We start from the raw sequence: 56310 nt of genomic DNA on the forward strand, positions 1-56310 counted from the left end.
GTTGGCGGTCTGGCGATGTATGACGATAACAACCGCCTGCCGCGCGACGTGGCGCTTGAGCTGTGGACGGCAGGCAGCGCGTGGTTCTCCAGCGAGCAGGGCAAGAAAGGTCGGCTGGTTGAGGGGCAGCTCGCGGATCTGGTGGTGCTGTCGAAGGATTACTTCAGCGTGCCGGAAGAGGAGATCAAGGGCATTGAGTCGGTGCTGACCGTGGTGGATGGCAAAGTAGTGTACGCCGCCGGGCATTTCAGCCCGCTTGCGCCACCGCCGATCCCGGTTCTGCCGGAGTGGTCACCCGTGGTGAACGTGCCGGGACATTATCGCGCGGCGCCGCCGGCCGCCAGCAAGGTGGGCGCGGTAGTGCAGATGCACCAGTGCATCGGCAGCTGCGGCGTGCATGGACATGCTCACGGCATTGCGCGGCAGTCGACGATCCCGGTGTCCGACGAACAGGCGTTCTGGGGCGTGCTCGGCTGTTCATGCTTCGCGTTCTAAAACAAAAAGGCCCGCATAAGCGGGCCTTTTTTCGTAAACCGTGCCGATTACAGGCTGGATACGTTCTCGGACAGGTATTTCGCCACGCCGTCTGGGGACGCGTTCATACCCTCTTTGCCTTTTTCCCACTGAGCCGGGCACACTTCACCGTGCTCTTCGTGGAATTGCAGCGCGTCAACCATACGCAGCATTTCGTCGATGTTACGACCCAGCGGCAGATCGTTCACAACCTGGTGACGAACGATGCCGTTCGCGTCGATCAGGAAGGAACCGCGCAGCGCCACGCCAGCGTCCGGATGTTCGATACCGTAAGCCTGCTGGATTTCGCGTTTGATGTCCGCAACCATCGCGTATTTCACCGCACCGATGCCGCCGTTGTCGACAGGGGTGTTACGCCATGCGTTGTGTACAAATTCGGAGTCAAAGGACACGCCGACAACTTCTACGCCACGTTTCTGGAATTCTTCGTAACGCTTGTCGAATGCGATCAGTTCAGACGGGCAAACGAAGGTGAAGTCCATTGGCCAGAAGAACAGAACGGTCGCTTTGCCGTTGGTGTGCTGTTTGAAATTGAAGTTTTCAACGATTTCACCGTTACCCAGAACTGCGGCAGCTGTAAAATCCGGAGCCGGACGAGTTACCAGAACCATATGATTCTCCTGTAGATACTAAGGTTATTTGGAACGCAACGCGGGCCAGTATAGAGAGTGTTCATCAGGAACACAAAGAGGCGCTAACAATCGTTCACCAAGCTTTAACCTATCAATGACAGTGATATTAAAGCTGTTTGTTTTTGGCCTGCGCCATCATGCGCGGATAGAACTGCCAAAAGCGGGTTTCCAGCGCGGCGTAATGGGTATCCAGGTCGTGCCACGAGTCGCGCAGGGCGTCCAGACGCGGGCGGCGACTGGCCATGCCGTTCAGCACGTTCTGGATAAACGCCATTTCGCGGTAGCGCTCCAGCCAGCGTTCTGACCACATATAGTGATTCAAATTGACGAAGCGAGGCGGCGATTCCGGCAAAATCAGCGCCACCTGTTCATGGGCGTAATGAATGAATTCCTGCAACGGCATCTCCGGCGAGAGCTGTGCCCAGTGGCGAGACAGGAAATGATCCCACATTACGTCGAGGGTAATGGGCGCAACGCGACGCGTCTCCGGGCGGAACCACTCTTTGGCCTCTTTCACTTCCGGCAGGTTGTCGGTTAACACGTCGATGCGGCGATGCATAAAAATCCCGTCGACAACGTCAGCGGAGTAACTTTCCGCAGGATTTCCGCGCACAAAATCGGCCAGCAAATTCCCGGAGAGGGAGCTGTCGGCGAGATGGGCGAGGTGCAGGTGAGCGAGAAAATTCATGCGTTATGTTTATCCAGGATGCGGCTAGTTGTTGCAGCAAAAGGGTGTGAGCACTAGACTATGCCGCCTGTTTTTAAGTCACGAGTATACGTCATGCGCGTCGCCGATTTCTCCTTTGAACTACCTGAATCCCTGATTGCTCACTATCCAATGCCTGAGCGCAGTAGCTGTCGTTTACTGTCACTGGACGGGCCTACGGGCGAGCTGACGCACGGTACTTTCACCGATTTGCTCGACAAGCTCAACCCTGGCGATCTGCTGGTCTTTAACAATACCCGCGTGATCCCGGCGCGTCTGTTTGGCCGTAAAGCCAGCGGCGGCAAGATTGAAGTGCTGGTCGAACGTATGCTCGATGATAAACGTATTCTGGCACATATTCGCGCATCCAAAGCGCCGAAGCCGGGCGCAGAGCTGCTGCTGGGCGACGACGAAAGCATTAAGGCGACCATGACCGCGCGCCACGATGCGCTGTTTGAAGTGGAATTCAACGACGAACGCACGGTGCTCGATATTCTGAACACCATCGGCCACATGCCGCTGCCGCCGTACATTGAGCGTCCGGACGAAGAGGCCGATCGCGAGCTGTATCAAACGGTTTATAGCCAGAAGCCCGGCGCGGTCGCCGCACCGACGGCGGGGCTGCACTTTGACGAGCCGCTGCTGGAAAAACTGCGCGCCAAAGGCATTGAGATGGCGTTTGTCACGCTGCACGTCGGCGCGGGCACCTTCCAGCCGGTGCGCGTAGACAGCATCGAAGACCATATCATGCACTCTGAATATGCCGAAGTGCCGCAGGAGGTGGTTGACGCGGTGCTGGCGGCGAAGGCTCGCGGCAGCCGCGTGGTGGCGGTCGGCACCACCTCAGTGCGTTCCCTTGAGAGCGCCGCACAGGCTGCGAAAAGCGATCTGATCGAGCCGTTCTTCGGCGATACGCAAATCTTTATCTATCCAGGCTATCAGTACAAAGTGATTGATGCGCTGGTGACCAACTTCCATCTGCCTGAATCCACGCTGATTATGCTGGTGTCCGCTTTTGCGGGTTATCAGCACACGATGGCGGCCTACAAGTCTGCGGTAGAACAAAAATATCGCTTTTTTAGCTACGGGGACGCGATGTTTATCACGTACAATCCGCTGGCTTTGAACGAGCGTGTCGGGGAATAAGTCCGCGGCACCAGAATAATGTGTTGGACTGTTTTTCTGGCACAGAGGAATCTGAATGAAATTTGAACTTGATACCACCGATGGCCGCGCACGCCGTGGTCGCCTGGTGTTCGATCGCGGCGTGGTGGAAACCCCCGCGTTTATGCCTGTTGGCACCTACGGCACCGTAAAAGGGATGACGCCGGAAGAAGTCGAAGCCACTGGCGCACAAATTATCCTCGGTAACACCTTCCACCTGTGGCTGCGTCCTGGCCAGGAAATCATGAAGCTGCACGGTGACCTGCACGACTTCATGCAGTGGAAAGGCCCTATCCTCACCGACTCTGGCGGTTTCCAGGTCTTTAGCCTGGGCGATATCCGCAAGATCACCGAGCAGGGCGTTCACTTCCGTAACCCAATCAACGGCGATCCGATCTTCCTCGATCCGGAAAAATCGATGGAGATTCAGTACGATCTCGGTTCCGACATCGTGATGATCTTCGACGAATGTACGCCATACCCGGCTGACTGGGATTACGCTAAGCGTTCAATGGAGATGTCTCTGCGTTGGGCGAAGCGTAGCCGCGACCGTTTTGATTCTCTTCAGAATAAAAACGCGCTCTTCGGCATTATTCAGGGCAGCGTTTACGAAGATTTACGCGATATCTCCGTTAAAGGTCTGGTAGAGATAGGCTTTGATGGCTACGCTGTCGGCGGTTTGGCAGTAGGTGAGCCAAAGGAAGACATGCACCGTATTCTGGAGCATGTTTGCCCGCAAATCCCTGCTGATAAACCACGTTACCTGATGGGTGTGGGTAAACCAGAAGATCTGGTTGAAGGCGTGCGTCGCGGCATTGATATGTTCGACTGCGTCATGCCAACCCGCAACGCGCGTAACGGCCATCTGTTCGTTACCGATGGCGTGGTGAAAATCCGTAACGCGAAGCACAAAAGTGACACCAGTCCGCTCGACGCTGAGTGCGATTGCTACACCTGTCGCCATTACTCTCGTGCGTATCTGCATCATCTCGATCGTTGCAATGAGATTTTAGGTGCGCGTCTGAATACCATTCATAATCTTCGTTATTATCAGCGCTTAATGGCTGGTTTACGTAAGGCTATTGAAGAGGGTAAATTAGAGAGCTTCGTGACCGATTTCTACCAACGTCAGGGTCGAACCGTTCCACCTTTGAACGTTGATTAATATTAATAATGAGGGAATTTGAATGAGCTTTTTTATTTCTGATGCGGTAGCGGCAACAGGTGCTCCAGCGCAGGGCAGCCCGATGTCTCTGATTCTGATGCTGGTTGTGTTTGGTCTGATCTTCTATTTCATGATCCTGCGTCCACAGCAGAAGCGCACCAAAGAGCACAAAAATCTGATGAACTCCATCGCGAAAGGCGATGAAGTGCTGACCAACGGTGGTCTGGTTGGTCGCGTAACCAAAGTGGCTGAAAGCGGCTACATTGCTATCGCGCTGAACGACACCACTGAAGTGGTTATCAAACGTGACTTCGTAGCTGCCGTTCTGCCGAAAGGCACGATGAAGGCGCTGTAATTCAAACTTTTCCCAAAGGGAACTGCCGTGTTAAACCGTTATCCTTTGTGGAAGTACATCATGCTGGTCGTCGTGATTATCGTCGGCCTGCTGTACGCGCTTCCCAACCTGTATGGTGAGGATCCGGCCGTTCAAATCACTGGCGCGCGCGGTGTCGCCGCCAGTGAGCAAACGCTGATCCAGGTCCAGAAAACGTTACAAGAAGAAAAAATTACCGCGAAGTCTGTGGCACTGGAAGAGGGCGCAATTCTTGCTCGCTTCGACACCACCGACACGCAGCTCCGCGCTCGCGAAGCGCTGATGGGCGTGCTGGGTGATAAATATGTCGTGGCGCTGAACCTTGCTCCTGCAACGCCGCGTTGGCTGGCTGCCTTAAACGCAGAGCCAATGAAACTCGGTCTTGACCTGCGTGGTGGTGTTCACTTCCTGATGGAAGTGGATATGGATACCGCGCTGGGCAAATTGCAGGAACAAAACATCGACGGCCTGCGCAGCGATCTGCGTGAAAAAGGCATCGCTTATACCACCGTGCGTAAAGAAGATAACTACGGCATGAGCATCACGTTCCGCGACAGTGCGGCACGCGATCAGGCTGTAGATTACCTGACCCCGCGTCACCGTGACCTGGTGATTACCTCTCAGGGTAACAACCAGCTGCGCGCCGTGATGACAGATGCACGTCTTAAAGAAGCGCGTGAATACGCCGTTCAGCAGAACATCAACATTCTGCGTAACCGTGTAAACCAGCTGGGTGTTGCTGAGCCGCTGGTACAGCGTCAGGGTGCTGACCGTATCGTGGTTGAGCTGCCGGGTATCCAGGATACCGCGCGTGCGAAAGAGATTCTGGGCGCAACCGCAACGCTGGAATTCCGTCTGGTTAACTCCAACGTCGATCAGTCCGCTGCTGCCTCTGGCCGTATTCCGGGCGATTCTGAAGTGAAACAGACCCGCGAAGGTCAGCCAGTTGTGCTGTACAAACGCGTGATCCTGACCGGTGACCATATCACCGACTCCACTTCAAGCCAGGACGAATACAACCAGCCGCAGGTTAACATCTCGCTGGATAGCGCGGGTGGCAACATCATGTCTAACTTCACTAAGGACAACATCGGCAAACCGATGGCGACCCTGTTCGTGGAGTACAAAGACAGCGGTAAGAAAGATGCCAACGGCCGTGCGGTGCTGGTGAAAGAGGAAGAGGTGATTAACATCGCCAACATCCAGTCTCGTCTGGGTAACAGCTTCCGTATCACCGGTATCAACAACCCGAACGAAGCGCGTCAGCTCTCGCTGCTGCTGCGTGCCGGTGCGCTGATTGCGCCAATTCAGATTGTTGAAGAACGTACCATTGGTCCAACCCTGGGTATGCAGAACATCAAACAGGGTCTGGAAGCATGTCTGGCCGGTCTGGTGGTCTCCATCCTCTTCATGATCTTCTTCTATAAGAAGTTTGGTCTGATTGCGACCTCCGCGCTGGTGGCGAACCTGGTACTGATCATCGGTATCATGTCGCTGTTGCCGGGCGCAACGCTGACCATGCCGGGGATTGCGGGTATCGTTCTGACCCTTGCGGTGGCGGTCGACGCCAACGTTCTGATAAACGAACGTATCAAAGAAGAGTTGAGCAACGGTCGCTCTGTACAGCAGGCGATTGATGAAGGTTACAAAGGTGCTTTCAGCTCCATCTTCGATGCGAACGTAACAACACTGATTAAGGTTCTTATCCTGTATGCAGTGGGTACTGGCGCTATCAAAGGCTTTGCGATTACAACCGGTATCGGTGTTGCAACGTCTATGTTTACCGCTATTGTCGGCACCCGTGCCATCGTGAACCTGCTGTACGGCGGCAAGCGCGTCAAAAAGCTGTCTATCTGAGGAGTGCGTTGTGGCACAGGAATATACTGTTGAACAATTGAACCACGGCCGTAAAGTCTGGGACTTTATGCGCTGGGACTACTGGGCCTTCGGCATTTCAGGTTTTCTGCTGATTCTGTCCATCGCCATCATGGGCGTTAAAGGCTTCAACTGGGGTCTGGATTTCACCGGTGGTACGGTGATTGAAATTTCCCTGGAAAAACCGGTCGATATGGACCAGATGCGCGTGTCTCTGCAAAAAGCGGGCTTTGAAGAGCCGCTGTTGCAGAACTTTGGCAGCAGCCGCGACATCATGGTACGTATGCCACCGGTACACGATGCCAACGGCAGCCAGGAGCTGGGCAGCAAGGTCGTTAACGTGATTAACGAAACCACTAACCAGAATGCGGCGGTTAAGCGTATTGAGTTCGTGGGGCCAAGCGTAGGCGCAGACCTGGCGCAGACCGGTGCGATGGCGTTGCTTGTCGCGCTGATCTCTATCCTGGTGTACGTCGGTTTCCGCTTCGAGTGGCGACTGGCGGCGGGTGTGGTTATCGCACTGGCGCACGACGTGGTGATCACCATGGGGATCCTGTCGCTGTTCCACATTGAGATCGACCTGACTATCGTGGCATCCCTGATGTCCGTTATCGGTTACTCACTGAACGACAGCATCGTGGTATCTGACCGTATTCGTGAAAACTTCCGTAAGATCCGTCGCGGTACGCCGTACGAAATCTTCAACGTGTCGTTGACCCAGACGCTGCACCGTACCTTGATCACATCCGGTACCACCTTGATGGTTATCCTGATGCTGTTCCTGTTCGGTGGCCCGGTTCTGGAAGGCTTCTCGCTGACCATGCTGATTGGTGTTTCTATCGGTACTGCTTCGTCTATTTACGTTGCGTCCGCTCTGGCACTGAAGCTTGGCATGAAGCGCGAACACCTGCTCCAGCAGAAGGTCGAAAAAGAAGGGGCGGATCAGCCGTCAATTCTGCCGTAAGGCAACGAATAGTGCGTTATCGAAATCCCGGTCCGATGGCCGGGATTTTTTTTGCGTATTAAAAAAGCCAGCTCTTGAGCTGGCTTTTGTGCTTACAGGTTTTGCAGGTCGGGTAAGGCGTAGCCGTACCCGGCGAACAGGCTGCGGATTAGAAATTGTAACCTACAACCAGGTAACCACCCCAACCGGTAGAACGGACGCTGAAGTCACCGTTGCCGAAGTTCAGGCTCGCGTCGTCGTTCCACTGACCACCGTTGTGCCAGTAACGCGCCACAACAGAGTAGTGCCAGTGATCGTAGTTCAGCGCCAGGATATGGCTGGAGGCGATGGAGTTGTTGGTACGCGCTTTCTTACCGTTCAGGTCGCGGAAGTCGTTGTCGCCAAGGTCAGAACCCCAGTCGAAGTTGGTGAAGCCGATATAGCTCAGGTTACCGCCCCACAGCTGAGTGATTGGCACAAAGTATTTCACTTTGAAACGGTAGCCATCCCACTCGTTTTCGTTCGCCGCACCGTAGTTCTGCCACTGGTATTTCGCATAGACGTTCAGGGACAGGCTCATTGGCAGACCGGTATCGATGTCGGTACCCAGACCCATATACCAGGTGCTCTGCTCCTGGGAATCGTTACGACCCATGTCGTAGATATAGTTGTTCGCGAAGTACCACTCTTTGAACGGACCGAAGCTCAGGTCGGTACCGGTCAGCTTGTCGATAGAGAAACGCGGTTCGATTTCCATGAACAGCGGAGAACCATTGTTCCAGATACCTTTCGCATCGGTGTTACCGCCGAAGAATACCGGGGCATCGATGTAGCCGTAGAAATCAAACCAGTCTTTCTTGGCGAACGCTTCGTATTCCAGGTAGGTATCGTTGCGGATCTGCGGTCCGAAGCGGGTGTGATAGCTGCCTACCACGTTAACGCTCTGGTGCCACCAGTCGGACAGGTACTGAGGCTTATCGTTTTCTGCTGCGTTAACAGTGAAAGAGGTGGAGAGTGCCAGCGCTGCGCCAGCTGCGAGTAATGTTTTTTTCATAATCATGCCACTGATTGAAATTCCCTTCCGGGAGTGAAAAATGCGCGAATTGCGTTTCTAAATATTTCGTGTTTCTGCGGAGCCTATTATAGGAATCCTTGCTCACAAAAATATGTGTTGTTTCACATATCTCTCACACGCGTAATCGATTGCGTTCACGTTTGCGTACTTTAAACGGCGGGGATTGTAGCGGCAAACATTTATGTTGCCAATCCATACGAAATGTAAATGTTAGCGGAGTGACATTTCACTCCGCTAGAAGAAGGGGATTATTGCGCGGCTGGCTGGATGTCGTGGATGCGGACAAACCCTAACTGTTCGGGCGTGATACCGCTAAGCTGGAGGGGAATATCCACGTCGCTCGGTGCCAGCGTACTGGCCGGGGCGGTAATCAGCTGGTTCTTAACGTTCACTTCCTGATAGCTTTCGGTGGTACCCTGGATCTGGCCCCACTCGACGGTGCCGCTAAAGGCAGGCAGCGGATCGTTGGACTCGCCCTGAATGCGCAATGTTGCGCGCGTACCATCCGCGTTGGCTGCTACGTTAACCAGCGACATTTTCAGAGTGCCAATCTGGCTGTTGAGCCGGGCGGGAGTGTTTGCCCCGGGCAGCAGATAGACGCCGCTGCTGGATTTTGCATTCAGCGCGTTCTGCTGGGTGATCTTCACGGTTTCCTTGTTCAGCTTGTCCATCGCTGAGTTGAGCGTATTAACGCTCTGCTTCATTTCGCGGACTTCAGTTTGCTGTGCGCACGCGCTCAGGGATAAGAGGCTTCCCACCAGGAGAATTCTTAGGTAACGTCTTGTCATTGCGTTTATTTCCTTGAAATAACGGATCGCCGTAATGGTAGCCAGCAACTCACTCCCAGGCATAGATCCTTTGTCTCAAAAGCGCTCTTTCTTTTGTTGTCTGCCCATATCAGGGTAAAATAGACATCAGATAAACAGATATCAGGGACACCGTATGCATTGCCCATTCTGCTCCGCTGTGGATACCAAAGTAATCGACTCTCGCCTTGTCGGCGAAGGATCCTCCGTACGCCGCCGCCGGCAGTGCCTGGTTTGCAACGAACGTTTCACCACCTTTGAGGTGGCTGAGCTGGTAATGCCTCGGGTCGTAAAAAGTAACGACGTGCGCGAGCCGTTCAACGAAGAGAAGCTGCGCAGCGGTATGTTAAAAGCGCTGGAAAAACGCCCCGTCAGCTCCGATGACGTCGAAATGGCGTTAAATCACATCAAATCCTACCTGCGCGGCACCGGCGAGCGCGAAGTCCCAAGCAAAATGATCGGCAACCTGGTAATGGAACAGCTGAAAAAGCTCGATAAAGTTGCCTATATCCGCTTCGCCTCTGTCTATCGCAGTTTCGAAGATATCAAAGAGTTCGGCGAAGAGATCGCCCGTCTACAGGACTAAGCCCATGCAGGACGAGATTTACATGGCGCGAGCGCTAAAGCTGGCGCAGCGCGGGCGTTTTACCACCCATCCTAATCCGAACGTCGGCTGCGTGATCGTCAAAGACGGCGAAATCGTGGGCGAGGGCTTTCACTATCGTGCCGGTGAGCCTCATGCTGAAGTCCATGCCCTGCGCATGGCGGGCGAGAAGGCGCGCGGCGCGACCGCTTACGTCACGCTTGAGCCATGCAGCCATCACGGGCGCACGCCGCCGTGCTGCGAGGCGCTGATTGCCGCCGGCGTTTCCCGCGTGGTCGCGGCAATGCAGGATCCTAACCCGCAGGTCGCGGGGCGCGGGCTTTATCGCCTGCAACAGGAGGGGATCGACGTCAGCCACGGCCTGATGATGAACGATGCTGAAGCCATCAATAAGGGCTTCCTGAAACGTATGCGCACCGGGTTCCCCTATATTCAGCTAAAGCTTGGCGCTTCTCTCGATGGGCGCACGGCGATGGCGAACGGCGAAAGCCAGTGGGTCACCTCACCGCAGTCAAGGCGCGATGTGCAACGTCTGCGCGCGCAAAGCCATGCTATCCTCACCACCAGCGAAACCGTCCTGGCTGACGATCCGGCCATGACCGTGCGCTGGGACGAACTCAATGCTGATACTCAGGCGCTCTATCCGCAGGAAAATCTGCGTCAGCCGCTGCGTATCATTATTGATAGTCATAACCGCGTGACGCCGGAGCATCGCATTGTGCAGCAGCCCGGTGAAACCTGGATTGCACGCACGAAAGACGATACGCGTGAATGGCCGGAAAACGTGCGCACCGTTAAGGTGCCGGAGCATAACGGGAAGCTCGATCTGGTGGTGCTGATGATGCTGCTTGGCAAACAGCAGGTGAACAGCATCTGGGTAGAAGCGGGCCCTACGCTTGCGGGCGCGCTGTTACAGGCAGGGCTGGTGGACGAACTGATTGTCTACGTAGCGCCTAAACTGTTAGGTAACGATGCGCGCGGCCTGTTTGTGCTGCCCGGTCTTGAAAAACTGGCCGATGCGCCACAACTGAAATTTAGCGAGATCCGCCCTGTTGGCCCGGATGTTTGCCTCCATTTAACGACAGCGTAAATGCGCCCGAAATAGGGAAGCAGTGCGCAAAGTATTATGATAAAATCCGCCCCCCTGCGGGGCCAAATGAACCCGTAAAGGAAGAGTATGAACATTATTGAAGCTGCTGTAGCTACCCCGGACGCTCGCGTCGCCATCACCATTGCGCGTTTCAACAACTTCATCAACGACAGCCTGCTGGAAGGTGCCATTGACGCCCTGAAACGTATCGGCCAGGTTAAAGATGACAACATTACCGTTGTTTGGGTTCCAGGCGCTTATGAACTGCCTCTGGCAGCTGGCGCGCTGGCAAAAACCGGTAAATACGACGCGGTGATTGCGCTGGGTACTGTTATTCGTGGCGGCACTGCGCACTTCGAATACGTTGCGGGCGGTGCAAGCAACGGTCTGGCACACGTTGCACAGGATGCTGAAATTCCTGTCGCGTTTGGCGTGCTGACCACCGAAAGTATTGAGCAAGCCATCGAACGTGCTGGCACCAAAGCCGGTAACAAAGGTGCAGAAGCTGCACTGACCGCGCTTGAAATGATCAATGTATTGAAAGCCATTAAGGCCTGATTTTTTTGTAAGGGGAATTCCGTGAAACCTGCTGCTCGTCGCCGCGCCCGTGAATGTGCCGTTCAGGCACTTTACTCCTGGCAGTTGTCCCAGAACGACATCGCTGATGTTGAATACCAGTTCCTGTCAGAGCAAGACGTGAAAGACGTTGACGTTCTGTACTTCCGTGAACTGCTGTCGGGAGTGGCGACTAATAGCGCGTATCTCGATGGTCTGATGAAACCCTACCTGTCCCGTCTGCTCGAAGAGCTGGGTCAGGTGGAAAAAGCAGTGTTGCGTATCGCGCTGTTTGAGCTGTCTAAACGTGATGATGTGCCGTACAAAGTGGCCATCAACGAAGCCATCGAACTGGCGAAAACCTTCGGTGCTGAAGACAGCCACAAATTTGTAAACGGCGTGCTCGATAAAGCTGCACCTGCGATCCGTCCCCGCAAAAAGTGATCCGCAAACCGGAGTCCTGCATTGCCTTACCGGCAGTGCGGCTCCGGTTTTTTCTTTTCTCTGCTGAGGCATACGTATGGCTTGCGGCGAATTTTCCCTGATTGCCCGTTATTTCGACCGTGTAAGAACTTCCCGTCTTGATGTTGAAACGGGGATCGGCGATGACTGCGCACTTCTCAATATTCCCGAAAAACAGACGCTGGCGATCAGCACCGACACCTTAGTGTGCGGGCGTCATTTCTTATCCGATATCGATCCGGCCGATCTGGCCTATAAAGCGCTGGCGGTGAACGTGAGCGATTTGGCCGCGATGGGAGCCGATCCCGCGTGGTTAACGCTGGCCTTAACCCTACCTGAGGTTGATGAAGCCTGGCTTGAGGCGTTCAGCGACGCGCTGTTTGAACAACTTAACTACTACGACATGCAGCTGATTGGCGGCGATACGACCGCAGGACCGCTGTCGATGACGCTGGCGATCCACGGCTACGTGCCGGTCGGACGCGCGCTTAAACGCTCTGGCGCGAAGCCGGGCGACTGGATCTACGTGACCGGTACGCCGGGGGACAGCGCGGCGGGGCTGGCGATTTTGCAAAACCGTCTGAACGTAGAGGATGCCGATGACGCGGCGTATCTGGTGAAGCGCCATCTGCGCCCGACGCCGCGTATTCTGCACGGGCAGGCGCTGCGCGAGCGTGCGAGCTCGGCTATCGATCTCTCCGACGGATTAATATCCGATCTCGGCCATATTCTGAAGGCCAGCGGCGTCGGCGCGCGCGTCGACCTGGATCAGTTCCCGCTGTCGGAACCGCTGCTCCGCCATGTGGAAACCGAGCAGGCCCTGCAATGGGCGCTCTCGGGCGGCGAAGATTATGAGCTGTGCTTTACCGTACCTGAACTGAATCGCGGAACGCTGGACGTGGCGTTGGCGCACCTCGGCGCGAAATTTACCTGTATCGGGCAGATTATGCCGGAGAGCGAAGGGTTGCAGTTCGTACGCGACGGCGCGCCGGTCTCGCTGGACTGGAAAGGGTACGATCACTTCGGGTGAGTTTGTGCGGTCTGTGTGCCGGGTGGCGCTGCGCTTACCCGGCCTACGAATGTATTCCCTCTCCCTCCGGGAGAGGGCCAGGGTGAGGGTTTACTTAAACCCAACTACCGGATGCGGCTGATACGGCGTTTCAAGCTCGGCAATCTGCTCTGGCGTGAGCGTGATATCGACCGCGCTCAGCAGTTCATCAAGCTGCTCTTCCCGCGACGTGCCGATAATCGGTGCGGCAACGCCGCGTTTGCTCAATACCCATGCCAGCGCGACCTGCGCACGCGTTGCCCCGGTGTCGTCGGCGATACCCGCCAGACGCTCGGCAATCAGCGCATCGCTGGCTTCGGTGCTTTCATACAGCGTTTTCCCAAACTCATCCGACACCGAACGGGCCGTGGTTTCTCCCCAGGGGCGGGTTAGGCGTCCGCGCGCCAGCGGGCTCCACGGGATCACCGCCACACCCTCCTGATAGCAAAGCGGCAGCATCTCGCGCTCCTCTTCACGATAGATAAGGTTGTAGTGATCCTGCATGGTGACAAATCGCGCCCAGCCGTGCTGCGCCTGAAGATCGAGCGCCTGTGCAAACTGCGACGCGTGCATTGACGATGCGCCTATGTAGCGTGCCTTCCCGGCTTTCACCACGTCGTTGAGCGCTTCCAGGGTCTCCTCGATGGGCGTGTTGTAATCCCAGCGGTGGATTTGCAGCAGATCGACATAATCCATGTTCAGGCGGCTGAGGCTGTCATCAATGGAGCGCAGGATCTGCGCGCGGGACAGGCCTTCCTCCAGCGAACCGGATTTGTGATAGACCTTGGTCGCCACTACGATATCGTCCCGACGGGCGAAGTCGCGCAGGGCGCGCCCGACGATCTCTTCGCTGCTGCCGTCGGAGTAGCTGTTCGCGGTATCAAAGAAGTTAATGCCGCCGTCGAGGGCGCGTTTGATGATGGGACGGCTGCTTTCTTCCGGCAGCGTCCAGGCGTGATTACCCCGGTCAGGCTCGCCAAACGTCATGCAGCCAAGACAAAGGCGGGACACCTTAAGGTCTGTTTTTCCTAATGTAGTGTATTGCATGGTTCCACTCCTGCTGTTTTAAACATTACGTTTAAGCATAGCAGGAGCGGAAAAGGGGAGGGATCAGGCAAGCCAGGTGCGGATTTTAGCTTCAATACCCGCGGCGTCCAGGCCGATAGCCGCGCGGGCTTCGTCCTGGGTGCCCTGCGGAATGAAGCGATCCGGCAGGCCGAGGTTCAGTACTGGCACCGGTTTACGGTTGGCCATCAGGACTTCGTTCACGCCGCTGCCCGCGCCGCCCATAATGGCGTTCTCTTCCAGGGTCACCAGCATGTCGTGGCTCTCAGCCATGCTAAGGATCAGCGACTCGTCAAGCGGCTTCACGAAGCGCATATCCACCAGGGTGGCGTTCAGCGTTTCCGCGACGGCGGCGGCTTCCGGCATCAGCGTGCCGAAGTTCAGAATAGCCACCTTCTCACCGCGACGTTTCACCAGACCTTTACCAATCGCCAGCTTCTCAAGCGGTTGCAGCTCCACGCCCACGGCGTTACCGCGCGGATAACGCACGGCGCTTGGGCCGTCCTGATAGTGGTAGCCGGTAAACAGCATCTGGCGACACTCGTTCTCGTCGCTCGGCGTCATGATAACCATGTCCGGGATGCAGCGCAGGAAGGAGAGGTCAAATGCCCCCTGGTGCGTCTGCCCGTCAGCGCCAACGATGCCCGCACGGTCAATGGCAAACAGCACCGGCAGCTTCTGGATAGCGACGTCGTGGATCACCTGATCGTAGGCGCGTTGCAGGAAGGTAGAGTAAATCGCCACCACCGGCTTATAGCCGCCAATGGCGAGGCCCGCTGCAAAGGTGACCGCGTGCTGCTCGGCTATTGCCACGTCGAAATACTGGTCAGGGTATTTTTTGGAGAACTCCACCATGCCGGAGCCTTCGCGCATGGCCGGGGTGATCGCCATCAGCTTGTTGTCTTTGGCGGCGGTCTCGCACAGCCAGTCTCCGAAGATCTTCGAGTAGCTCGGCATCCCGCCGCTGCTTTTTGGCAGGCAGCCGCTGGACGGATCGAATTTTGGTACGGCGTGGAAGGTGATCGGATCTTTTTCCGCCGGTTCGTACCCGCGCCCTTTTTTGGTCATGATGTGCAGGAACTGCGGGCCCTTCAGGTCGCGCATGTTTTTGAGCGTCGTGACCAGACCCAGCACGTCGTGGCCGTCGACCGGGCCAATATAGTTAAAGCCCAGCTCTTCAAACAGGGTGCCCGGCACCACCATGCCTTTAATATGTTCTTCGGTGCGCTTGAGCAGCTCTTTGATAGGCGGCACGCCGGAGAAGACTTTTTTGCCGCCTTCGCGCAGCGTGGAGTAGAGCTTGCCGGAGAGCAGCTGCGCCAGGTGGTTATTCAGCGCGCCGACGTTCTCGGAAATCGACATTTCGTTGTCGTTGAGAATAACCAGCATGTCCGGCTTGATATCGCCCGCGTGGTTCATGGCTTCAAACGCCATCCCCGCAGTGATAGCCCCATCGCCAATCACGCAGACGGTGCGGCGCTGCTTGTCCTCTTTTTCGGCGGCCACGGCGATACCGATCCCCGCAGAAATGGACGTCGAGGAGTGGCCGACGCTTAAGACGTCATACTCGCTCTCACCGCGCCACGGGAACGGGTGCAGGCCGCCTTTCTGGCGAATGGTGCCAATTTTATCGCGACGACCGGTCAGAATTTTATGCGGATATGCCTGGTGACCCACGTCCCAGATTAACTGATCGAACGGCGTGTTATAGACGTAATGCAGCGCCACGGTCAGTTCAACCGTGCCAAGCCCGGAGGCGAAATGGCCGCTGGAGCGGCTAACGCTGTCGAGCAGATAGCGACGCAGTTCGTCGCACAACTTCGGCAGGCTCTCTTTCGGCAACAGACGCAACTCCTGGGTGGAGTCAACTAACGCCAGTGTCGGGTATTTGGCAATATCAAAACTCATCAAAGGCTCATCGAGATATATAGTTTATTTATCACGCTGGATTATGTAGTCCGCTAGCGCTTCCAGTGCCGAGGTATCCAGTGATTGGGCGGCCAGCACATTCAGCGACTGGCGGGCATCATCAATCAGGTCCCGGGCTTTACGTTGGGCTTGCTCAAGGCCCAGCAGGGCGGGGTAGGTACTTTTGCCAAGCTGCTGATCAGCACCCTGACGTTTACCCAATGTTGCAGTATCGCCCACGACATCCAGAATGTCATCCTGAACCTGGAAAGCCAGACCGATACTTTCTGCGTATCTGTCGAGAATCGGCAGGGCTTTGCGCCCCTGTTCACCCGCGCTCAACGCGCCCAGGCGAACCGCGGCACGAATAAGCGCACCCGTTTTATGGCGGTGGATCCGCTCCAGCTGTTCCAGATTAACCTGACGTCCTTCGGCCTCCAGATCCAGCGCCTGACCGCCGCACATCCCGGCAACGCCGCTGGCCATCCCCAGTTCGGACACCATCGCCAGACGATCCCGGTCGGCCACTTCATCCATTGGCGCATCGCTCAAAATCGAGAAGGCCAGCGTTTGCAGGGCATCTCCGGCCAGAATGGCATTCGCCTCGCCAAACTTAATATGGCAGGTCGGCTGCCCGCGACGCAGATCGTCGTCGTCCATCGCCGGGAGATCGTCGTGGATGAGCGAATAGGCGTGAATGCATTCCACGGCGGCTGCCGGGGCGTCCAGGGTGTTTTCGCTGATACCGAACATGCTGCCCGTGGCGTAGACCAGGAACGGACGCAGGCGCTTCCCGCCTAAGAGTGCGCCATAGTGCATGGCCTCAACCAGAGGAGTGTTCTGAAAAGGTTGCGGAGCAATAAAGCGGCGCAGGGCGTCATCGGCGCGCACAACGCACGCCTGAAGCTGGGTGGAAAAATCCATTTACTCGGCGTCCGGTGTGAAAGGCGTAGTTTTAGCGTCTTCGCTGTCGGAGAGCAGGATCTGCACGCGCTGCTCTGCCTGTTGCAGTTTGACCTGCCCCTGGCGTGCGAGCTGCACCCCACGTTCAAATTCGTTAAGCGCCTCTTCCAGCGGCAGATCGCCGCTCTCAAGACGGGTGACAATCTGCTCCAGTTCACTCAGCGCAGTTTCGAAACTGGCCGGTGCGTCGTTCTTCTTCGGCATAGTGAATTGACTCTTAAATTTTCAGCCCCGACATGGTAACGGACTCGGGGCAATTATCAAATAACGCGCGCGGCGCGATGGTGGTATACTTGCGCGCCTGGATGCAGCCACGGGTGTGGGCTGCTGTATCATTCTCCAATACAAGCCTTAATCAGCTTGCCTAAGAAACATTGCCGCCATGAAGTTTATCATTAAATTGTTCCCTGAAATCACCATCAAAAGCCAATCTGTGCGTTTGCGCTTTATTAAGATCCTGACCGGGAACATTCGTAACGTATTAAAGCACTACGACGAAACGCTGGCCGTTGTTCGTCACTGGGATCACGTTGAAGTCCGCGCCAAAGACGAAGACAAGCGTCTTGATATCCGCGACGCGCTGACCCGTATTCCCGGCATCCATCATATTCTGGAGGTGGAAGACGTTCCGTTCATCTCTCTGCACGATATCTTCGAAAAAGCGCTGGTGCAGTACCGCGACCAGATCGAAGGCAAAACCTTCTGCGTGCGCGTGAAGCGTCGCGGTAAACACGAGTTTAGCTCCATTGAGGTTGAACGCTACGTGGGCGGCGGTCTGAACCAGCACGTTGAGACCGCGCGCGTGCGCCTGACCAACCCGGACGTCACCGTAAACCTGGAGATCGAAAACGATCGCCTGCTGCTGGTTAAGGGCCGCTACGAAGGCATTGGCGGCTTCCCGATTGGTACTCAGGAAGATGTGCTGTCGCTGATCTCCGGCGGTTTTGACTCCGGTGTGTCCAGCTATATGCTGATGCGTCGCGGCTGCCGCGTGCATTACTGCTTCTTTAACCTCGGCGGCGCCGCGCATGAGATCGGCGTCCGTCAGGTCGCACATTACCTGTGGAACCGCTTCGGCAGCTCCCACCGCGTGCGTTTTGTGGCGATTAACTTTGAGCCTGTGGTTGGCGAGATCCTTGAAAAAGTGGACGACGGGCAGATGGGCGTGGTGCTGAAGCGCATGATGGTGCGTGCGGCGTCCAAAGTGGCCGAGCGCTACGGCGTGCAGGCGCTGGTGACCGGCGAAGCGCTGGGCCAGGTGTCCAGCCAGACGCTGACCAACCTGCGTCTGATCGACAACGTGTCCGATACCCTGATCCTGCGCCCGCTGATCTCGCACGATAAAGAGCACATCATCGACCTGGCGCGCGAAATCGGGACCGAAGACTTCGCCCGTACCATGCCGGAATACTGCGGCGTGATCTCAAAAAGCCCAACCGTCAAAGCGGTGAAGGCAAAAATTGAAGCGGAAGAAGAGAACTTCGATTTCGCGATCCTGGAGAAGGTGGTGGCGGAAGCGTCCAACATCGACATCCGCGAGATTGCCCAGCAGACCGAGCAGGAGGTGGTTGAAGTTGAAACCGTAAGCGGTTTTGGCGCTAACGACGCGATCCTGGATATTCGTTCTATCGACGAACAGGACGACAAGCCGTTGCAGGTTGAGGGTGTAGAAGTAGTCTCTCTGCCGTTCTACAAGCTGAGCACTAAATTCGGCGACCTTGACCAGAGCAAAACCTATCTGCTGTGGTGCGAGCGCGGCGTGATGAGCCGCTTGCAGGCGCTGTATCTGCGCGAGCAGGGCTTTGCCAATGTGAAGGTGTATCGCCCATAGTTTCTTGCGGGGGTGTGTGGCCTGATGCCCTCACCCCGGCCCTCTCCCACAGGGAGAGGGTGTAAACATCAAAAACGGCAACCTGAGGTTGCCGTTTTGCTTTCACTCGTAATAGTTATAAATCCCCGCCGGCATCACCAGCGACGACGCCACTTCGTACGCTTTTTCGCGCCCGACCAGCAGGTCGATAATCTTCAAGCCAAAATCAATGGCGGTTCCCGGCCCCTGGCTGGTGAGCAGGTTGACGCGCGGATCCCAGACCACCCGTTTATCCACCCAGTGCTCGTCGGGAATAGTCTCCTTAAGCCCAGGGAAGCCGGTCATGTTGGCGATGGGGAAAATACCATGCGGAACCAGCACCGTGCCCGCTGCCGCGCAGATGGCGGCAACGATACGGCCTGACTGATGGAACTGACGCACCGTTTCCACCAGCAGCGGGCTGTCGCGGAAACATTCCGCCCCTTTCAGGCCGCCGGGCAGCACGATGATGTCGTAATCCCCGTCAGCGACCTGCACCAGCGGGGCGTCCGTCAGGATCTTCACCCCGCGCGAGCAGGTGACGGCCAGGTTGCCATCGCTGGCAACGCTTGCGGTGGTGACAGCAATGCCGCCGCGCACCATCAAATCGATAGCGGTGACCGCTTCCATCTCTTCGCTACCAGGGGCGAGGCATACCAGTGCCGACGCGCTCATACTCACTCTCCTTACGTTTAACCATGTCATACAGGCGGGCGTTTTCCGGCACGCTGATACCGTGCGCCCGGGCGCGTTTGAGCAGATACCCGGTGATGTAGTCGATTTCGGTGTGGCGTAACCCGCGCACGTCCTGAAGCATCGACGAGATATTTTCTGCCGTGCTCTCGATCACCTGCTCCACGTAATACTGAATGTCGTCAGCCGAGGTGTGTAAGCCCTCACGTTCAATCACCGCGGCCACTTCGGCGCACAGCGCTGCGACCTCCTGGGGATGGTTTTTTAGCGCCCCGTTCGGGCAGTCCCACAGCGCCGTCAGCGGGTTGATCACGCAGTTGACTGCCAGCTTACGCCACAGCTGCGGGCGAATATTGTCGTGCCAGGCGACGTCCGGCAGCACCTGTTGCAGCACGTCAGCCAGATAGCTGTAGTCCCCGTCCTGCTCGCGGGCTGGGCCAATATGGGTCACGCCGCTGGCCACATGCACAATGATATTGCCGTCGCGACGCGCGGCGTGGGTGGTGGTGGCCATCAGCAGCGGCTGTTTAACGCTTTTCAGCTCGTCGATGGTGCCCATGCCGTTATGCAGCAGCAAAATGGGCGATGTCGGGGGAAGTTGCGACGCCAGCGCTCTCACCGCGTCGGAGACCTGCCACGCCTTAAGGGTGACCAGCTGAAGATCGCTTTGCGCCAGAAAATCAGGATCGTTCGCGGTCAGCGATTCGTTAAAGATACTTCCGTCTTCATCAATCAGGTTTACACTGCAATACGGCTGCGGGACGCGTAGCCAGCCCTGTACCTCGTGTCCCTGCTTGCACAGCGCCGTCAGCCACAGCTGGCCCAGCGCGCCGCATCCAAGCACGGTAATTTTCATCGTTCCTCCTCACCTGCAACTGCGCCAGGTGTTACGGCCTAAGTATAGCGCCGTCAGCTAAGCTTCTCGTTATGCCTCGTAGCGGGTATTATGCAACGCAACAAATATGAAGGGAGAAGAAAAGATGCCATCTTTCGATATTGTTTCCGAAGTTGATATCCAGGAAGTACGTAACGGCGTAGATAACGCGAGCCGTGAAGTTGAGTCACGTTTCGATTTTCGTGGCGTTGAGGCGAGTTTTGAGCTGAACGACGCAAATAAGACCATCAAGGTGCTGAGCGAATCTGATTTCCAGGTGAATCAGCTGCTGGATATTCTGCGCGCGAAGCTGCTCAAGCGCGGCATTGAGGGCGCATCCCTCGACGTGCCGGAAGAGTTCGTCCACAGCGGTAAAACCTGGTTCGTTGAAGCTAAGCTGAAGCAGGGCATTGAGAGCGCGGTGCAGAAAAAGCTCGTTAAGCTCATCAAGGACAGCAAGCTGAAGGTGCAGGCGCAGATCCAGGGCGAAGAAATTCGCGTGACCGGTAAATCCCGCGACGATTTACAGTCGGTGATGGCGCTGGTGCGCGGTGGCGATCTGGGGCAGCCGTTCCAGTTCAAAAACTTCCGCGATTGATATGAAAAAGCCCGGTTTAACCGGGCTTTTTTTTTCAGGCTTTCAGCGCCTGCTCCACCTCAAAGCGGTTGGTCACTTTGCTGTCGATTTTCACGTAGGCGCTGCGTTCATCCGCGACAATCATCACCTCGCTGACCCCCTCTGTGGCTTCCAGACGCGCCTTCAGCGCATCGCTAATCTCAACCTCTGGCGGGATCTCCACGCGCAGGCTGCTCACGTAGCGCGGCTCTTTCATGGTGCCGGCCACCAGCAGCCAGACCATCGCCAGCAGCGCGCCTGCCAGGAACACGGTCTGGGAATCAAACAGCCCATCGACCCAGCCGCCAAGCGAGCCGCCAATGGCCACGCCGAGGAACTGGCTGGTGGAGTAAATGCCCATCGCCGTGCCTTTATAGCCCGCCGGGGACTCTTTACTGATCAGCGACGGCAGCAGGGCTTCCATCAGGTTAAACGCGAGGAAAAAGATCTGCACGCCGATAACCAGCTCCCAGAAGTGCGGGCCCGATCCCCAGAGGACGATTTCGGCAATCAGCAGCAGCGACACGCAGCCGAGGAAGACGCGCTTCATTTTGCGCTTCACTTCCGCGTAGATGATGAACGGGACGACGGACACGAAAGAGATAAGCATCGTCACCAGGTAAATTTTCCAGTGCTCGGCGGCGGGGAAGCCCGCGGCGGCAAGCTGGCCCGGCAGGGCCACGAAGGTCGACATCAGCAAAATGTGCAGACACATGATGCCGAAGTTGAGCTTGAGCAGGCGAGGCTCAACAAGCACTTTGCTGAAGCAGCCTTTGACCATGCCGGATTCGCGGTTGAGGACGTGGTTTTTGCTGTCCGGCACCACCCACAGGGTTAAGGCAATGCCGACGGTCGCCAGCGCGACAATCATCCAGAACAGGGCGTGCAGCCCCAGCCTGTGGGTGATGATGGGGCCGAGCACCATCGCAATGGCGAAGGTGACGCCGAAGCTGACCCCGATAAAGGCCATCGCTTTGGTACGGTTCTGTTCGCGGGTTAGATCCGACAGCAGCGCCATCACGGCGGCGGCAATCGCACCGGAGCCTTGCAGGGCGCGGCCTAAAATAATGCCCCAGATGGAGTGGGAGAGGGCGGCAATGACGCTGCCGAGCACAAACACCAGCAGGCCGCCGACAATCAGCGGTTTACGGCCAATGCGGTCAGAGAGCAGGCCGAAGGGGATCTGGAATACCGCCTGCGCCAACCCGTAAATGCCGATGGCGATGCCAATCAGCGCCTCGCTGGCACCCTGTAGCGCCATACCGTAGGTGGTCAGAACAGGCAGGACCATAAACATGCCAAGCATCCGTAGCGAGAAAACAGTCCCTAAGCCCCAGGTCGCGCGAAGCTCGCCTGGCGTCATTTTATAATCGTTCATTACCACCTCAGTTCAAAAGCAGGCACTAGTTTAGGCGGGGTGTTAATTGCGGTAAATAGGTGTTTGTTTAAGAGATATTACCATCGTGCAAAACCGCGTCGGGTGGCGGCGATGCCTTACCCGACCTACCGATCCCGTAGGCCCGTGCAAGAGTAGCGCCGCCGGGCAAAAAAAAAGCCAGGTAATTAACCTGGCTCTTTCAATTCAACACGCTTACCAGACGTAAGTGAGCAGGCTGTGTGAATCCGGCACCATAAAATCGACCGACATCATCACGCTCAGGGCGGTAATGGCGATGATGGAGAAGCCGAACAGCTTACGCGCCCAGACTTTGTCATCTTCCACTTTGTAACCGCGCAGGGCCATACCGAGCCACCAGACGCTTACCGCAGCCGCCACCACCAGATATTTATATCCAGCGTAACCGCCCAGAGAGAGCATCAGGGTCGCCATGGCAAAGGCGATGATGTACAGCGTGATATGGTTTTTCGCGACCGAGATACCTTTCACGACCGGCAGAACCGGGATGTTCGCTGCCTGATAATCCTTGAAGCGGAAAATCGCGATGGCATAGGAGTGCGGCATCTGCCACAGGCTAAAGATAGCCAGCAGGATCAGCGCACCGCTGTCGAACTCGTTGGTCACAGCGCAATAGCCAATCACCGGCGGCGCAGCGCCGGAGAGAGAACCAATCAGCGTGCCGTAGACGGAGTGGCGCTTCATATACAGGCTGTAGACGCCCACATACACCACGAACCCCATCACCCCCAGCCAGCAGGCCAGAGGGTTAGCGCCAAACCACAGCAGCATAAAGCCAGCAATACCCAGCAAGGTGGCGTACACCAGCGAGACAGAAGGGGCGATCAGGCCTTTAACCAGCACCCGATTTTTAGTCCTTTCCATCTTCTTGTCGATATCCATGTCGATGTAGTTGTTAAATACACAACCGGACGCAACAACCAGTGACACACCGATCAGCGTGGAGACAAAGAGGGTGTAGTCGATGCTGCCCTTAGAGGCCAGCAGGAACCCTCCGATCACGGAGATCAGGTTGCCAAAGATGATGCCTGGTTTCGTTACTTGCAGGTATTGCTTAAACATACTCGCCGCTCTTAGTGAACCATCATGTTGTAGTTCAGGTTCCACATAATCCAGATGGAACCGACTACCAGGATAGCGATGATAATCACGGTAAAGATAAAGGCGGTCATATTCCAGCCTTCATCGGACTTGGTGTTCATGTGCAGGAAGCAAACCAGATGCACCAGAATCTGAATCACCGCGGTCACCAGGATTGCGCCCAGGATAACCGGCTTAGATGCAGAACCGCTCATCACCATCCAGAACGGGATCACCGTGAGGATGATCGACAGGATAAAACCTGTCATGTAGGTTTTTACGCTACCGTGGGAAGCTCCATGATCGTTTGAATGACTCATTACATCGCCCCCATCAGATAAACAACTGAGAACACACAGATCCATACCACGTCCAGGAAGTGCCAGAACAGGCTCAGGCACATGATACGGGTACGGTTAGTGCTGGTCAGGCCGCGACGGGATACCTGGAACATCAGTACCGCCATCCAGATCAGACCTGAGGTTACGTGCAGACCGTGAGTACCGACCAGCGCGAAGAACGCTGACAGGAAGCCACTGCGATCCGGGCCGAAACCTTCCATGATCAGGTGATGGAATTCATAGATTTCCATCCCGATAAATCCAGCACCAAACAACCAGGTTAACGCCAGCCAGGAAACGACCTGGCTCTTGTTATTTTTGTACATGGCGATAGCCGCCATGCCGTAGGTGATGGAGCTGAATAACAGCAGTGCGGTTTCAACCAGAACGAACGGCAGTTCAAAGATGTCCTTACCGGTCGGGCCGCCCGCTGTGCCGTTCACCAGAACGGCATAGGTCGCGAACAGACAGCAGAACAGAATGCAGTCGCTCATCAGGTAGATCCAGAAACCGAAAACTTTCATCGGTCCTGTATCGTGGTGCGCATGTGCGTCATGCGCGTGGGCAGTTGAGTGCGCCAGAGTATCAGTTGCCATTTTTCAGCCCCGCTTTAGAAATCTCGTCGAAATGCTGATTTTCCAGCTTCTCAACTTCACGGACTGGTACGTAGTAGTCCACGTCCTCGTCAAAGCTCTTCACAATCCAGCTGATTACGATGCCAGCGAAGCCAACAATCGCCATCCACCAGATGTGCCAGATCATTGCGAAACCAAATACCGTTGCGAAGGCGGCGATAACAATGCCCGCACCGCTGTTTTTCGGCATGTGGATCTCTTCGTAATGAGCAGGTTGCTTGTACGCTTCACCTTTTTCTTTCATTTCCCAGAATGCGTCGCGTTCATGGATCTGCGGCACAACGGCGAAGTTATAGAAAGGAGGTGGGGAAGAGGTTGCCCACTCCAGCGTACGGCCACCCCATGGGTCACCGGTCAGGTCACGGTTCTGCTCGCGGTCGCGAATAGACACGTAGAACTGAATCAGCTGAGAAGCAATACCGCACGCGATCAGCACCGCACCGCCCGCTGCAACCATCAGCATTGGGTGGAACTGTGGATCGATCTGCTGGCTCAGACGACGGGTCATACCCATGAAGCCCAGCACGTACAGCGGCATAAACGCCACGAAGAAGCCAATGATCCAGAACCAGAACGCGCGTTTACCCCATTTTTCGTTCAGGGTGAAACCGAACGCTTTTGGCCACCAGTAGGTTACGCCAGCGAAGCAGCCGAAGACCACGCCACCGATGATAACGTTATGGAAGTGCGCAATCAGGAACAGGCTGTTGTGCAGAACGAAGTCAGCACCCGGAACCGCCAGCAGTACGCCAGTCATCCCGCCTACGGAGAAGGTCACGATGAAGCCGATGGTCCACAGCATTGCTGAGTGGAACACGATACGGCCCTGGTACATGGTAAACAGCCAGTTGAAGATCTTAACCCCGGTAGGGATTGCGATAATCATGGTGGTAATACCGAAGAAGGCGTTTACGTTCGCGCCCGCACCCATGGTGAAGAAGTGGTGCAGCCAAACGATGAACGACAGAACGGTAATACACACGGTTGCCCACACCAGAGAGGTGTAGCCAAACAGGCGTTTACGCGAGAAGGTTGCTGCGATTTCGGAGAATACGCCGAACACAGGCAGAACCAGAATGTACACTTCCGGGTGACCCCAGGCCCAAATCAGGTTGATGTACATCATCATGTTGCCACCCATATCATTCGTGAAGAAATGGGTGCCCAGATAGCGGTCCAGGGTCAGCAGCGCGATGGTGACGGTCAGAATTGGGAATGACGCGATAATCAGGATGTTGGCGCACAGAGATGCCCAGGTAAATACCGGCATCTTGAACATGGTCATGCCAGGGGCACGCATCTTGATAATAGTCACGAAGAAGTTGATACCGGTCAGGGTAGTACCGATACCGGAGAGCTGAAGCGCCCAAATCCAGTAATCAACACCTACGCCCGGACTGTACTCAATTCCCGAAAGCGGCGGGTAGGCCAGCCAGCCGGTCTGAGCAAACTCGCCCACGCCCAGTGACAGGTTAACCAGGATAACGCCGACAACCGTGAACCAGAAGCTCAGGTTGTTCAGGAACGGGAACGCAACGTCGCGCGCGCCGATTTGCAGCGGAACGACAACGTTCATCAGACCGATAACCAGCGGCATCGCCACGAAGAAGATCATGATAACGCCGTGGGCGGTAAAGATCTGATCGTAGTGGTGCGGCGGCAGGAAGCCGGCTTCACCCGCCGAGGCGAGCGCCTGCTGGCTACGCATCATGATCGCATCCGCAAAGCCACGAATTAACATGACGATACCGACGATGCAGTACATGATACCGAGTTTTTTGTGGTCAACCGAAGTCAGCCACTCATTCCACAGGTAGCTCCACTTACCGAAGTAAGTGATCAAGCCCAGTAAGGCTGCGCCACCGATGATAATTGCAGCCACCGTAACCACGATAATCGGTTCATGGTAGGGCACTGCATCCAGTGTCAATTTTCCGAACATTTTCTTCCTCGGCCCCTTAGTGAGCGGTTTCCGCGTGGCTCATGTCCATGCCTTCCATACCTTCGTGCGCGCTGTGCTCGCCTTCAGGCTGGGTCATGTCCATGCTCTTGCCGTGATCCATAAATTTGCCAATAACGTCTTTGAACAAATCAGGTTTCACGTTAGAGAAGTACTCCACCTTGTTGTATTCGCTAGGTGCAGCCACTTTTTCGAACGCCGCCATGTCAGACATGGTGTTTGGAGACTGTTTCGCTTTTTCAACCCACTGGTCGAAGGCGGCACGGTCTGGCGTCGCGATAGCTTTGAACTTCATACCTGAGAAGCCCGGGCCGCTATAGCTGGCGGAGATACCATCGTAGGTGCCTGCTTCATTGGCGATCAGGTGCAGGTTGGTCTGCATACCGGCCATCGCGTAAATCTGGCTACCCAGACGCGGGATGAAGAAGGAGTTCATAACGGAGTTGGAGGTCACTTTGAACTGAACCGGAGTGTTCGCGGGGAAGGCGATTTCATTCACGGTAGCAATGCCCTGTTCCGGATAGATGAAGAACCATTTCCAGTCCATGGAGACCACTTCAATGGTAATCGGTTTTTCATCGTGAACCAGCGGTTTGCTCGGCTCAAGCGCGTGAGTGGTTTTCCAGGTCAGTACGGCAAGGAACAGGATGATCAGGATAGGTACCGTCCAGACCACAGCTTCCACTTTATTGGAGTGTGACCAGTTAGGGCTATACTTCGCATCTTTATTGCTCGCACGATACTTCCAGGCGAAACCTACAGCCATCAAGATGGCTGGAATAACCACAATCATCATCAGGCCGAATGCCGTCAGAATCAATGAACGTTGTTCCAGTCCAATCTGTCCTTTGGGGTCTAGTAGTGCAGAATCGCAGCCGCTGAGTAATACAGTGCCTGCAAATAATGACAACCATCCCAAACTTTTATTGTATTTCCTGAGTCTCATTTAACGACCTCAATTCCACGGGAGTCTGGTGGCGTTTAAAGTGTGGGGGCATTTTACGGGAAGGTTACATTACTGTAAACATCATTAGGGCTGTGTCAGGAAGGTGTTACCGGGTTCTGCCGCACATGTCACAAGTGTTGCAAAACATGTCGCTTTTTCAGACCAAAGCCGCATGGCATGGGCGTTATAACGAATCGACCCCTAAGGATATCCTAAAAAGGGCAATTGGTATAACCATTCTCAAAATTATACAAATAATTAACAATTAATTTTCAATAAAAAGACAATTGAAAAACGAAAATTCAATCTTTCAAATGCTGAATCGGTTAATGGAAAATAGGCTAGTCAAGTAAGCTCCAATAATTTCCAATTTTTATCCCGCACAAAACAACAAATATTTTTTTTAGCCGGAGCAGGTTATTTCGCCGTTATAATTTCGCATCGTGATTACAACGGGAAATAACCTTTCGTTTTTTTCGTCAGGTCCGCTGGGTTTTGCGTAACGCCAGGAAATCGAGCAGTCCACCCGTCACAATTCCGGCGATAGCCAGCAGGGCACCGACGTCGAGCAGCAGGGCTTCAAAGGGGAGTACAAGCGACGTCGCGGCGTTGACAATTAACACCATCAGCCATAGCGCCAGCGCCAGGCTGCCCGCCATTAATAAGCGCAGAGCAAATAGATAGGCGCGCTGATATTCGGTTCGCGGCATAAAGTGTTCCGTTCGCTGGGTATATTCCAGCGTCTGACGACACACCAGTAACAGCAAAATGCCCGGTACGGCGGCAATAACCGAGAACAGATAGAACGTCGGCCAGCCGTGCGCTTCAACAAACCAGCCCGCAATCGGACCAACGTAGACGCGGCCCACGGCAGACAGCGCGGAGAGCAGGGCAAACTGCGTAGCGGAAAACGACTTATTACACAGCGTCATCAGTAGCGCAACAAAGGCCGCGGTGCCCATGCCGCCGCACAGGTTTTCAAAGAAGACCGCAGCGGCCATTGAGATCATATGCTTGTCGGTTATCGACAGCAGCCAGTAACCGGCGTTGGAAATACCCTGGAGAATGCCGAAGATTAACAGGGCACGGAACAGCGACAAACGCTGCATCAGCACGCCGCCGTATAGTGCGCCGACAATAGTGGCAAACAGCCCCAGCGTCTTATTCACCACGCCCACTTCCCCGGCATCAAACCCCACGCCACGGATCAGGAAGGTCGTCGTCAGGCTCATGGCAAACGCGTCGCCCAGCTTATAAAGGACAATCAGCAGCAAAATCAGCCAGGCGTTATTGCGGCCAAAGAAGTCGCGCAGCGGCTCAGCGACGGCCTGCTCCAGCGAGCGCGGAACCGGGATGACATTGCTCGGCTCCGGAGCAAGCAGGGTAGCAATAATGCAGGGGATAAGCAGGGCGGCCATCAACCAGTACATGCCCTGCCAGCCGAGATAGCGGTCGGCCAGCCACAGCGCCAGGCCGCCGGACACCAGCATCCCGAGGCGATAGCCCAGTACGCTGATCGCCGCGCCCGTGCCGCGTTCTTCGGCGGGCAGCACGTCGGTTTTCCAGGCATCAAACACGATATCCTGGGACGCCGAGCAGAAGGCAATCACCACCGCCAGCGCTGCCATCCAGCGCAGCTGGCTGGACGGTTCAAGGAACCCCATAGCGGCGATGGCGAGCAGCAGCAGCACCTGAGTCATCACTAACCAGCCGCGACGACGCCCCAAAAACGGCGGGGTGTAGCGGTCCATGACCGGCGACCACAGGAACTTGAAGACGTAGGCTTGCCCGACGAGGGAGAAGAAACCGATGGTTTTAAGATCAATGTTCTCGACGGTCATCCAGGCCTGAAGCGTGCCGGAGGTGAGCGCGAGGGGTAAACCGGAGGCGAAGCCGAGGATCAGCAGGATAGCTGATTTCGGTTGCTGGAAAATGCGTAAGTAGCGACTGGACATGTGTCTATAGCACTGACCCGGCGAAGCGCCGGGTCAGGATGCAGGATTAACGCGCGTTTTGCTTGATGAAGTCGTGGATGCTGGTGTCCTGAGCCATATCAGAGATGGTGTCGGTCAGCACACTGTTGACGGCGTTAGCAATGTTCTGGTTAGACGCCTGGAAGGCGCCTTCAACCTGGTAGCTCGCACGGTAGTTTTTGGTCATCTTGTTGCCGTTCTTCGCGGTGGCGATGATGGCGATATCCGCTTTGGTTGCGATGTTGTAGCGCACGTTGCCCTGGGAAACGTCTGCGTACAGGTTGTTCACGATGATTTGCAGATCAACCACGCCGCTTGGTCCAATCATATAACCGCGAGCGGTCATCTGTTTTTCCAGCACTTCTTGCAGCAGGAAGCGCAGGTCGCGGGAGGCGGTCAGGGTCACCTGCTGGTTGTCGCGGGTTACTTTCGCCAGCGCCTGATCCTGGCGCTGGTCGGCGCCGTTGATGCTGACGGTCACGCCCATCAGGCTAGGATCCTGCTGTGGCAGGGAAATCTTAGGGGAAACGTCAATGGTGGTCGGTGGGGTTGCGCAGCCCGCCAACATGAAAAGCGCTACCAACGGAAAGAAGAGTTTTTTTAACATTTTCAGGTTCTCAACGAATCGTAAGCATATAGAGAGAAAAATTGGCGCCATCATAACATCGCCAACGACGAGGGGAAGTGGTCAACGCATGTAAATTCATCGCCTTGTCCGAAAAATGACCACTTCTGACGTTTTCTCTGCCAGTCGGAGACAAAACGTATGAGACTCATAGTGAACTTCATTCGTTTGACTGAGAAAATCAGACGAAAGCTAAATATTTGTTGTCTTGTTGTAATGGAAACGGTAAAAGCGGCTAACATTTAAAGGGATGGGTGACATCTTAGCGTTGTCGGAGGAGTAATTTCATGATGATACGTGAGCATATAGAAGACAAATTAAGGGCAGCGTTCAACCCCGTTTTCCTCGAAGTCGTCGATGAAAGCTATCGTCACAACGTACCTGCTGGGTCTGAAAGTCATTTTAAAGTGGTGCTGGTGAGTGACCGCTTCGCAGGAGAGCGTTTCCTTAACCGACACCGTATGATCTATGGCACGCTGACAGAGGAACTCTCGTCAACGGTTCATGCGCTGGCGCTCCACACCTATACCATCAAAGAATGGGAAGGCTTACAGGATACGATTTTTGCGTCACCACCTTGTCGAGGTGCAGGCAGCATCGCCTGATAAATCGTATTTGCAACCGCTGGAGTTTTTCCAGTATGTTGCTAGCAGATTACGTCAAAGCGGCCTCCGGGCCGTTTTGTTTTGTCTGAGTTTTGAACGTATGGTGCATTTTTAAGGCTAAAAATAGCCTTAAAGTGTGAAAAAAGCCGCAGCAACATACCCTAACCGTTCTCGACTCACCTTAGTGATGCCGCTATAATGCCGCGTCTTATTGAATGTCTTCGGGATGATTCTGGCGACAGGGAATGTGAATCTGCTTAATAGAGAACATCCCGGTACAACAGACAGATTCAGAGTTGACCGAGCACTGTGATTTTTTTGAGGTAACAAGATGCAAGTTTCAGTTGAAACCACTCAAGGCCTTGGCCGCCGTGTAACGATTACTATCGCTGCTGACAGCATCGAAACTGCTGTGAAAAGCGAGCTGGTCAACGTAGCAAAAAAAGTACGTATTGACGGCTTCCGCAAGGGCAAAGTACCAATGAATGTTGTTGCTCAGCGTTATGGCGCTTCCGTGCGTCAGGATGTGCTGGGTGAACTGATGAGCCGCAACTTTATCGATGCGATCATCAAAGAAAAAATCAATCCAGCCGGCGCGCCAAACTACGTGCCAGGCGAGTACAAGCAGGGCGAAGACTTCACCTACTCCGTAGAGTTCGAAGTGTACCCGGAAGTCGAGCTGAAAGGTCTGGAATCCATCGAAGTTGAAAAACCGATCGTTTCCGTTACTGACGAAGACGTTGACGGTATGCTGGACACCCTGCGTAAGCAGCAGGCGAACTGGAAAGACAAAGAAGGCGCAGTTGACGCAGAAGACCGCGTTACTATCGACTTCACCGGTTCTGTAGACGGCGAAGAGTTCGAAGGCGGTAAAGCGTCTGATTTCGTACTGGCAATGGGCCAGGGTCGTATGATCCCAGGCTTTGAAGACGGTATCAAAGGTCACAAAGCGGGCGAAGAGTTCACCATCGACGTGACTTTCCCGGAAGAGTACCACGCTGAAAACCTGAAAGGTAAAGCGGCTAAGTTCGTTATCAACCTGAAGAAAGTGGAAGAGCGCGAGCTGCCAGAGCTGACTGAAGAATTCATCAAGCGTTTCGGCGTTGAAGATGGTTCGATCGCAGGCCTGCGTACCGAAGTGCGTAAAAACATGGAGCGCGAGCTGAACGGCGCCGTGCGTAACCGTGTTAAATCTCAGGCGATCGACGGCCTGGTGAAAGCGAACGAAATCGACGTTCCAGCAGCTCTGATCGACAGCGAAATCGACGTTCTGCGCCGTCAGGCTGCACAGCGTTTCGGTGGCAACCAGCAGCAAGCGATGGAACTGCCGCGCGAGCTGTTCGAAGAGCAAGCTAAACGCCGCGTTGTTGTTGGCCTGCTGCTGGGTGAAGTGATTCGCACCCACGAGCTGAAAGCTGACGAAGAGCGTGTGAAAGGCCTGATCGAAGAGATGGCTTCCGCATACGAAGATCCATCAGAAGTGATCGAGTTCTACGGTAAGAACAAAGAGCTGATGGACAACATGCGCAACGTCGCACTGGAAGAGCAGGCTGTTGAAGCGGTACTGGCGAAAGCTAAAGTGTCCGAAAAAGAGACCTCTTTCAACGAACTGATGAACCAGCAGGCGTAATTTCGCCCCAACGGTTTAAAGTTTGAACAAAAAACCCGTTGCCTCCCGGCGACGGGTTTTTTTTATCACACCAATAGTCCAGGAAGAGTGCTAAAACACCCTTTCAGTGTTAGCGTAACAACAAAAGATTGTTATGCTTGAAATAGGGCAAAGTGAACCCCATAACCAGGTAATCACGACGAATGAGACTGGCTGATAATCCGTCCATAAGGTTACAATCAGTACAGCAGGTGTTTTCAATTTAGATCCAGGAGACGGAAATGTCATACAGTGGCGAACGAGACAACTTTGCACCCCATATGGCTCTGGTGCCAATGGTTATTGAACAGACCTCACGTGGTGAGCGTTCTTTTGATATCTATTCCCGTCTGCTCAAGGAACGCGTTATCTTTCTGACCGGCCAGGTCGAAGACCACATGGCTAACCTGATTGTGGCGCAGATGCTGTTTCTGGAAGCGGAAAACCCGGAAAAAGACATCTACCTGTACATTAACTCCCCTGGCGGCGTGATTACGGCGGGTATGTCCATTTACGACACCATGCAATTCATCAAGCCAGACGTGAGCACGATTTGTATGGGGCAGGCGGCATCTATGGGCGCCTTCCTGTTAACCGCAGGGGCAAAAGGTAAGCGTTTCTGCCTGCCTAACTCTCGCGTGATGATTCACCAGCCGCTGGGCGGATATCAGGGCCAGGCGACGGATATTGAAATCCACGCACGCGAAATTCTGAAAGTAAAATCGCGCATGAATGAACTTATGGCGCAGCATACGGGTCAATCCCTTGAGCAGATCGAGCGTGATACCGAGCGCGATCGCTTCCTCTCTGCATCAGAGGCAGTTGAGTACGGCTTAGTTGACTCCGTATTGACCCATCGTAATTGATGCCCGCGACGCGAGTGTGCCGCTATACTAAGGTAGGGCGGCATTCTGCTGAGAGCAGCTTGCGTCTGAGAATGGCATTTGCGTCGTCATGTGCGGCACAAAGAACTTAAAAAGAGGTTTGGACTCATGACAGATAAACGCAAAGATGGTTCGGGCAAACTGCTGTACTGCTCTTTTTGCGGCAAAAGCCAGCATGAAGTGCGTAAACTGATTGCCGGGCCGTCCGTGTATATCTGCGACGAATGTGTCGACTTATGTAACGACATCATCCGCGAAGAGATTAAAGAAGTCGCACCGCACCGTGAGCGTAGCGCACTGCCAACGCCGCATGAAATCCGTCATCACCTTGACGACTATGTCATCGGTCAGGAGCAGGCGAAAAAAGTTCTGGCGGTAGCGGTTTACAACCACTATAAACGTCTGCGTAACGGCGATACCAGCAACGGTGTTGAGCTGGGTAAAAGTAACATCCTGCTGATCGGGCCAACCGGTTCCGGTAAAACGCTGCTGGCTGAAACCCTGGCGCGCCTGCTGGATGTTCCGTTCACCATGGCTGACGCCACCACGCTGACCGAAGCCGGTTACGTGGGTGAAGACGTTGAAAACATCATCCAGAAACTGCTGCAAAAGTGTGATTACGATGTGCAGAAAGCGCAGCGTGGGATCGTCTATATCGATGAAATCGATAAGATCTCCCGTAAATCAGACAACCCGTCCATCACCCGTGACGTATCAGGTGAAGGCGTACAGCAGGCACTGCTGAAGCTGATCGAAGGTACGGTTGCTGCGGTTCCGCCTCAGGGTGGCCGTAAACATCCACAACAGGAGTTCTTGCAGGTAGATACCTCCAAGATCCTGTTTATCTGTGGCGGTGCGTTCGCAGGGCTGGATAAAGTCATTTCTCACCGCGTTGAGACTGGCTCCGGCATCGGTTTTGGCGCGACGGTGAAATCTACGTCTGAAAAACCAAACGAAGGCGAGCTGCTGTCGCAGGTTGAACCAGAAGATCTGATCAAGTTTGGTCTGATCCCTGAGTTCATCGGTCGTCTGCCGGTTGTCGCAACGCTGAACGAGCTGAGCGAAGACGCGTTAATCCAGATCCTGAAAGAGCCGAAAAATGCGCTGACCAAGCAGTATCAGGCGCTGTTCAATCTGGAAGGCGTAGAGCTTGAATTCCGTGATGAAGCGCTGGATGCGATCGCGAAGAAAGCGATGATCCGTAAAACCGGTGCGCGTGGCTTACGCTCTATCGTTGAAGCTGCTCTGCTCGACACCATGTACGATCTGCCGTCCATGGAAGATGTCGAGAAAGTGGTGATTGATGAATCCGTCATTGGTGGCCAAAGCAAGCCGCTGCTGATTTACGGTAAGCCCGAAGCGCAGCAGGCGTCTGGCGAATAATTCACCAAATCAAACAGGCAGTTATTAAAAAAGGGGGGATTTTATCCCCCCTTTGCTTTTTCCGTATTCATGACGTTGAATGTGTGGGAAACATCCCCATATACTGCTTACATGTTAATGGTTGTGTGAAACACAGTCACAGAACCTGATTACCTGGCGGACACTAAACTAAGAGAGAGCTCTATGAATCCTGAGCGTTCTGAACGCATTGAAATCCCCGTATTGCCGCTGCGCGATGTGGTGGTTTATCCGCACATGGTCATACCCTTATTTGTAGGGCGGGAAAAATCTATCCGTTGTCTTGAAGCCGCCATGGATCATGATAAAAAAATCATGTTGGTTGCGCAGAAAGAAGCTTCAACGGATGAGCCGGGTGTAAACGATCTTTTCACCGTCGGGACCGTGGCCTCTATTTTACAAATGCTGAAACTGCCGGACGGCACTGTCAAAGTGCTGGTTGAAGGTTTGCAGCGTGCGCGTATTACCACTCTGTCAGATGATGGCGAGCATTTCTCTGCGAAGGCGGAGTACCTTGATTCACCTGAGCTGGATGAGCGCGAACAGGAAGTGCTGGTACGCACCGCGATCAGCCAGTTTGAAGGCTATATCAAGCTTAACAAGAAAATCCCACCGGAAGTGCTGACGTCGCTGAACAGCATCGACGATCCTGCACGTCTGGCGGATACCATCGCTGCACATATGCCGCTGAAGCTGGCTGACAAACAGTCTGTGCTGGAAATGTCCGACGTGAACGAACGTCTGGAATACCTGATGGCGATGATGGAATCCGAAATCGATCTGTTGCAGGTTGAGAAGCGTATTCGCAACCGCGTGAAGAAACAGATGGAGAAATCCCAGCGCGAGTACTATTTGAATGAGCAAATGAAAGCCATTCAGAAAGAGCTGGGCGAGATGGACGACGCGCCGGACGAAAACGAAGCGCTGAAGCGTAAAATCGACGCGGCTAAAATGCCGAAAGAGGCGAAAGAGAAGGCCGAAGCAGAATTGCAGAAGCTGAAAATGATGTCTCCGATGTCGGCAGAAGCGACCGTTGTGCGCGGCTACATCGAGTGGATGGTGCAGGTTCCGTGGAATGCCCGCAGCAAGGTCAAAAAAGACCTGCGTCAGGCTCAGGAGATCCTGGATACCGACCACTACGGCCTTGAGCGCGTGAAAGACCGTATCCTTGAGTACCTCGCGGTTCAGAGCCGTGTGAATAAGCTCAAAGGCCCAATTCTGTGCCTGGTCGGGCCTCCAGGGGTAGGTAAAACCTCTCTGGGTCAGTCCATTGCGAAAGCGACCGGTCGTAAATACATCCGTATGGCGCTGGGCGGCGTGCGTGACGAAGCTGAAATTCGCGGGCACCGTCGTACCTATATCGGCTCTATGCCGGGCAAACTGATTCAGAAGATGGCGAAGGTGGGCGTTAAAAACCCGCTGTTCCTGCTCGATGAAATCGACAAAATGTCGTCTGACATGCGTGGCGACCCGGCTTCTGCCCTGCTCGAAGTGCTGGATCCTGAGCAGAACGTCGCGTTCAGCGATCACTATCTGGAAGTGGACTACGATCTGAGCGATGTGATGTTCGTAGCGACCTCCAACTCCATGAACATTCCGGCACCGCTGCTGGACCGTATGGAAGTGATCCGTCTTTCTGGCTACACCGAAGACGAAAAGCTGAACATCGCTAAACGCCACCTGCTCTCTAAGCAGATTGAGCGTAACGCTCTGAAAGAAAGCGAAATCACGGTAGACGACAGCGCGATCATCAACATCATTCGTTACTACACCCGTGAAGCGGGCGTGCGTGGTCTGGAGCGTGAAATCTCTAAACTGTGCCGTAAAGCGGTTAAACAGCTCCTGCTGGATAAAACCCTGAAGCACATCGAGATCAACGGTGACAACCTGCACGAATATCTGGGCGTTCAGCGTTACGACTACGGTCGCGCGGACAACGAGAACCGTGTTGGTCAGGTGACTGGTCTGGCGTGGACGGAAGTGGGCGGCGACCTGCTGACCATCGAAACCGCCTGCGTACCGGGTAAAGGTAAACTGACCTACACCGGCTCGCTGGGTGAAGTGATGCAGGAATCCATTCAGGCGGCGCTGACCGTGGTGCGCGCGCGCGCGGAGAAACTGGGTATCAACCCTGATTTCTACGAGAAACGCGACATTCACGTTCACGTTCCTGAAGGCGCAACCCCGAAAGATGGCCCAAGTGCGGGTATCGCAATGTGTACTGCGCTGGTGTCCTGTCTGACCGGTAACCCGGTTCGTGCCGATGTGGCGATGACCGGTGAAATCACGCTGCGTGGTCAGGTTCTGCCTATCGGTGGTCTGAAAGAAAAACTTCTGGCAGCGCACCGTGGTGGGATCAAAACCGTATTGATTCCGCATGAAAACAAGCGCGACCTGGAAGAGATCCCGGACAACGTGATCGCCGATTTAGATATTCATCCGGTGAAGCGTATTGAAGAAGTTCTGACCCTCGCTTTGCAGAATGAACCGTCTGGAATGCAGGTTGTAACCGCAAAATAGTGACCTCGCGCAAAGAGCGTCAATAAAAACAAGGCTGGCAGGTGAATTCGCACTTGCCAGCCTTTTTTTGTATAGCTAATTTAGATTGCTGATTGGGTAAGCCATCAACAACGGGTGTTGTAAGCTCATGGCAGGCCTGATATAACTGCTGCGCGGTCGCACTGTGAAGGATTCAGGTGCGATATAAATTATAAAGAGAGGAAGAGAACAGTGAATAAATCTCAACTGATTGACAAAATTGCTGCGGGTGCTGATATTTCTAAAGCCGCAGCTGGACGTGCGTTAGATGCTTTAATTGCTTCTGTTACTGAATCTCTGCAAGCTGGGGACGACGTTGCACTGGTTGGTTTCGGAACTTTCGCGGTTAAAGAGCGTGCTGCCCGTACTGGCCGCAACCCTCAGACCGGTAAAGAAATCACTATTGCTGCCGCTAAAGTGCCGGGCTTCCGTGCCGGTAAAGCGCTGAAAGACGCAGTAAACTGATTGCTTTCTCCCTTCAGGGAAGCTGAAAAGTACAAGGGCGCATCATTTGATGTGCCTTTTTTGTTTGTCCAGACCTGATTTGTTCGAGTTTATGCGAGTTGTGGGCTGACAATTGCCCCGGTTTCTTGTCACAATACGCCTTTACGCGCGACGGTCAGGATTTTCCGTCAGCGTCAGGTAACCAGTCACCTACAGCGGAGTGTTGTTACACCATGATGGACAGCTTACGCACGGCTGCTAACAGTCTCGTGCTCAAGATTATTTTCGGTATCATTATCGTGTCGTTCATATTGACCGGCGTGAGTAGTTACCTGATCGGCGGTAGCAGCAACTACGCCGCAAAAGTGAATGGCCAGGAAATTAGCCGCGGGCAGTTCGAAAATGCTTTCGCCGGTGAACGTAACCGTATGCAGCAGCAGCTGGGAGATCAATTCTCTGAGCTGGCGGCAAACGAAGATTATATGAAAACCCTGCGTCAACAGACCCTTAACCGCCTGATCGACGAAGCCCTGCTTGACCAATACGCGAAAAACCTCGGTCTGGGTATCAGCGACGATCAGGTTAAAAAAGCCATCTTCGCCACTCCGGCATTCCAGTCTAACGGCAAATTCGACAACACCCGCTACAACGCCATCGTGAATCAGATGGGGATGAACGCTGACCAGTACGCTCAGGCGCTGCGCAATCAGCTGACCACCCAGCAGCTGATCAACGCCGTTGTGGGCACCGATTTTATGCTGAAAGGTGAAACTGACGAGCTGGCTGCGCTGGTCGCACAGCAGCGTGTCGTGCGTGAAGCGATAATCGACGTGAATGCATTGGCGGCAAAACAGCAGGCCAGTGACGCAGAAGTTAACGCTTACTACGAGCAGAACAAGAACAGCTTCGTTGCGCCAGAACAGTTCCGTATTAGCTACATTAAGCTTGATGCCGCCGCGTTGCAGGAAACGGCGTCTGACGCTGATATTCAGTCTTACTACGATCAGCATCAGGACCAGTTCACCCAGCCACAGCGTAACCGTTACAGCGTCATTCAGACCAAAACGGAAGCGGAAGCAAAAGCGGTGCTGGACGAGCTGAACAAAGGCGCTGATTTCGCGACCGTTGCAAAAGCAAAATCCACCGACATCATCTCCGCAAAAAATGGCGGTGATATGGGCTGGCTGGAAGACGCAACGACCCCGGAAGAGCTGAAGAACGCAGGCCTGAAAGACAAAGGCCAGCTGTCCGGCGTGATTAAATCCACCGTTGGCTTCCTGGTGGCGCGTCTGGACGATGTTCAGGCAGCAAAAACCAAACCGCTGACCGACGTTCGTGATGATATTGCGGCGAAAGTGAAGCAGGAAAAAGCGCTGGACGCCTTCTATGCGCTGCAACAGAAAGTGAGCGATGCCGCCAGCAATGACAACGAGTCGCTGGCAGGTGCAGAGCAGGCGGCGGGCGTGAAGGCGGTTGAAACGGGCTGGTTTGGCCGCGACAACCTGCCGGAAGAGCTGAACTTCAAGCCGGTTTCAGACGCTATCTTTAACGGTGGCCTGGTCGGTGAGAACGGTGCCCCGGGCAGCAACTCTGACATCATCACCGTGGACGGCGATCGCGCCTTCGTACTGCGCGTGAGCGAGCACAAGGCCGAGTCCGTGAAGCCTCTGGCTGAGGTGAAAGATCAGGTTGTGGCACAGGTTAAACACAATAAAGCCGAGCAGCAGGCAAAGCTGGACGCAGAAAAACTGCTGGCCGATCTGAAAGCAGGTAAAGGCGATGATGCGCTGAAAGCTGCGGGTGTGACATTCGGTGAAGCGAAAACCCTGAGCCGTACCAGCCAGGATCCTGTCAGCCAGGCGGCGTTTAGCCTGACCCTGCCAGCAAAAGACAAACCAAGCTTCGGTACCACCACGGATATGCAGGGCAACGTTGTTCTGCTGGCGCTGGACGAAGTGAAAGCGGGCACCATGCCGGAAGCGCAGAAGAAAGCGATGGTTCAGGGAATCACCCAGAACAACGCCCAAATTGCCTTCGAAGCCATGATGAGCAACCTGCGTAAAGAAGCAAAAATTAAACTGGGTGACATCATTACCCAGCAGCAATAATTACGCGTCTGCTCGCAGATTTTCGTAACGCACTGCAATATCTAAAGGCCGCTTTCGCGGCCTTTTCCATTTCTGCAATCTGCCGTTTGTGCCTGTTTTTCTGCCCGGTTATCGTGACGTCGCTGTCAACAAACAAGGAGATAACAGCATGAAACGTGGAATCAAAGCGCTTTTTATTGCCCTGACATTCGCCAGCACCGGGATCGCCCAAACCGCATTTGCGGCAACGGCGACGGACAAACCGCAGGTCGTGCAGAGCAAACCGAACGCAGCGGCCAGCGCGCAGACCCCTGCGCACGCTAAAGCCACGCCCGGCGTGAAAAGCGCTGATGAGGAAGGTACCCGGGTGAGCATCAATAGCGCGTCGGCAGACGAACTGGCGCGGGTGATGAACGGGGTGGGGCTGAAGAAAGCGCAGGCTATTGTCAGCTACCGGGAAGAGTACGGTCCTTTTAAAACGCTCGACGATCTCAAGCAGGTCCCGGGTATGGGCAGCGCGCTGGTTGAGCGCAACCTCTCTCATCTGATGCTGTAATCGCGCAATAACTTGCACAAAGGCATAAATTTGCCAGGATAATGAGGTCATACCAGTTGTGACCTCTAATCCTATAACAAGACAAAAGGCTTTTGCGCTATGCAGACAACAATGCAGACAACAATCAAAGTACGCGGATACCACCTCGACGTTTACCAGCACGTAAATAACGCCCGCTATCTCGAATTCCTCGAAGAGGCGCGCTGGGACGGGCTGGAAAACAGCGAAGGTTTCAAGTGGCTGACCGCTCACAACATCGCGTTTGTGGTCGTCAATATCAATATTAACTACCGTCGCCCGGCGGTGCTGGGGGACGTGCTGACCGTCACCAGCCAGATCCAGCAGCTAAACGGCAAAAGCGGGGTGTTAAGCCAGGTGGTGACGCTCGATCCCGAAGGGCAGGTAGTAGCAGACGCGCTGATCACGTTTGTCTGTATCGATCTTAAAACCCAGAAGGCGCTGCCGCTGGAAGGGGAACTGCGAGAAAAGCTGGAGCTAATGATCGCGTAGGGATCGGCTTTTCAGAAACCGGTGCTGTCGACGTTAAGGGTTCGACAGCACGGTGAAAAGGCGTTATTTCAGGCCGGTCTTTTTCTGCATCGCAGCCATCACGCCCGTTTTATCGGCGAGGTAGTGATTTAGCCCGTTGGCACGCAGATTACAGGCCGCACACTGGCCGCAACCGTCGCCTTTAATGCCGTTGTAGCAGGTCAGGGTTTCACTGCGCACCAGATCCAGTTTGCCCCAGTAATCTGCCAGCGCCCAGGTTTCTGCTTTATCCAGCCACATCAGCGGGGTTTCAAAACGGGTGTCCTTCGCCATACCCAGATTTACCGCGTGATTCAGCGCCTTCACGAACTCATCGCGGCAGTCCGGATAACCCGAGAAGTCTGTCTCGCACACGCCGGTGATCACGGCTTCGGCTTTCACCTGATAGGCGTAAATCGCCGTCAGGGTCAGGAAGAGGATATTACGACCCGGCACGAAGGTGTTCGGGATACCGCTGGCGTCTAGTTCGTAATCCGGGACCGGAATGCTGTCGCGGGTGAGGCTGCTGACGGCCAGTTCATTGAGCAGCGTAACGTCCAGCACCTTGTGCGCACGCGCGCCCAGTTTCAACGCCAGTTCGCGGGCAACGTCAATTTCAGCGCGATGGCGTTGACCGTAGTCAAAGGTGACGCAGTGAACTTCATCATACTGATGGAGCGCCTGAACCAGGCAGGTGGTGGAATCTTGTCCTCCGCTGAACACGACGACGGCACGTTTCATAATTCATCTCAATAATAACGGTAAAACGTTATGTTAACGCCTGACCACGACGTCGACCAGCTTCTTCACGATTTGGGGGCCGGAAGCCAGGCCTCGGTGAAATCAAACCAGCCGCGGGTGTTAAGGCGAATGCCGTTCACTCCTGGCGGGGCGCTGATCTGATACTGGTAGTTAAAAAGCGGCGTCAGCACGGCGTTTTCCATAAGCTGGCTAAAGATGGCTTTCAGCCCGGCGTGGCGGGCCTGCTCGTCGGACTGGGTTTGTACCGCGTCCAGCGTGGCCTGCAAATGGGCAAACTGGGGCGCGCTCAGCAGGTGCGGCCAAAGCGTGTCGCAGCGTAACCACTGCTCCAGCGTATATTCCGGCGCTTCGCCGATCAGCCTGTCGCCCATCATGATATCGGCGTCGGCGAGCGTCTGGCAGCCGTCCCAGGTTTTGGCATCGTGGAAAATCACCGTCAGCTCGCAGCCCTGTTGTGCCAGGTACTCTTTTAGCTGATTCGCCATCGTGTGCAGCTCTACGGGCAGATGGTAAATCAGGGTCAGCGACTCGGGGAGTGCAACATCCTTCATCTCCGGCCAGTGGGGAATATGCCAGCCGGGAAGCATCTCCTGCGTCGGGGTGATCAGCCCTTCGTTGAGCGGCAGCGTGTGCAGCAGGGTCGAGAGATGAATGATATTGATAAGCCGCTTTGCCTGCATCTCGCTTAATCGGGGGCTTTGCCGGAGCGTAAGATAGCAAAAGCCCAGGCTGGTGCTGCTGCTGACTAACCGCAGGCTGGGCAGTTCCTCCGGCTCGCCGATGGCAAGCTGTACCGGGTGGCGACAGCTTGTCCCCAGCCCGTAGTCAAACAGCGTCGGCGTGATCCAGAACTCAATCGCCTTGAGCAGCGGATGGGTGAGATGGTACTGCTCGTGGCTTTCCAGACGCACCAGGTCTGGATCGTACACCGCAATTCGGAAGGGGCCGCAGCCGATCGTGGGCAGGTGAGGGTGGGCAAGACGGCTGCAATAGGTGGCCAGTCGGTGTGCCAGCCAGTAGTCCGGCTGATGCAGGATAAACGTCAGGCACCGGGGATGCGTGACGTCAATGCGCATGACGCTTTGAAACAGCGTGCGCAGGGCGGGCAACGTTAACAGCGCGTTCAGGCTCTCCTGTAACTGCACGGTTTCCACGTTATCCCCGTTATGCCAGTGCAGGGTGGAGCGGATATAAAAATGCCAGCGCAGACCGTCGGGCGACACTTCCCAGTGATGGGCTAAATCCCCGGTTGGCTCGGTACGGGTGCCGTGAAAGCGCGTCAGGCCGGAGAAAACCTGGCCGGCAAGATGCTGCTCTGCCCGTCCCGGCAGAAATCCAGGGCTAAGCGGATCGAGCGCGCGATAGTAGGGGATACGCAGCGTGGGTGTGTCGTTTTGCCACTGCCCGCCGAGAAACGGGTGCAGCAAAGAGCGCAAATCCTCCGGCGCGAGCTGGGCAAGCTCCAGCGCAGTTTGCTGATTGCCGCTTTTCAGCGCCTCTTCCATCATCGCATTACGCAGGGATTCCGGCGTGACGTGAAACGTCAGCTCACCGCGTTTGCCCCGCCCGGACTGCGCGCGCCAGCTTAGCCAGCCGGCCTCCTGCGCCTGACGAAGCAAGGTACGCACGTGCCGCTCGCTGCAAAAACAGCGGCTGGCGAGTTCTGTCACGGTGACCTGCTGCGGCGCACCGGATGAGGGCTGCCACAGGCGTTGATACTGATTGAGGCGATTAAGCTGGCGCATGATAAACCCGGAACAATAATTTCCATCTATTCACTATTACTTCCGTATATCTCAGGCAATACTGATGCACAAGTTAACCGCATCACATTTCAGAGGTAATTATGGCCCGGCTCGCTGCATTTGATATGGACGGCACCCTGTTAATGCCGGATCACCGTTTGGGCGATAAAACCCTGAACATCCTCAAGCGCCTGTATGAGCACGACATTACCCTGACCTTCGCTACTGGCCGCCACGAGCTGGAGATGCGCCACCTGCTCGGCGCGTTTTCGCTGGATGCCTTTCTCATCACCGGTAACGGCACGCGCATTCACACTGTTGAAGGTGAGGTGCTGCATCGTCAGGATCTGAACCCGGAAGTGGCGGATATCGTGCTGCACAGCCGCTGGGATACCCAGGCCAGCGTGCATGTGTTCAATGATGATGGCTGGTTTACCGGGCAAGAAATCCCCGAACTGCTGCACGCCCACGTTTACAGCGGTTTTAAATATCAGCTGATCGATCTGCGCCGTATTCCCGCGCATTCGGTGACGAAAATCTGTTTCTGCGGCGATCACGACGATCTGTGTCGCCTGCGTATTCAGCTTAACGAGGCTCTGGGCGACCGGGCGCACCTTACCTTCTCGGCGGTGGACTGCCTGGAAGTGCTGCCGGTGGGATGTAACAAAGGCTCTGCCCTGGCGGTGCTGAGCGACCACCTGGGCTTCACCATGCAGGATTGTATGGCATTCGGCGATGCCATGAACGACCGCGAGATGCTCGGTAGCGTCGGTCGCGGTCTGATTATGGGGAATGCGATGCCGCAGCTTATTGCGGAGCTACCTCATCTGCCGGTTATCGGACACTGCCGTAACGAAGCGGTGTCCCATTTTTTGACGCATTGGCTGGACAATAACAACCTCCCATATTCCCCCGAATAGTGAGACCCTTCCAGCAAGCCAGACTTCGGTCTGGCTTTTTTTATTTCACCAGCTGCGCGATCTGCGCTTTCCACGGTTCAATATCGCCAATGTTTACCTGCACCCACTCCGGGTTGTAATAGGTGTCGAGGTAACGCTCGCCGCTATCGCACAGCAGCGTGACGATAGATCCGCTGCGCCCCTCTTCGCGCATCCGGGCCGCAAGCTGTAGCGCGCCCCACATGTTGGTGCCGGTTGATGCCCCCACTTTTCGCCCAAGCTGCGTTTCAAGCCAGTGCGCCGTCGCGACGCTTGCCGCATCGGGAACGCGGAGCATTTCGTCCACCACGTCTGGAATAAATGAAGGCTCAACGCGCGGGCGGCCGATACCCTCGATTTTACTGCCAACCGGGCTGCGCAGTGCCGCATCGCGGGTCTGCCAGTAGTCGAGGAATACCGAGTTCTGCGGATCCACCACCATTAGCTGCGTGTCGTAGCCCTGACAGCGGATGTAGCGCCCGATGGTCGCGGAGGTGCCGCCGGTCCCGGCGCTCATCACCACGTAAGAAGGCACGGGATGCGGCTCGTGCGTCATCTGGCGGAAAATGCTGTCGGCGATGTTGTTATTGCCGCGCCAGTCGGTTGCGCGCTCGGCGAAGGTGAACTGATCCATATAATGGCCGTTTAGCTCGCGGGCCAGCATTTCAGACGCCGGGTAAATTTCACAGGCGCTTTCGACAAAGTGACAGCGGCCGCCGTAAAATTCGATCTGCTCGATTTTGCGTCTGGCGGTGCAGGACGGCATCACGGCGATAAACGGCAGACCCAGCAGGCGGGCAAAGTAGGCTTCAGACACTGCCGTTGAGCCGGAAGAGGATTCGATAATCGTGGTGCCCTCTTTGATCCAGCCGTTGCACAGGCCGTATAAGAACAGAGAGCGCGCCAGACGGTGCTTCAGGCTGCCGGTCGGGTGGGTGCTTTCATCTTTCAGGTAGAGCTGAATACCCGCAAAACCCGGCAGCGCGAGGCGTATCAGGTGGGTGTCCGCCGAACGCTGATAGTCGGCATTAATTTCGCTGATGGCGTGTTTTACCCAGGTGCTATTCATCGTATGTATCCGTTTGTCATTTTGTGCCCAGCTTAGCGAAAAGCACGGAAAAAATTGTTGCTATCTGACCTTTAAAATAGAATGTAGAGAGAAAATTTTTCTCTGTGGAGGCGGGTATGCTAGATAAAATTGACCGTAAGCTGCTTTCTTTACTGCAAAACGACTGCACCCTCTCTTTGCAGGCACTCGCAGATGCCGTTAATCTGACCACCACACCCTGCTGGAAGCGCCTTAAAAAGCTCGAAGATGACGGTGTCCTGCTCGGGCGCGTGGCGCTGTTAGATCCCGAAAAACTGGGGCTTGGATTAACCGCCTTCGTGCTGATAAAAACGCAGCACCACAGCAGCGACTGGTACAGCCGTTTTGTGACCCAGGTGTCTGAGATGCCCGAGGTGCTCGGTTTCTGGCGCATGGCAGGGGAATATGATTATCTAATGCGCGTCCAGGTGGCGGACATGAAACGGTATGATGATTTTTACAAGCGGCTGGTCAACAGCGTACCGGGCTTGTCGGACGTCACCTCCAGTTTCGCCATGGAACAAATAAAATACACCACAGCCTTACCCATTGAATAACTTCGTCAAATACCTTCAGGAACATACCGCGTGCGATTATTTGCCCAACTAAGCTGGTACTTTCGTCGGGAGTGGCAACGCTACCTCGGCGCGGTGGCCCTGCTTATCATTATTGCCATCCTGCAACTGATCCCGCCAAAGGTGGTGGGATATGTCGTGGACGGCGTCACCGAGCAGCATTACACCACCGCACGGGTAATGATGTGGGTGGGCACGCTGGTACTGACAGCGGTGGTTGTCTACCTGCTGCGCTACGTCTGGCGCGTCCTGCTTTTCGGCGCGTCCTACCAGCTGGCCGTTGAGCTGCGAGAAGATTTCTACCGTCAGCTGAGCCGCCAGCATCCGGAGTTCTACCTGCGCCACCGCACCGGGGATTTAATCGCCCGCGCCACCAACGACGTGGATCGCGTGGTGTTTGCCGCCGGGGAAGGGGTGTTAACCCTGGTGGATTCGCTGGTGATGGGCTGCGCGGTGTTGATCGTGATGTCGACCCAGATTAGCTGGCAGCTGACCCTGCTGGCGCTGCTGCCTATGCCGCTGATGGCGCTGGCGATCAACCGCTACGGCGAGCAGCTTCACGAACGCTTTAAGCTCGCCCAGGCCGCATTCTCCTCCCTGAACGACCGTACCCAGGAGAGCATGACCAGCATCCGCATGATCAAAGCTTTTGGGCTGGAAGACCGCCAGTCCGCGCTGTTTGCCGCCGATGCGGCGGACACGGGCGCGAAGAACATGCGCGTGGCGCGAATTGACTCGCGGTTCGATCCGACGATTTATATCGCCATCGGGACGGCAAACCTGCTGGCGGTCGGCGGCGGCAGCTGGATGGTGGTGCAGGGTACGTTAACCCTCGGTCAGCTGACCAGCTTTGCGATGTATCTGGGGCTGATGATTTGGCCGATGCTGGCGCTGGCGTGGATGTTTAACATTGTTGAGCGCGGCAGCGCGGCCTACAGCCGTATTCGCGCGATGCTCGCCGAAGCGCCCGTGGTGAACGACGGCAGCGAAGACGTGCCGCCGGGCCGGGGAGTAATGAAGGCCGCTATCCGCACCTTCGTCTACCCGCAGACGCAACATCCGGTGCTGCAAAACGTGAATTTCACCCTGGATCCGGGCCAGATGCTCGGTATTTGCGGTCCGACCGGGTCCGGTAAAAGTACCGTGCTCTCGCTTATCCAGCGTCATTTTGACGTGACCGAAGGGGATATTCGTTTTCACGATGTTCCGCTCACGCAGCTGCTGCTGGACGACTGGCGCAGCCGCCTGGCGGTGGTCAGCCAGACGCCGTTTTTATTCTCCGACACCGTGGCGAACAACATCGCGCTCGGTCGTCCGTCGGCTACGCAGGAAGAGATTGAGCATGTGGCGCGCTTAGCCAGCGTTCATGAGGATATTCTGCGCTTGCCGCAGGGTTACGAAACCGAGGTCGGCGAGCGCGGGGTGATGCTCTCCGGCGGGCAAAAACAGCGTATTTCCATTGCCCGCGCGCTGCTGCTGAACGCCGAAATCCTGATCCTCGACGATGCGCTTTCTGCCGTCGATGGACGAACCGAACACCAAATCCTGCACAACCTGCGCCAGTGGGGCGAAGGTCGCACGCTCATTATCAGCGCTCATCGCCTGTCGGCGCTGACCGAGGCCAGCGAAATTCTGGTGATGCAGCACGGGCACATCGCCCAGCGCGGTCAGCACGAGCAGCTTGCGGAACAGTCGGGCTGGTATCGCGATATGTACCGCTATCAGCAGCTTGAAGCGGCACTGGACGATGTGCCGGACGAAGACGAGGAGACGGCCAATGCGTAAGTTTGGACAGCTATGGCCAACGCTGAAACGGCTGCTGGCGTATGGTTCACCCTGGCGTAAACCGCTGTCGATCGCGGTGGTGCTGCTGTGGATCGCCGCGATTGCCGAAGTGACTGGGCCGCTGCTGATCAGCTATTTCATCGATAACATGGTGGCGAAAAACTATCTGCCGCTGGGGCTGGTAGCCGGGCTGGGCGTGGCCTACGTCGGGCTACAGATACTGGCGGCGTCGCTGCACTATGCCCAGTCGCTGCTGTTTAACCGCGCCGCCGTGGGGGTGGTGCAACAGCTGCGTACCGATGTGATGGACGCCGCGCTGCGCCAGCCGTTAAGCGAGTTCGATACCCAGCCTGTGGGGCAGGTGATTTCGCGCGTGACCAACGACACCGAAGTGATCCGCGATCTGTACGTCACGGTGGTGGCCACCGTGTTGCGCAGCGCGGCGCTGGTCGGCGCGATGCTGGTGGCGATGTTTAGCCTCGACTGGCGCATGGCGCTGGTGGCGATCACCATCTTCCCGGCGGTGATGATCGTGATGATTATCTATCAACGCTACAGTACGCCCATCGTTCGCCGCGTGCGGGGCTATCTTGCCGATATTAACGATGGCTTTAACGAAGTGATTAACGGCATGAGCGTGATCCAGCAGTTCCGCCAGCAGGCGCGCTTTGGTGAACGCATGGGCGAGGCCAGCCGTTCGCACTATATGGCGCGTATGCAGACGCTGCGTCTGGACGGGTTCCTGCTGCGTCCGCTGCTGAGCCTGTTTTCGGCGCTGGTGCTGTGCGGTCTGCTAATGCTGTTTGGTCTGTCTTCCAACGGCACCATTGAGGTCGGGGTGCTGTATGCGTTTATCAGCTATCTGGGCCGCCTGAACGAGCCGCTGATCGAACTGACCACGCAGCAGTCGATGCTTCAGCAGGCGGTGGTGGCCGGCGAGCGCGTCTTTGAGCTGATGGACAGGCCGCGTCAGACCTACGGTAATGACGATCGCCCGCTGCAAAGCGGCTCGATAACCTTCGATAATGTCTCCTTTGCCTATCGGGACGACCGCCTGGTCTTGCAGGACATCAGCCTTGAGGTGCCGTCGCGCGGGTTTGTGGCGCTGGTGGGGCACACCGGTAGCGGAAAAAGCACGTTAGCCAGCCTGCTGATGGGTTACTACCCGCTGACTCAGGGCGAGATCCGCCTTGACGGTCGTCCGCTCTCCACCCTGAGCCACGACGCGCTGCGCAAAGGCGTAGCGATGGTGCAGCAGGATCCCGTCGTTATGGCGGACTCCTTCTATGCTAACGTCACGCTGGGGCGGCCTTATACCCGCGAGCAGGTCTGGGATGTGCTGGAAACCGTGCAGCTGGCCGACCTGGCGCGCGGCCTGAGTGACGGTATCGACACCCGCCTGGGCGAGCAGGGGAATAATCTCTCCGTTGGGCAAAAACAGCTGCTGGCGCTGGCGCGGGTGCTGATTGAAACCCCGCAGGTGCTGATCCTCGATGAAGCCACGGCGAGCATTGATTCCGGAACCGAGCAGGCGATCCAGCAGGCGCTTGCCGCCGTGCGCGACCGCACCACGCTGGTGGTGATTGCGCACCGTCTTTCAACCATCGTCGACGCGGATACCATTCTGGTGCTGCATCGCGGGCAGGCGGTTGAGCGCGGCACGCACCGCCAGCTGCTTGAGGCGAAAGGGCGCTACTGGCAGATGTACCAGCTACAGCTGGCGGGCGAAGAGCTGGCCGCCAGCGCGCGCGAGGAAGAGTCCCTGAGCGCCTGATGCACCAAAATCAGGCAACGTGCTAACAGTCACAGCTGTTGGTGCAAAACTGAAACGCACCCTGCACTGTCATGGTGCGTTTTTTTTCCCCACTCCCTCACCCATGGCCTGTTCAGGCTCCCCGCACCGCTTTTTTGCCGCTTTTTCATTTCTGGCACACCCCTTGCAGTATCCCTTACGTGTTCGCTGCGGCCTTTACCGAATTCTGACTGGAGGGGATTTATGAAGCTGGTTACGGTGGTAATTAAACCATTCAAACTTGAAGACGTGCGTGAAGCGCTGTCTTCCATGGGTATTCAGGGACTGACTGTCACCGAAGTGAAAGGCTTTGGGCGTCAGAAGGGTCATGCCGAGCTTTATCGCGGGGCGGAATACAGCGTTAACTTCCTGCCTAAGGTGAAGATTGATGTCGCAATCGCTGACGATCAGCTTGATGAAGTGATTGATATCGTTAGCAAAGCGGCCTACACCGGCAAAATTGGCGACGGCAAAATTTTCGTAGCCGAATTGCAGCGCGTCATTCGTATCCGTACGGGCGAATCTGACGAAGCGGCGTTGTAAGTTACTCCTGGCACACAGTGATAGGGATCGAGAAAATGAAGATAGCAACAATTAAAACGGGTCTGGGGTCTCTGGCGCTGCTGCCGGGCCTGGCAATGGCTGCCCCTGCGGTGGCGGACAAAGCCGATAACGCCTTTATGATGATCTGCACCGCGCTGGTGCTGTTCATGACGATTCCGGGCATCGCGCTGTTTTACGGCGGCCTGATCCGCGGAAAAAACGTTCTCTCCATGCTGACGCAGGTTGCGGTGACTTTTGCGCTGGTGTGCGTGCTGTGGGTAGTTTACGGCTACTCACTGGCCTTCGGCGAAGGCAATGCCTTCTTCGGTAACTTCAACTGGGCGATGCTGAAAAACATCGAGCTGACCGCGCTGATGGGCAGCTTCTACCAGTACATCCACGTGGCGTTCCAGGGATCGTTTGCCTGCATCACCGTGGGGCTGATTGTCGGTGCGCTGGCTGAGCGTATTCGCTTCTCGGCGGTGCTGATCTTCGTGGTGGTCTGGCTGACGCTTTCGTATGTGCCGATTGCGCATATGGTATGGGGCGGTGGTCTGCTGGCCTCCCACGGCGCGCTGGACTTCGCGGGCGGTACGGTGGTGCACATTAACGCCGCGGTTGCCGGTCTGGTGGGCGCATACCTGATTGGCAAACGCGTGGGCTTTGGCAAAGAGGCGTTCAAACCGCACAACCTGCCGATGGTGTTCACGGGCACGGCTATCCTTTACTTCGGCTGGTTTGGTTTCAACGCCGGTTCTGCGAGCGCGGCGAACGAAATTGCGGCGCTGGCCTTCGTGAACACGGTTGTGGCCACGGCGGGTGCGATCCTCTCCTGGGTCTTCGGTGAGTGGGCGGTTCGCGGTAAGCCTTCACTGCTGGGCGCGTGCTCAGGTGCGATTGCCGGTCTGGTTGGCATTACTCCTGCGTGTGGCTACGTTGGCGTAGGCGGCGCGCTGCTGGTGGGTATCGTGGCAGGTCTGGCGGGTCTGTGGGGCGTGACGGCGCTGAAACGCATCCTGCGCGTGGACGATCCATGTGACGTGTTCGGCGTTCACGGCGTGTGCGGCATCGTCGGCTGTATCATGACCGGTATCTTCGCCGCGAAATCACTGGGCGGCGTGGGCTACGCGGAAGGCGTGACTATGGTTCATCAGGTGCTGGTGCAGCTTGAAAGCATCGCGATTACGGTGGTGTGGTCGGGCGTAGTGGCCTTTATCGGCTACAAGCTGGCAGACATGACGGTTGGCCTGCGCGTACCGGAAGAGCAGGAGCGCGAAGGTCTGGACGTCAACAGCCACGGCGAGAATGCGTATAACGCATGATCTGAGCGTTTTGCCGGGTGGCGGCTTCGCCTTACCCGGCCTACAACTGCACAATTCGTAGGCCCGGTAAGCGCAGCGCCACCGGGCTTTTACATCAACCTCTATTACGCATCACCCCTTCCTGCACCGTGGAGGCAACCAGCACGCCGTCCTGGGTGTAAAACTCCCCGCGTACAAAGCCGCGAGCGCTGGACGCCGAGGTGCTTTCCACGCTGTAGAGCAGCCAGTCGTTCATGTCGAACGGGCGGTGGAACCACATGGAGTGGTCAATCGTCGCGACCTGCATCCCTTTCTCAAGGAAGCCCACCCCGTGCGGTTGCAGCGCAACCGGCAGGAAGTTGAAGTCTGACGCATAGCCCAGCAGATACTGATGAACGCGGAAATCCTCCGGCACCGTGCCGTTGGCGCGGATCCAGACCTGACGCTTCGGCTCGGCGGTGTGGCCCTTCATCGGATTGTGGAACTCAACCGGGCGGATCTCCAGCGGCTTGTCGCAAAGAAACTTCTCTTTTACCTGTGGCGGCAGCAGGTGTGCCAGCGCGCGGGCGATATCGGTTTCTGATTTAAGATCGTCCGGGGATGGGGCAGGCGGCATCTCTTTTTGATGCTCGTAACCCGTTTCAGGCGCCTGGAACGACGCGGTCATATAGAAGATAGGTTTACCGTTCTGGATCGCCGCCACGCGGCGGGCGCTAAAGCTGTTGCCGTCGCGCAGCACTTCGACGTCGTAAACAATCGGTTTGGCACTGTCACCCGGGCGTAAAAAATAGCTGTGGAAGGAGTGAACCAGACGGTCTGTCGGCACGCTTTCCTTGGCAGCGTAAAGCGCCTGACCCACAACCTGACCGCCAAAGACCTGGCGCAAGCCTAAGTCTTCGCTCTGTCCGCGATAGAGTCCTTCCTCAATTTTTTCCAGGTTTAGTAATGTCAGCAGATTGTTCAGTGCTTGACTCATAGTCGTCCTCAATAATACGCCGTGGCGAAAGATACGCAGAGTATAACGCAGAAATGAAAGTGGTCGGACGGGTAGATTAGTCTGAATATCGGAGTGAAATTAGGCATTAATCAGTGATTTGTGCCACACTTGTTTCGTTAAATGACTGTTAACGACATCGGATGGGATCGATCCCGCTGGTGCATTGATGATAAGGAGACTTCAATGAAACTCGTGCCTATGCTTAGCGGTATTGCCATGGCGGTGGCCCTGTCGGCCTGTGCAGGAAAGAGCGCCGATGTGCCGGTACCTACAGCAAACCCGAACGGCATTAACACGCTGACGCAGCAAACCATTCAGCAGCCTAATGTCTCCGGTACAATCTGGATCCGCCAGAAAGTGGTTCTGCCACCGGACGCGGTCTTAACCGTAACGCTGTCTGATGCTTCACTGGCCGATGCGCCGTCTAAAGTGATTTCCCAGCGCGCAGTGCGTACGGAAGGTAAACAGGCGCCGTTTAGCTTCGTGCTGCCGTATACCCCGTCAGAAGTTCAGCCTAACGCCCGTATCCTCCTGAGTGCCGCGGTGACCATCAACGATAAGCTGGTGTTCATTACCGATACGGTGCAGGAAGTGATCAATAACGGCGGAGTGAAAGCTGACCTGAACCTGGTACCTGTGCAGCAGACCGCAGTACCGGTCGCGCCGCAGACTAACCAGCCGGCGATGCCAACTAAGGCTCCTACCCAGCTGTAATGCGTTAAGACGTCCTCTCCATACGGAGGGGACGTTAGTAAATCCAGCGATACTTCTGCAAATCGACCTGCCCCGTTCCCGACACCTGGATTCCCTCTGCTAATAACGCCTGACGCTGACGCTGTAGATCCGGCCCGGTAAGCGAAATTGCGCCGTGACGATTGAGCACCCGATGCCAGGGAAGGGTGCTGCCCTCCGGTAACCGTTTCAACACGCCGCCAACCTGACGCGCCGCGCGCGGCGATCCGGCCAGACGCGCAACCTCGCCGTAGGTCGTGACAAAGCCTTCAGGTATCGATGCGACAATCTGCCATACCCGGACGGGAAAGGAATCAGGTATAGGGTCGGGTATGGTGTCGTGAGAGTTCATTTCGCTTACCGGAGGTGTAAAAGGACAGGATAAGCGACCGGGATGGGATTGTGAAGAATGTGCTCAACGGGCGGCATTGTGCAATAAACCGTCATCCGAATGCCGGCGGCTTGCAATTGCCGGGCTGCGCAGGGATAATGCGCCAGCGCGTTGGATAACAAAGCTCTCAATGGGGGCCCTGTTGGTTCTCCCGCAACGCTACTCTGTTCACCAGGTCAGGTCCGGAAGGAAGCAGCCAGGGCAGACGACGTGTGTGCCGGGATGTAGCTGGCAGGGCCCCCACCCATTTCTGCTCCCCAAAAAATCTTCCCGCTTCGTTCAGCGTTTTATTACCTTATTTCCACATAAATATCAGGCTTATTTGCCACGCGTAATATATTTTTCATTCCACTGAAATAATAATGTCATAAACCTGTAATAATAGACTGTCATTTTATTATTCGATGTCTTTTTTCTGTCATAAGCAAAAAATATAAATCTGGATTACCTTTCTAACATCGTGTATTAAATAAAGAACTTATTCCGAAGGGAAGTTACGATCATGGCTACTGCGGTATTAAACGCTAAAATTGATGAAGCGTTAAAAGAAAAACTTCGCCACTATGCAGAAGTACATAACGATAATTTAAGCGTGACCACAGAGAAACTGCTACAGCTTGCGTTCGAAGCGGTAGAAGAGGCGGGAGTGTCGGAAGAGGATATTGATAATCAGCATACGGAAGAAGAGGGTGTTTCTCCATTTACTCCTAAAGAAATCAAAGCACTACGTAAACTTCTGAAGAAGAGAAAATGAAACAACAACCGTCAACTGCCAGCGACTACAAAGAGGCCTGCGATCTGCTGCGTTCAGGCTACGTTAAACATGTGCGTCTTGGCTGGAATGTAGGAAGTGATGAGTTCTTTCGTATCGCGTCGGACTGGTGTGATACCGGCGCAAAAATAAAGAAAGAAGGGGAAAGTTTCGTTATATCTCTTAAGGGTTTCCCTATTCCTCCTCAGCACTAACTTGCCTGCTATGAAAACTGCTGACTGCATCGGTTTCAGTCAGCAGTTTTTATTTATGTGACAATTATCTGTGATTATTATCACGGCTTACTCTGTAACTCTTCAGAATTACATCTCCGACTTAACGCACGCTCACATTAAATAATGCTTCGCTTCACCGGCGAGGGCGTTTTATTCAGCGCTAACCACAGGGGTTTTATCCTCAGCAGCACGCTCTCCATCTCTGCCGGTTCAAGTGTGAAGGGCATTCGCAGGTAGCGGTCAAACGCGCCTGAAAGGCCAAATCGCGTTCCGGTACCAAGGTTAATCTCCTGCGTTTCCGCACGCGCCGCAAGCTGCGTCGCCAGCATACCGGGTAGTTCCACCCAGTAAGATAGGCCGCCCTCGGCTTCCTGAAAGCGCCAGTCAGGAAAATGTTTGCGCAGTAATTCGCTACAGCGGTTGCGGCGTTCGGCCAGCATTTTGCGTCGGGCGGGTAAAAACGTGCCGCTGTTTTCGATAAGCCACAGCGTCGCCAGCTGTTCCAGCAGGGGCGAACCCAGATCGAGGGTATCGCGGGTCTGGGCGAGCGTCGCAATGGTGCGCGACGAGGCGCGAATCCAGCCCAGACGCAGGCCGCCCCAGAAACTCTTTCCGGCGGAACCGAGGGTAATCACCGACGCATCCGGGTTAAACGCGGCAAGCGGCGGCGGCGGGGGCGCATCAAACCAGAGATCGACCATCGTTTCATCCACCACCAGCGTGGTGCGGGTTCGGGCGGCAATATCGGTTATCGCCTGGCGGGTCGGCGCGTCCATACAGCGCCCTGTGGGATTATGGAAATCCGGCATCAGATAGGCCAGGCGGGGCGCAGTTTGCGCGACGGTCGCGGCAAAGCCATCCGTATCCCAGCCCGTTTGCGGTAACGACACCCCCACCGGACGGCAAAGCGCGCCCTGAATGGCGGCAATCGCCAGCGGGTAGGTCGGATGGTCAACCACCACCCGATCGCCCGGTCCGGTCATCATGCGCAGGACCAGCGCAAAGCCGCTGACCGCGCCGTTCACCACCATCACTTCATCCGCGCGCGTGGGCAGCCCGCGGGCGGTATAGCGCGCGGCAATGGCCTCCCGCAGCGCCGGTAACCCCAGCCGATCGTAACCCGTAAGCGACAGATGCTGGGTGATGGTGGTTAAGGCGTGGGTATATGCCTGATGAATTTCCGGCCCGGCGTTGAGCGCGGCGGTGGAGAGATCGAGCGCGGTGCTGGCGGCAGAGAGCGTCGGGACGGCGCGGGTATCGGGCAGGATCACCCGCGAACCGCTGCCGTGGCGGCTCTCGAGGTATCCCTCATCCCGCAGGTGCGCCAGCGCGCTGCTGATGGTGGTTCGGCTCACGTTAAGCGCGGAGGCCAGCTCCCGCTCGCCCGGCAGGCGCGTGCTGAGGGCCAGCCTGCCGTCAAGAATGACCAGACGCAGCGCATCGGCAAGCTGTCGCCAGAGCGGGGTGCGGGAGGCGGTTTGCTGCCAGTGGCCGAGCAGCCGGACCAGTGACTGACTTCCGAAACGACGTGATGACATATGCAGTCCACTATTTTCTAACTGGACATTAATCATAAGACCATTTTCACCGAAGATGAAAGCCTGGTTCATCGGAGAAAGTAAAAATGGTACGTCGTTTGGTACAACTTTACGTCGGTCTGGGGCTGTACGGCCTCTCGACCGCAATGTTTATTCGTTCCGATCTGGGCGTTGACCCGTGGGACGTTTTTCACCTCGGGGTGGCGCTTCAGCTGGGCATGAGCATCGGGACGGTGATCATTTTGACCGGGGCGGCGGTGCTGCTGCTGTGGATCCCGCTGCGTCAGATGCCGGGACTGGGCACCATCAGTAACGTTATCTGCATTGGGCTGGCGGCGGACGCCTCCATGGCGCTGCTCCCGGAAATGACCTCGCTGCCGCTGCGCGTCGCCATGCTGGTGGCGGGGATCGTGGTCAATGCGATCGCCACGGGGATGTATATCGGTGCCGGTTTTGGCCCAGGCCCGCG

The 56310-nt window shown here is 55.6% G+C and carries 56 protein-coding genes and 1 other RNA gene (2 of these 57 only partly in view); 33 read left to right on the plus strand and 24 right to left on the minus strand.

Annotation, left to right across the window (positions count from 1 at the left end; genetic code table 11):
- Positions 1 to 495, plus strand: partial view of an amidohydrolase gene (locus ACSVHP_RS06410; protein ID WP_447551316.1) — the final stretch only. The gene continues 1374 nt to the left of window position 1, outside the view; only the last 495 of its 1869 coding nucleotides appear in the window; its start codon lies off the left edge, out of view; the stop codon is at positions 493 to 495.
- A gap of 47 nt (positions 496 to 542) precedes the next feature.
- Here ACSVHP_RS06410 and ACSVHP_RS06415 read toward each other — a convergent pair whose 3' ends face one another.
- Together ACSVHP_RS06415 and acpH are read right to left on the minus strand one after the other, a co-directional pair.
- Complete coding sequence (locus ACSVHP_RS06415; RefSeq protein WP_131633292.1) at positions 543 to 1145, minus strand: peroxiredoxin; 603 nt, start codon at positions 1143 to 1145, stop codon at positions 543 to 545.
- Positions 1146 to 1272: 127 nt separating this feature from the next.
- Positions 1273 to 1854: an ACP phosphodiesterase gene (gene acpH / locus ACSVHP_RS06420; RefSeq protein ID WP_234675135.1), complete on the minus strand. Its 582-nt coding sequence runs from the start codon at positions 1852 to 1854 to the stop codon at positions 1273 to 1275.
- 93 nt (positions 1855 to 1947) lie between these two features.
- Here acpH and queA point away from each other — a divergent pair, with 93 nt between their 5' ends.
- From queA to secF, 5 genes are read left to right on the plus strand one after another with little or no spacing between them, the layout of a single operon-like run.
- A complete protein-coding gene (gene queA / locus ACSVHP_RS06425) occupies positions 1948 to 3018 on the plus strand; it encodes a tRNA preQ1(34) S-adenosylmethionine ribosyltransferase-isomerase QueA (RefSeq protein WP_234675136.1) in 1071 nt (356 codons plus the stop codon).
- Between the two features lie 55 nt (positions 3019 to 3073).
- Positions 3074 to 4201, plus strand: a complete 1128-nt coding sequence (tgt, locus tag ACSVHP_RS06430) for a tRNA guanosine(34) transglycosylase Tgt (protein WP_234675137.1) — start codon at positions 3074 to 3076, stop codon at positions 4199 to 4201.
- Between the two features lie 22 nt (positions 4202 to 4223).
- Positions 4224 to 4556 (plus strand): preprotein translocase subunit YajC, encoded by a 333-nt coding sequence (yajC, locus tag ACSVHP_RS06435; protein ID WP_003021544.1) that lies wholly within the window; start codon positions 4224 to 4226, stop codon positions 4554 to 4556.
- 27 nt (positions 4557 to 4583) lie between these two features.
- Positions 4584 to 6431 (plus strand): protein translocase subunit SecD, encoded by a 1848-nt coding sequence (gene secD / locus ACSVHP_RS06440; RefSeq protein WP_447551319.1) that lies wholly within the window; start codon positions 4584 to 4586, stop codon positions 6429 to 6431.
- Positions 6432 to 6441: 10 nt separating this feature from the next.
- On the plus strand, positions 6442 to 7413 hold the full coding sequence (gene secF, locus ACSVHP_RS06445) for a protein translocase subunit SecF (protein WP_234675139.1): 972 nt from the start codon (positions 6442 to 6444) through the stop codon (positions 7411 to 7413).
- A 148-nt stretch (positions 7414 to 7561) separates the two neighbouring features.
- On the opposite strand, the gene ACSVHP_RS06450 is transcribed toward secF, so the two are convergent.
- Positions 7562 to 8446, minus strand: a complete 885-nt coding sequence (locus tag ACSVHP_RS06450) for a nucleoside-specific channel-forming protein Tsx (protein WP_447551321.1) — start codon at positions 8444 to 8446, stop codon at positions 7562 to 7564.
- A gap of 269 nt (positions 8447 to 8715) precedes the next feature.
- The gene (locus ACSVHP_RS06455) at positions 8716 to 9255 is read right to left on the minus strand and encodes a DUF3251 domain-containing protein (protein WP_447551323.1); all 540 of its coding nucleotides are present in this window, start codon (positions 9253 to 9255) and stop codon (positions 8716 to 8718) included.
- 154 nt (positions 9256 to 9409) lie between these two features.
- Here ACSVHP_RS06455 and nrdR point away from each other — a divergent pair, with 154 nt between their 5' ends.
- The 5 genes from nrdR (at position 9410) to thiL (ending at position 13014) form a co-directional block, all read left to right on the plus strand.
- Entirely contained in the window at positions 9410 to 9859 is a 450-nt protein-coding gene (nrdR, locus tag ACSVHP_RS06460; RefSeq protein WP_234675142.1) for a transcriptional regulator NrdR, read from the plus strand.
- 4 nt (positions 9860 to 9863) lie between these two features.
- A complete protein-coding gene (gene ribD / locus ACSVHP_RS06465; RefSeq protein WP_447551325.1) occupies positions 9864 to 10967 on the plus strand; it encodes a bifunctional diaminohydroxyphosphoribosylaminopyrimidine deaminase/5-amino-6-(5-phosphoribosylamino)uracil reductase RibD in 1104 nt (367 codons plus the stop codon).
- A gap of 87 nt (positions 10968 to 11054) precedes the next feature.
- Complete coding sequence (gene ribH / locus ACSVHP_RS06470) at positions 11055 to 11525, plus strand: 6,7-dimethyl-8-ribityllumazine synthase (protein ID WP_006176874.1); 471 nt, start codon at positions 11055 to 11057, stop codon at positions 11523 to 11525.
- A 21-nt stretch (positions 11526 to 11546) separates the two neighbouring features.
- Positions 11547 to 11966 carry a transcription antitermination factor NusB gene (nusB, locus tag ACSVHP_RS06475; protein WP_131633282.1) on the plus strand — a complete coding sequence of 140 codons (420 nt, stop codon included), beginning with the start codon at positions 11547 to 11549 and terminating at the stop codon, positions 11964 to 11966.
- Between the two features lie 76 nt (positions 11967 to 12042).
- Positions 12043 to 13014 carry a thiamine-phosphate kinase gene (gene thiL, locus ACSVHP_RS06480; protein WP_234675144.1) on the plus strand — a complete coding sequence of 324 codons (972 nt, stop codon included), beginning with the start codon at positions 12043 to 12045 and terminating at the stop codon, positions 13012 to 13014.
- Between the two features lie 90 nt (positions 13015 to 13104).
- Here thiL and ACSVHP_RS06485 read toward each other — a convergent pair whose 3' ends face one another.
- The 4 genes from ACSVHP_RS06485 to xseB all read right to left on the minus strand — a co-directional run bounded on the left by ACSVHP_RS06485 (position 13105) and on the right by xseB (position 17172).
- Positions 13105 to 14079 (minus strand): aldo/keto reductase, encoded by a 975-nt coding sequence (locus tag ACSVHP_RS06485; protein WP_447551326.1) that lies wholly within the window; start codon positions 14077 to 14079, stop codon positions 13105 to 13107.
- A gap of 63 nt (positions 14080 to 14142) precedes the next feature.
- Positions 14143 to 16005: a 1-deoxy-D-xylulose-5-phosphate synthase gene (gene dxs / locus ACSVHP_RS06490; protein ID WP_447551327.1), complete on the minus strand. Its 1863-nt coding sequence runs from the start codon at positions 16003 to 16005 to the stop codon at positions 14143 to 14145.
- A 24-nt stretch (positions 16006 to 16029) separates the two neighbouring features.
- Positions 16030 to 16929: a (2E,6E)-farnesyl diphosphate synthase gene (gene ispA, locus ACSVHP_RS06495; protein WP_447551328.1), complete on the minus strand. Its 900-nt coding sequence runs from the start codon at positions 16927 to 16929 to the stop codon at positions 16030 to 16032.
- Positions 16930 to 17172: an exodeoxyribonuclease VII small subunit gene (gene xseB / locus ACSVHP_RS06500; RefSeq protein WP_008503331.1), complete on the minus strand. Its 243-nt coding sequence runs from the start codon at positions 17170 to 17172 to the stop codon at positions 16930 to 16932.
- Positions 17173 to 17350: 178 nt separating this feature from the next.
- Here xseB and thiI point away from each other — a divergent pair, with 178 nt between their 5' ends.
- Positions 17351 to 18799, plus strand: coding sequence for a tRNA uracil 4-sulfurtransferase ThiI (gene thiI, locus ACSVHP_RS06505; RefSeq protein ID WP_447551329.1), 1449 nt, complete (start codon positions 17351 to 17353; stop codon positions 18797 to 18799).
- 102 nt (positions 18800 to 18901) lie between these two features.
- On the opposite strand, the gene yajL is transcribed toward thiI, so the two are convergent.
- Together yajL and panE are read right to left on the minus strand one after the other, a co-directional pair.
- Positions 18902 to 19492, minus strand: coding sequence for a protein deglycase YajL (yajL, locus tag ACSVHP_RS06510; protein ID WP_417315037.1), 591 nt, complete (start codon positions 19490 to 19492; stop codon positions 18902 to 18904).
- Positions 19455 to 20366 (minus strand): 2-dehydropantoate 2-reductase, encoded by a 912-nt coding sequence (gene panE, locus ACSVHP_RS06515; protein ID WP_447551330.1) that lies wholly within the window; start codon positions 20364 to 20366, stop codon positions 19455 to 19457. Before panE ends, yajL begins: the two co-directional genes overlap by 38 nt.
- A gap of 124 nt (positions 20367 to 20490) precedes the next feature.
- On the opposite strand from panE, the gene ACSVHP_RS06520 reads away from it, so the two are divergent.
- A complete protein-coding gene (locus ACSVHP_RS06520; RefSeq protein ID WP_234675151.1) occupies positions 20491 to 20982 on the plus strand; it encodes a YajQ family cyclic di-GMP-binding protein in 492 nt (163 codons plus the stop codon).
- A 34-nt stretch (positions 20983 to 21016) separates the two neighbouring features.
- Here ACSVHP_RS06520 and ACSVHP_RS06525 read toward each other — a convergent pair whose 3' ends face one another.
- The 8 genes from ACSVHP_RS06525 to ACSVHP_RS06560 all read right to left on the minus strand — a co-directional run bounded on the left by ACSVHP_RS06525 (position 21017) and on the right by ACSVHP_RS06560 (position 29959).
- Positions 21017 to 22378, minus strand: a complete 1362-nt coding sequence (locus tag ACSVHP_RS06525; RefSeq protein WP_447551332.1) for an MFS transporter — start codon at positions 22376 to 22378, stop codon at positions 21017 to 21019.
- A 213-nt stretch (positions 22379 to 22591) separates the two neighbouring features.
- Positions 22592 to 23479 carry a heme o synthase gene (gene cyoE, locus ACSVHP_RS06530; RefSeq protein WP_447551334.1) on the minus strand — a complete coding sequence of 296 codons (888 nt, stop codon included), beginning with the start codon at positions 23477 to 23479 and terminating at the stop codon, positions 22592 to 22594.
- Between the two features lie 11 nt (positions 23480 to 23490).
- The gene (locus tag ACSVHP_RS06535; RefSeq protein WP_006176899.1) at positions 23491 to 23817 is read right to left on the minus strand and encodes a cytochrome o ubiquinol oxidase subunit IV; all 327 of its coding nucleotides are present in this window, start codon (positions 23815 to 23817) and stop codon (positions 23491 to 23493) included.
- Complete coding sequence (locus ACSVHP_RS06540) at positions 23817 to 24434, minus strand: cytochrome o ubiquinol oxidase subunit III (RefSeq protein WP_234675154.1); 618 nt, start codon at positions 24432 to 24434, stop codon at positions 23817 to 23819. Before ACSVHP_RS06540 ends, ACSVHP_RS06535 begins: the two co-directional genes overlap by 1 nt.
- Positions 24424 to 26415 carry a cytochrome o ubiquinol oxidase subunit I gene (cyoB, locus tag ACSVHP_RS06545; protein ID WP_417315044.1) on the minus strand — a complete coding sequence of 664 codons (1992 nt, stop codon included), beginning with the start codon at positions 26413 to 26415 and terminating at the stop codon, positions 24424 to 24426. Before cyoB ends, ACSVHP_RS06540 begins: the two co-directional genes overlap by 11 nt.
- Positions 26416 to 26431: 16 nt before the next feature.
- The gene (cyoA, locus tag ACSVHP_RS06550) at positions 26432 to 27379 is read right to left on the minus strand and encodes a cytochrome o ubiquinol oxidase subunit II (protein ID WP_234675156.1); all 948 of its coding nucleotides are present in this window, start codon (positions 27377 to 27379) and stop codon (positions 26432 to 26434) included.
- Between the two features lie 479 nt (positions 27380 to 27858).
- Complete coding sequence (ampG, locus tag ACSVHP_RS06555) at positions 27859 to 29334, minus strand: muropeptide MFS transporter AmpG (protein ID WP_447551335.1); 1476 nt, start codon at positions 29332 to 29334, stop codon at positions 27859 to 27861.
- A 46-nt stretch (positions 29335 to 29380) separates the two neighbouring features.
- On the minus strand, positions 29381 to 29959 hold the full coding sequence (locus tag ACSVHP_RS06560; protein ID WP_234675158.1) for a lipoprotein: 579 nt from the start codon (positions 29957 to 29959) through the stop codon (positions 29381 to 29383).
- 305 nt (positions 29960 to 30264) lie between these two features.
- On the opposite strand from ACSVHP_RS06560, the gene bolA reads away from it, so the two are divergent.
- The 9 genes from bolA to ACSVHP_RS06605 all read left to right on the plus strand — a co-directional run bounded on the left by bolA (position 30265) and on the right by ACSVHP_RS06605 (position 40650).
- A complete protein-coding gene (gene bolA, locus ACSVHP_RS06565) occupies positions 30265 to 30582 on the plus strand; it encodes a transcriptional regulator BolA (RefSeq protein WP_234675159.1) in 318 nt (105 codons plus the stop codon).
- Positions 30583 to 30913: 331 nt separating this feature from the next.
- Positions 30914 to 32212: a trigger factor gene (gene tig / locus ACSVHP_RS06570; protein WP_234675160.1), complete on the plus strand. Its 1299-nt coding sequence runs from the start codon at positions 30914 to 30916 to the stop codon at positions 32210 to 32212.
- A gap of 260 nt (positions 32213 to 32472) precedes the next feature.
- A complete protein-coding gene (gene clpP / locus ACSVHP_RS06575) occupies positions 32473 to 33096 on the plus strand; it encodes an ATP-dependent Clp endopeptidase proteolytic subunit ClpP (protein WP_234675161.1) in 624 nt (207 codons plus the stop codon).
- Between the two features lie 126 nt (positions 33097 to 33222).
- The gene (gene clpX / locus ACSVHP_RS06580; RefSeq protein ID WP_006176908.1) at positions 33223 to 34497 is read left to right on the plus strand and encodes an ATP-dependent protease ATP-binding subunit ClpX; all 1275 of its coding nucleotides are present in this window, start codon (positions 33223 to 33225) and stop codon (positions 34495 to 34497) included.
- A 183-nt stretch (positions 34498 to 34680) separates the two neighbouring features.
- Positions 34681 to 37035: an endopeptidase La gene (gene lon / locus ACSVHP_RS06585; protein ID WP_234675162.1), complete on the plus strand. Its 2355-nt coding sequence runs from the start codon at positions 34681 to 34683 to the stop codon at positions 37033 to 37035.
- A gap of 210 nt (positions 37036 to 37245) precedes the next feature.
- Positions 37246 to 37518, plus strand: a complete 273-nt coding sequence (hupB, locus tag ACSVHP_RS06590; RefSeq protein WP_002444653.1) for a nucleoid-associated protein HU-beta — start codon at positions 37246 to 37248, stop codon at positions 37516 to 37518.
- Between the two features lie 212 nt (positions 37519 to 37730).
- Positions 37731 to 39605: a peptidylprolyl isomerase gene (gene ppiD / locus ACSVHP_RS06595; RefSeq protein WP_447551337.1), complete on the plus strand. Its 1875-nt coding sequence runs from the start codon at positions 37731 to 37733 to the stop codon at positions 39603 to 39605.
- 148 nt (positions 39606 to 39753) lie between these two features.
- A complete protein-coding gene (locus ACSVHP_RS06600; RefSeq protein ID WP_447551339.1) occupies positions 39754 to 40140 on the plus strand; it encodes a helix-hairpin-helix domain-containing protein in 387 nt (128 codons plus the stop codon).
- A gap of 111 nt (positions 40141 to 40251) precedes the next feature.
- Complete coding sequence (locus ACSVHP_RS06605) at positions 40252 to 40650, plus strand: YbgC/FadM family acyl-CoA thioesterase (RefSeq protein WP_234675165.1); 399 nt, start codon at positions 40252 to 40254, stop codon at positions 40648 to 40650.
- 63 nt (positions 40651 to 40713) lie between these two features.
- Here ACSVHP_RS06605 and queC read toward each other — a convergent pair whose 3' ends face one another.
- Positions 40714 to 41409, minus strand: coding sequence for a 7-cyano-7-deazaguanine synthase QueC (queC, locus tag ACSVHP_RS06610; RefSeq protein WP_447551340.1), 696 nt, complete (start codon positions 41407 to 41409; stop codon positions 40714 to 40716).
- Positions 41410 to 41474: 65 nt separating this feature from the next.
- Positions 41475 to 43175 carry an SgrR family transcriptional regulator gene (locus ACSVHP_RS06615; protein WP_447551341.1) on the minus strand — a complete coding sequence of 567 codons (1701 nt, stop codon included), beginning with the start codon at positions 43173 to 43175 and terminating at the stop codon, positions 41475 to 41477.
- 101 nt (positions 43176 to 43276) lie between these two features.
- Here ACSVHP_RS06615 and cof point away from each other — a divergent pair, with 101 nt between their 5' ends.
- Positions 43277 to 44095: an HMP-PP phosphatase gene (gene cof, locus ACSVHP_RS06620; RefSeq protein WP_447551342.1), complete on the plus strand. Its 819-nt coding sequence runs from the start codon at positions 43277 to 43279 to the stop codon at positions 44093 to 44095.
- A 40-nt stretch (positions 44096 to 44135) separates the two neighbouring features.
- Here cof and ACSVHP_RS06625 read toward each other — a convergent pair whose 3' ends face one another.
- Positions 44136 to 45182: a PLP-dependent cysteine synthase family protein gene (locus ACSVHP_RS06625; RefSeq protein ID WP_447551343.1), complete on the minus strand. Its 1047-nt coding sequence runs from the start codon at positions 45180 to 45182 to the stop codon at positions 44136 to 44138.
- A 116-nt stretch (positions 45183 to 45298) separates the two neighbouring features.
- Between ACSVHP_RS06625 and ACSVHP_RS06630 the strand changes: the two genes are divergently transcribed.
- The 5 genes from ACSVHP_RS06630 (at position 45299) to amtB (ending at position 51217) form a co-directional block, all read left to right on the plus strand.
- Positions 45299 to 45757: an Lrp/AsnC family transcriptional regulator gene (locus ACSVHP_RS06630; protein WP_234675170.1), complete on the plus strand. Its 459-nt coding sequence runs from the start codon at positions 45299 to 45301 to the stop codon at positions 45755 to 45757.
- A gap of 30 nt (positions 45758 to 45787) precedes the next feature.
- Positions 45788 to 47560: a SmdA family multidrug ABC transporter permease/ATP-binding protein gene (locus tag ACSVHP_RS06635; protein WP_447551345.1), complete on the plus strand. Its 1773-nt coding sequence runs from the start codon at positions 45788 to 45790 to the stop codon at positions 47558 to 47560.
- Positions 47553 to 49334 (plus strand): SmdB family multidrug efflux ABC transporter permease/ATP-binding protein, encoded by a 1782-nt coding sequence (locus tag ACSVHP_RS06640; RefSeq protein ID WP_234675172.1) that lies wholly within the window; start codon positions 47553 to 47555, stop codon positions 49332 to 49334. The genes ACSVHP_RS06635 and ACSVHP_RS06640 overlap by 8 nt, the downstream gene beginning before the upstream one ends.
- Before the next feature lie 222 nt (positions 49335 to 49556).
- On the plus strand, positions 49557 to 49895 hold the full coding sequence (glnK, locus tag ACSVHP_RS06645; RefSeq protein ID WP_234675173.1) for a P-II family nitrogen regulator: 339 nt from the start codon (positions 49557 to 49559) through the stop codon (positions 49893 to 49895).
- 35 nt (positions 49896 to 49930) lie between these two features.
- Entirely contained in the window at positions 49931 to 51217 is a 1287-nt protein-coding gene (amtB, locus tag ACSVHP_RS06650; RefSeq protein WP_234675174.1) for an ammonium transporter AmtB, read from the plus strand.
- A gap of 94 nt (positions 51218 to 51311) precedes the next feature.
- Here amtB and tesB read toward each other — a convergent pair whose 3' ends face one another.
- Complete coding sequence (gene tesB, locus ACSVHP_RS06655; protein WP_234675175.1) at positions 51312 to 52172, minus strand: acyl-CoA thioesterase II; 861 nt, start codon at positions 52170 to 52172, stop codon at positions 51312 to 51314.
- Positions 52173 to 52376: 204 nt separating this feature from the next.
- Here tesB and ACSVHP_RS06660 point away from each other — a divergent pair, with 204 nt between their 5' ends.
- On the plus strand, positions 52377 to 52907 hold the full coding sequence (locus ACSVHP_RS06660; RefSeq protein ID WP_447551346.1) for a YbaY family lipoprotein: 531 nt from the start codon (positions 52377 to 52379) through the stop codon (positions 52905 to 52907).
- Positions 52908 to 52941: 34 nt separating this feature from the next.
- Here ACSVHP_RS06660 and ACSVHP_RS06665 read toward each other — a convergent pair whose 3' ends face one another.
- On the minus strand, positions 52942 to 53277 hold the full coding sequence (locus tag ACSVHP_RS06665) for an MGMT family protein (RefSeq protein ID WP_447551347.1): 336 nt from the start codon (positions 53275 to 53277) through the stop codon (positions 52942 to 52944).
- A gap of 179 nt (positions 53278 to 53456) precedes the next feature.
- On the opposite strand from ACSVHP_RS06665, the gene ffs reads away from it, so the two are divergent.
- The 3 genes from ffs to ACSVHP_RS06680 all read left to right on the plus strand — a co-directional run bounded on the left by ffs (position 53457) and on the right by ACSVHP_RS06680 (position 54282).
- Positions 53457 to 53553: signal recognition particle sRNA small type (ffs, locus tag ACSVHP_RS06670), an RNA gene on the plus strand.
- Positions 53554 to 53818: 265 nt separating this feature from the next.
- Positions 53819 to 54070, plus strand: a complete 252-nt coding sequence (locus tag ACSVHP_RS06675) for a hypothetical protein (RefSeq protein WP_447551349.1) — start codon at positions 53819 to 53821, stop codon at positions 54068 to 54070.
- Complete coding sequence (locus tag ACSVHP_RS06680; protein WP_447551350.1) at positions 54067 to 54282, plus strand: hypothetical protein; 216 nt, start codon at positions 54067 to 54069, stop codon at positions 54280 to 54282. Before ACSVHP_RS06675 ends, ACSVHP_RS06680 begins: the two co-directional genes overlap by 4 nt.
- Before the next feature lie 137 nt (positions 54283 to 54419).
- Here the strand turns inward: ACSVHP_RS06680 and yczR are convergent, their stop codons facing one another.
- Positions 54420 to 55841, minus strand: a complete 1422-nt coding sequence (gene yczR / locus ACSVHP_RS06685; protein ID WP_447551351.1) for a MocR-like transcription factor YczR — start codon at positions 55839 to 55841, stop codon at positions 54420 to 54422.
- 86 nt (positions 55842 to 55927) lie between these two features.
- On the opposite strand from yczR, the gene yczE reads away from it, so the two are divergent.
- Positions 55928 to 56310, plus strand: partial view of a membrane protein YczE gene (gene yczE, locus ACSVHP_RS06690; protein ID WP_234675181.1) — the 5' portion only. It continues 229 nt past the right edge of the window; the window shows 383 of its 612 coding nt (coding positions 1-383); it begins with the start codon at positions 55928 to 55930; its stop codon lies beyond the right edge, outside the window.

The organism is Enterobacter sp. 186315, assembly GCF_053290175.1.

What these genes read in the sequence shown, in the direction of transcription:
- acpH (WP_234675135.1), bottom strand. Translation starts at nt 1,854, where the DNA reads ATGAATTTTCTCGCTCACCTGCACCTCGCCCATCTCGCCGACAGCTCC.
- nrdR (WP_234675142.1), top strand. Translation starts at nt 9,410, where the DNA reads ATGCATTGCCCATTCTGCTCCGCTGTGGATACCAAAGTAATCGACTCT.
- ACSVHP_RS06605 (WP_234675165.1), top strand. Translation starts at nt 40,252, where the DNA reads ATGCAGACAACAATCAAAGTACGCGGATACCACCTCGACGTTTACCAG.
- ribH (WP_006176874.1), top strand. Translation starts at nt 11,055, where the DNA reads ATGAACATTATTGAAGCTGCTGTAGCTACCCCGGACGCTCGCGTCGCC.
- ACSVHP_RS06485 (WP_447551326.1), bottom strand. Translation starts at nt 14,079, where the DNA reads ATGCAATACACTACATTAGGAAAAACAGACCTTAAGGTGTCCCGCCTT.
- ppiD (WP_447551337.1), top strand. Translation starts at nt 37,731, where the DNA reads ATGATGGACAGCTTACGCACGGCTGCTAACAGTCTCGTGCTCAAGATT.
- dxs (WP_447551327.1), bottom strand. Translation starts at nt 16,005, where the DNA reads ATGAGTTTTGATATTGCCAAATACCCGACACTGGCGTTAGTTGACTCC.
- ACSVHP_RS06560 (WP_234675158.1), bottom strand. Translation starts at nt 29,959, where the DNA reads ATGTTAAAAAAACTCTTCTTTCCGTTGGTAGCGCTTTTCATGTTGGCG.
- ACSVHP_RS06455 (WP_447551323.1), bottom strand. Translation starts at nt 9,255, where the DNA reads ATGACAAGACGTTACCTAAGAATTCTCCTGGTGGGAAGCCTCTTATCC.
- thiI (WP_447551329.1), top strand. Translation starts at nt 17,351, where the DNA reads ATGAAGTTTATCATTAAATTGTTCCCTGAAATCACCATCAAAAGCCAA.
- glnK (WP_234675173.1), top strand. Translation starts at nt 49,557, where the DNA reads ATGAAGCTGGTTACGGTGGTAATTAAACCATTCAAACTTGAAGACGTG.
- ACSVHP_RS06615 (WP_447551341.1), bottom strand. Translation starts at nt 43,175, where the DNA reads ATGCGCCAGCTTAATCGCCTCAATCAGTATCAACGCCTGTGGCAGCCC.
- cof (WP_447551342.1), top strand. Translation starts at nt 43,277, where the DNA reads ATGGCCCGGCTCGCTGCATTTGATATGGACGGCACCCTGTTAATGCCG.
- amtB (WP_234675174.1), top strand. Translation starts at nt 49,931, where the DNA reads ATGAAGATAGCAACAATTAAAACGGGTCTGGGGTCTCTGGCGCTGCTG.
- clpP (WP_234675161.1), top strand. Translation starts at nt 32,473, where the DNA reads ATGTCATACAGTGGCGAACGAGACAACTTTGCACCCCATATGGCTCTG.
- ACSVHP_RS06630 (WP_234675170.1), top strand. Translation starts at nt 45,299, where the DNA reads ATGCTAGATAAAATTGACCGTAAGCTGCTTTCTTTACTGCAAAACGAC.
- ACSVHP_RS06520 (WP_234675151.1), top strand. Translation starts at nt 20,491, where the DNA reads ATGCCATCTTTCGATATTGTTTCCGAAGTTGATATCCAGGAAGTACGT.
- cyoA (WP_234675156.1), bottom strand. Translation starts at nt 27,379, where the DNA reads ATGAGACTCAGGAAATACAATAAAAGTTTGGGATGGTTGTCATTATTT.
- ACSVHP_RS06415 (WP_131633292.1), bottom strand. Translation starts at nt 1,145, where the DNA reads ATGGTTCTGGTAACTCGTCCGGCTCCGGATTTTACAGCTGCCGCAGTT.
- lon (WP_234675162.1), top strand. Translation starts at nt 34,681, where the DNA reads ATGAATCCTGAGCGTTCTGAACGCATTGAAATCCCCGTATTGCCGCTG.
- ACSVHP_RS06535 (WP_006176899.1), bottom strand. Translation starts at nt 23,817, where the DNA reads ATGAGTCATTCAAACGATCATGGAGCTTCCCACGGTAGCGTAAAAACC.
- thiL (WP_234675144.1), top strand. Translation starts at nt 12,043, where the DNA reads ATGGCTTGCGGCGAATTTTCCCTGATTGCCCGTTATTTCGACCGTGTA.
- ACSVHP_RS06665 (WP_447551347.1), bottom strand. Translation starts at nt 53,277, where the DNA reads ATGAACTCTCACGACACCATACCCGACCCTATACCTGATTCCTTTCCC.
- tesB (WP_234675175.1), bottom strand. Translation starts at nt 52,172, where the DNA reads ATGAGTCAAGCACTGAACAATCTGCTGACATTACTAAACCTGGAAAAA.
- cyoE (WP_447551334.1), bottom strand. Translation starts at nt 23,479, where the DNA reads ATGTTTAAGCAATACCTGCAAGTAACGAAACCAGGCATCATCTTTGGC.
- yczR (WP_447551351.1), bottom strand. Translation starts at nt 55,841, where the DNA reads ATGTCATCACGTCGTTTCGGAAGTCAGTCACTGGTCCGGCTGCTCGGC.
- clpX (WP_006176908.1), top strand. Translation starts at nt 33,223, where the DNA reads ATGACAGATAAACGCAAAGATGGTTCGGGCAAACTGCTGTACTGCTCT.
- queA (WP_234675136.1), top strand. Translation starts at nt 1,948, where the DNA reads ATGCGCGTCGCCGATTTCTCCTTTGAACTACCTGAATCCCTGATTGCT.
- ACSVHP_RS06625 (WP_447551343.1), bottom strand. Translation starts at nt 45,182, where the DNA reads ATGAATAGCACCTGGGTAAAACACGCCATCAGCGAAATTAATGCCGAC.
- ACSVHP_RS06680 (WP_447551350.1), top strand. Translation starts at nt 54,067, where the DNA reads ATGAAACAACAACCGTCAACTGCCAGCGACTACAAAGAGGCCTGCGAT.
- yajL (WP_417315037.1), bottom strand. Translation starts at nt 19,492, where the DNA reads ATGAGCGCGTCGGCACTGGTATGCCTCGCCCCTGGTAGCGAAGAGATG.
- cyoB (WP_417315044.1), bottom strand. Translation starts at nt 26,415, where the DNA reads ATGTTCGGAAAATTGACACTGGATGCAGTGCCCTACCATGAACCGATT.
- panE (WP_447551330.1), bottom strand. Translation starts at nt 20,366, where the DNA reads ATGAAAATTACCGTGCTTGGATGCGGCGCGCTGGGCCAGCTGTGGCTG.
- bolA (WP_234675159.1), top strand. Translation starts at nt 30,265, where the DNA reads ATGATGATACGTGAGCATATAGAAGACAAATTAAGGGCAGCGTTCAAC.
- tgt (WP_234675137.1), top strand. Translation starts at nt 3,074, where the DNA reads ATGAAATTTGAACTTGATACCACCGATGGCCGCGCACGCCGTGGTCGC.
- tig (WP_234675160.1), top strand. Translation starts at nt 30,914, where the DNA reads ATGCAAGTTTCAGTTGAAACCACTCAAGGCCTTGGCCGCCGTGTAACG.
- ribD (WP_447551325.1), top strand. Translation starts at nt 9,864, where the DNA reads ATGCAGGACGAGATTTACATGGCGCGAGCGCTAAAGCTGGCGCAGCGC.
- ispA (WP_447551328.1), bottom strand. Translation starts at nt 16,929, where the DNA reads ATGGATTTTTCCACCCAGCTTCAGGCGTGCGTTGTGCGCGCCGATGAC.
- queC (WP_447551340.1), bottom strand. Translation starts at nt 41,409, where the DNA reads ATGAAACGTGCCGTCGTCGTGTTCAGCGGAGGACAAGATTCCACCACC.
- ampG (WP_447551335.1), bottom strand. Translation starts at nt 29,334, where the DNA reads ATGTCCAGTCGCTACTTACGCATTTTCCAGCAACCGAAATCAGCTATC.
- ACSVHP_RS06640 (WP_234675172.1), top strand. Translation starts at nt 47,553, where the DNA reads ATGCGTAAGTTTGGACAGCTATGGCCAACGCTGAAACGGCTGCTGGCG.
- ACSVHP_RS06660 (WP_447551346.1), top strand. Translation starts at nt 52,377, where the DNA reads ATGAAACTCGTGCCTATGCTTAGCGGTATTGCCATGGCGGTGGCCCTG.
- ACSVHP_RS06450 (WP_447551321.1), bottom strand. Translation starts at nt 8,446, where the DNA reads ATGAAAAAAACATTACTCGCAGCTGGCGCAGCGCTGGCACTCTCCACC.
- ACSVHP_RS06525 (WP_447551332.1), bottom strand. Translation starts at nt 22,378, where the DNA reads ATGAACGATTATAAAATGACGCCAGGCGAGCTTCGCGCGACCTGGGGC.
- ACSVHP_RS06540 (WP_234675154.1), bottom strand. Translation starts at nt 24,434, where the DNA reads ATGGCAACTGATACTCTGGCGCACTCAACTGCCCACGCGCATGACGCA.
- yajC (WP_003021544.1), top strand. Translation starts at nt 4,224, where the DNA reads ATGAGCTTTTTTATTTCTGATGCGGTAGCGGCAACAGGTGCTCCAGCG.
- ACSVHP_RS06675 (WP_447551349.1), top strand. Translation starts at nt 53,819, where the DNA reads ATGGCTACTGCGGTATTAAACGCTAAAATTGATGAAGCGTTAAAAGAA.
- xseB (WP_008503331.1), bottom strand. Translation starts at nt 17,172, where the DNA reads ATGCCGAAGAAGAACGACGCACCGGCCAGTTTCGAAACTGCGCTGAGT.
- ACSVHP_RS06600 (WP_447551339.1), top strand. Translation starts at nt 39,754, where the DNA reads ATGAAACGTGGAATCAAAGCGCTTTTTATTGCCCTGACATTCGCCAGC.